Annotated in this window: 43 protein-coding genes (1 of these 43 only partly in view); 41 read left to right on the top strand and 2 right to left on the bottom strand. The window is 39.1% G+C overall.

Features of this window, described 5'->3' with window-relative positions:
• The first annotated feature begins 233 nt into the window (after positions 1-233).
• The 26 genes from scfB (at position 234) to NFR29_RS05120 (ending at position 28,788) form a co-directional block, all read left to right on the top strand.
• Positions 234-1,643, top strand: coding sequence for a thioether cross-link-forming SCIFF peptide maturase (gene scfB, locus NFR29_RS05245; RefSeq protein ID WP_251424236.1), 1,410 nt, complete (start codon positions 234-236; stop codon positions 1,641-1,643).
• Between the two features lie 70 nt (positions 1,644-1,713).
• Positions 1,714-4,032 (top strand): carbamoyltransferase HypF, encoded by a 2,319-nt coding sequence (hypF, locus tag NFR29_RS05240; protein ID WP_251424234.1) that lies wholly within the window; start codon positions 1,714-1,716, stop codon positions 4,030-4,032.
• Between the two features lie 41 nt (positions 4,033-4,073).
• The gene (locus tag NFR29_RS05235; RefSeq protein WP_251424232.1) at positions 4,074-4,325 is read left to right on the top strand and encodes a HypC/HybG/HupF family hydrogenase formation chaperone; all 252 of its coding nucleotides are present in this window, start codon (positions 4,074-4,076) and stop codon (positions 4,323-4,325) included.
• A complete protein-coding gene (gene hypD, locus NFR29_RS05230; RefSeq protein WP_251424230.1) occupies positions 4,285-5,403 on the top strand; it encodes a hydrogenase formation protein HypD in 1,119 nt (372 codons plus the stop codon). The genes NFR29_RS05235 and hypD overlap by 41 nt, the downstream gene beginning before the upstream one ends.
• Positions 5,404-6,411: a hydrogenase expression/formation protein HypE gene (gene hypE, locus NFR29_RS05225; protein WP_251424228.1), complete on the top strand. Its 1,008-nt coding sequence runs from the start codon at positions 5,404-5,406 to the stop codon at positions 6,409-6,411.
• Positions 6,412-6,568: 157 nt separating this feature from the next.
• Positions 6,569-7,015 carry a hypothetical protein gene (locus NFR29_RS05220; protein ID WP_251424226.1) on the top strand — a complete coding sequence of 149 codons (447 nt, stop codon included), beginning with the start codon at positions 6,569-6,571 and terminating at the stop codon, positions 7,013-7,015.
• A gap of 113 nt (positions 7,016-7,128) precedes the next feature.
• The gene (locus tag NFR29_RS05215) at positions 7,129-8,262 is read left to right on the top strand and encodes a hypothetical protein (RefSeq protein WP_251424224.1); all 1,134 of its coding nucleotides are present in this window, start codon (positions 7,129-7,131) and stop codon (positions 8,260-8,262) included.
• Between the two features lie 83 nt (positions 8,263-8,345).
• Positions 8,346-9,830, top strand: coding sequence for an LptA/OstA family protein (locus tag NFR29_RS05210; RefSeq protein WP_251424222.1), 1,485 nt, complete (start codon positions 8,346-8,348; stop codon positions 9,828-9,830).
• A gap of 13 nt (positions 9,831-9,843) precedes the next feature.
• Entirely contained in the window at positions 9,844-10,704 is an 861-nt protein-coding gene (galU, locus tag NFR29_RS05205; protein ID WP_251424220.1) for a UTP--glucose-1-phosphate uridylyltransferase GalU, read from the top strand.
• A 168-nt stretch (positions 10,705-10,872) separates the two neighbouring features.
• A complete protein-coding gene (locus NFR29_RS05200) occupies positions 10,873-11,394 on the top strand; it encodes a hypothetical protein (protein ID WP_251424219.1) in 522 nt (173 codons plus the stop codon).
• A gap of 25 nt (positions 11,395-11,419) precedes the next feature.
• Entirely contained in the window at positions 11,420-11,932 is a 513-nt protein-coding gene (locus NFR29_RS05195; protein ID WP_251424218.1) for a biotin transporter BioY, read from the top strand.
• Positions 11,933-11,981: 49 nt separating this feature from the next.
• The gene (locus NFR29_RS05190; protein ID WP_251424217.1) at positions 11,982-13,088 is read left to right on the top strand and encodes a thiolase family protein; all 1,107 of its coding nucleotides are present in this window, start codon (positions 11,982-11,984) and stop codon (positions 13,086-13,088) included.
• Between the two features lie 9 nt (positions 13,089-13,097).
• Positions 13,098-14,384 carry an AMP-binding protein gene (locus tag NFR29_RS05185; protein WP_251424215.1) on the top strand — a complete coding sequence of 429 codons (1,287 nt, stop codon included), beginning with the start codon at positions 13,098-13,100 and terminating at the stop codon, positions 14,382-14,384.
• A gap of 20 nt (positions 14,385-14,404) precedes the next feature.
• On the top strand, positions 14,405-15,403 hold the full coding sequence (locus NFR29_RS05180) for a nucleoid-associated protein (protein WP_251424213.1): 999 nt from the start codon (positions 14,405-14,407) through the stop codon (positions 15,401-15,403).
• Between the two features lie 111 nt (positions 15,404-15,514).
• The gene (ybaK, locus tag NFR29_RS05175; protein ID WP_251424211.1) at positions 15,515-16,006 is read left to right on the top strand and encodes a Cys-tRNA(Pro) deacylase; all 492 of its coding nucleotides are present in this window, start codon (positions 15,515-15,517) and stop codon (positions 16,004-16,006) included.
• A gap of 8 nt (positions 16,007-16,014) precedes the next feature.
• Positions 16,015-16,653, top strand: a complete 639-nt coding sequence (locus tag NFR29_RS05170) for a ribonuclease H1 domain-containing protein (protein ID WP_251424209.1) — start codon at positions 16,015-16,017, stop codon at positions 16,651-16,653.
• 42 nt (positions 16,654-16,695) lie between these two features.
• Entirely contained in the window at positions 16,696-17,613 is a 918-nt protein-coding gene (locus NFR29_RS05165) for an NAD-dependent epimerase/dehydratase family protein (protein WP_251424207.1), read from the top strand.
• Positions 17,614-17,634: 21 nt separating this feature from the next.
• On the top strand, positions 17,635-17,913 hold the full coding sequence (locus tag NFR29_RS05160; protein WP_251424205.1) for a DUF1294 domain-containing protein: 279 nt from the start codon (positions 17,635-17,637) through the stop codon (positions 17,911-17,913).
• Positions 17,914-17,994: 81 nt separating this feature from the next.
• Positions 17,995-19,422, top strand: a complete 1,428-nt coding sequence (locus NFR29_RS05155; RefSeq protein ID WP_251424203.1) for a glucose-6-phosphate isomerase — start codon at positions 17,995-17,997, stop codon at positions 19,420-19,422.
• A gap of 40 nt (positions 19,423-19,462) precedes the next feature.
• Entirely contained in the window at positions 19,463-20,464 is a 1,002-nt protein-coding gene (gene galE, locus NFR29_RS05150; protein WP_251424202.1) for a UDP-glucose 4-epimerase GalE, read from the top strand.
• A gap of 115 nt (positions 20,465-20,579) precedes the next feature.
• Positions 20,580-21,287 (top strand): hypothetical protein, encoded by a 708-nt coding sequence (locus NFR29_RS05145; protein ID WP_251424200.1) that lies wholly within the window; start codon positions 20,580-20,582, stop codon positions 21,285-21,287.
• The gene (locus NFR29_RS05140) at positions 21,254-22,441 is read left to right on the top strand and encodes a type II secretion system protein GspD (protein WP_251424198.1); all 1,188 of its coding nucleotides are present in this window, start codon (positions 21,254-21,256) and stop codon (positions 22,439-22,441) included. The genes NFR29_RS05145 and NFR29_RS05140 overlap by 34 nt, the downstream gene beginning before the upstream one ends.
• A 32-nt stretch (positions 22,442-22,473) precedes the next feature.
• Complete coding sequence (locus NFR29_RS05135; RefSeq protein WP_251424196.1) at positions 22,474-24,402, top strand: ABC-F family ATP-binding cassette domain-containing protein; 1,929 nt, start codon at positions 22,474-22,476, stop codon at positions 24,400-24,402.
• Between the two features lie 338 nt (positions 24,403-24,740).
• Positions 24,741-26,891, top strand: a complete 2,151-nt coding sequence (gene nrdD, locus NFR29_RS05130) for an anaerobic ribonucleoside-triphosphate reductase (protein ID WP_251424194.1) — start codon at positions 24,741-24,743, stop codon at positions 26,889-26,891.
• Between the two features lie 154 nt (positions 26,892-27,045).
• On the top strand, positions 27,046-27,543 hold the full coding sequence (gene nrdG / locus NFR29_RS05125; protein ID WP_251424192.1) for an anaerobic ribonucleoside-triphosphate reductase activating protein: 498 nt from the start codon (positions 27,046-27,048) through the stop codon (positions 27,541-27,543).
• A gap of 12 nt (positions 27,544-27,555) precedes the next feature.
• Positions 27,556-28,788: a chloride channel protein gene (locus tag NFR29_RS05120; protein WP_251424240.1), complete on the top strand. Its 1,233-nt coding sequence runs from the start codon at positions 27,556-27,558 to the stop codon at positions 28,786-28,788.
• 214 nt (positions 28,789-29,002) lie between these two features.
• Here NFR29_RS05120 and NFR29_RS05115 read toward each other — a convergent pair whose 3' ends face one another.
• Positions 29,003-29,551, bottom strand: a complete 549-nt coding sequence (locus NFR29_RS05115) for a gamma carbonic anhydrase family protein (protein ID WP_251424190.1) — start codon at positions 29,549-29,551, stop codon at positions 29,003-29,005.
• Between the two features lie 129 nt (positions 29,552-29,680).
• Complete coding sequence (locus tag NFR29_RS05110; RefSeq protein WP_251424187.1) at positions 29,681-30,634, bottom strand: nitronate monooxygenase; 954 nt, start codon at positions 30,632-30,634, stop codon at positions 29,681-29,683.
• Between the two features lie 347 nt (positions 30,635-30,981).
• On the opposite strand from NFR29_RS05110, the gene NFR29_RS05105 reads away from it, so the two are divergent.
• The 15 genes from NFR29_RS05105 to smc form a co-directional block, all read left to right on the top strand.
• Positions 30,982-31,116: a rubredoxin gene (locus tag NFR29_RS05105; protein ID WP_009372088.1), complete on the top strand. Its 135-nt coding sequence runs from the start codon at positions 30,982-30,984 to the stop codon at positions 31,114-31,116.
• A 101-nt stretch (positions 31,117-31,217) separates the two neighbouring features.
• On the top strand, positions 31,218-31,733 hold the full coding sequence (locus tag NFR29_RS05100) for a YceD family protein (protein ID WP_251424185.1): 516 nt from the start codon (positions 31,218-31,220) through the stop codon (positions 31,731-31,733).
• Positions 31,734-31,757: 24 nt separating this feature from the next.
• Positions 31,758-31,934, top strand: a complete 177-nt coding sequence (gene rpmF, locus NFR29_RS05095) for a 50S ribosomal protein L32 (RefSeq protein ID WP_005376859.1) — start codon at positions 31,758-31,760, stop codon at positions 31,932-31,934.
• A gap of 207 nt (positions 31,935-32,141) precedes the next feature.
• Positions 32,142-32,705 carry a transcription factor FapR gene (fapR, locus tag NFR29_RS05090; protein ID WP_251424183.1) on the top strand — a complete coding sequence of 188 codons (564 nt, stop codon included), beginning with the start codon at positions 32,142-32,144 and terminating at the stop codon, positions 32,703-32,705.
• A gap of 3 nt (positions 32,706-32,708) precedes the next feature.
• Positions 32,709-33,737, top strand: coding sequence for a phosphate acyltransferase PlsX (gene plsX, locus NFR29_RS05085; RefSeq protein ID WP_251424180.1), 1,029 nt, complete (start codon positions 32,709-32,711; stop codon positions 33,735-33,737).
• The gene (locus NFR29_RS05080; protein WP_251424178.1) at positions 33,721-34,716 is read left to right on the top strand and encodes a beta-ketoacyl-ACP synthase III; all 996 of its coding nucleotides are present in this window, start codon (positions 33,721-33,723) and stop codon (positions 34,714-34,716) included. The genes plsX and NFR29_RS05080 overlap by 17 nt, the downstream gene beginning before the upstream one ends.
• 15 nt (positions 34,717-34,731) lie before the next feature.
• Positions 34,732-35,676 carry an enoyl-[acyl-carrier-protein] reductase FabK gene (gene fabK, locus NFR29_RS05075; protein WP_251424176.1) on the top strand — a complete coding sequence of 315 codons (945 nt, stop codon included), beginning with the start codon at positions 34,732-34,734 and terminating at the stop codon, positions 35,674-35,676.
• Positions 35,677-35,688: 12 nt separating this feature from the next.
• Positions 35,689-36,630, top strand: coding sequence for an ACP S-malonyltransferase (fabD, locus tag NFR29_RS05070; RefSeq protein ID WP_251424174.1), 942 nt, complete (start codon positions 35,689-35,691; stop codon positions 36,628-36,630).
• Between the two features lies 1 nt (position 36,631).
• Positions 36,632-37,375 carry a 3-oxoacyl-[acyl-carrier-protein] reductase gene (gene fabG / locus NFR29_RS05065; protein WP_251424172.1) on the top strand — a complete coding sequence of 248 codons (744 nt, stop codon included), beginning with the start codon at positions 36,632-36,634 and terminating at the stop codon, positions 37,373-37,375.
• 51 nt (positions 37,376-37,426) lie between these two features.
• On the top strand, positions 37,427-37,657 hold the full coding sequence (locus tag NFR29_RS05060; protein ID WP_251424170.1) for an acyl carrier protein: 231 nt from the start codon (positions 37,427-37,429) through the stop codon (positions 37,655-37,657).
• A 77-nt stretch (positions 37,658-37,734) separates the two neighbouring features.
• Positions 37,735-38,691 carry an NAD(P)H-dependent flavin oxidoreductase gene (locus tag NFR29_RS05055; protein WP_251424168.1) on the top strand — a complete coding sequence of 319 codons (957 nt, stop codon included), beginning with the start codon at positions 37,735-37,737 and terminating at the stop codon, positions 38,689-38,691.
• A gap of 35 nt (positions 38,692-38,726) precedes the next feature.
• Positions 38,727-39,971 (top strand): beta-ketoacyl-ACP synthase II, encoded by a 1,245-nt coding sequence (gene fabF / locus NFR29_RS05050; RefSeq protein WP_251424166.1) that lies wholly within the window; start codon positions 38,727-38,729, stop codon positions 39,969-39,971.
• Positions 39,971-40,714 (top strand): ribonuclease III, encoded by a 744-nt coding sequence (gene rnc, locus NFR29_RS05045; protein WP_251424163.1) that lies wholly within the window; start codon positions 39,971-39,973, stop codon positions 40,712-40,714. The genes fabF and rnc overlap by 1 nt, the downstream gene beginning before the upstream one ends.
• A 68-nt stretch (positions 40,715-40,782) precedes the next feature.
• Positions 40,783-41,859, top strand: a complete 1,077-nt coding sequence (locus tag NFR29_RS05040) for an elongator complex protein 3 (RefSeq protein ID WP_251424161.1) — start codon at positions 40,783-40,785, stop codon at positions 41,857-41,859.
• A gap of 44 nt (positions 41,860-41,903) precedes the next feature.
• On the top strand, positions 41,904-43,085 hold the beginning of the coding sequence (gene smc, locus NFR29_RS05035) for a chromosome segregation protein SMC (protein WP_251424159.1). Its footprint extends 2,373 nt past the window's final position; the window shows 1,182 of its 3,555 coding nt (coding positions 1-1,182); the start codon lies at positions 41,904-41,906; the stop codon falls past the right edge of the window.

Below are 43,085 nucleotides of genomic sequence, written 5' to 3'. Positions count from 1 at the left end.
TTTTTTTGCAAAAAAATAATGTTGGTTGTGCCACCTTGATGGTGACACCCCAACATTTATTATAGAACCATAAAAAAGCACCCTGCATTAGGATTACCTAACAGGGTGCTTTTTTGTGCAACTTTCACGTTGGAAATATCGTTTTGTACAGTGTTTTGTGGTACAATTATTTAGAAAGTTCTATATAATTCTATATAGTGGGAACTTTCATAGATACATAATTTGGAGGTACCATGTTAGAGTTAAAACCGATGATCCATAAGTTTCGGATGAAAGATACATATTACTGTTTAGATGTAAATAGTGGTATTATTCATATTATTGATGAACTTATTGATAAAGTATTAGATATATATGACGGCACAAATCGCGAGGCTGTCCATGCTGCACTAGATGCTACTGAAGAAGCAAATGAATTAAATGAAATTATGGATGAGTTAGATGAACTCATCGAGGCAGAGCAATTATTTGCTCCTATGAGTAGAGAGTTTAAACTTGTTGTGGAAGAGAAGCCTATTGTAAAAGCATTGTGCTTAAATATTGCGCACGATTGCAATTTGGCTTGTAAATATTGTTTTGCTAGCCAAGGTGATTACGGCGGTGTAAAACGAGAATTGATGAGCTTTGATGTGGCAAAGCGGGCCGTTGATTTTCTCATAGAAATGAGTGGTCCTCGTCAACATTGTGAAATTGACTTCTTTGGTGGTGAACCATTGTTGAATTGGGATGTTGTAAAACAGACTGTAGAATATATTGAGTCAATCCAAGAGAAATATAATAAGATCTTTAAACTTACGTTGACTACTAATGGTATGTTATTGACGCAAGATAAAATCGACTATGTAAACGAACATAAAATGAGTTTAGTGCTCTCCTTAGATGGTCGTGAAGATGTACACAATGCGATGCGTCCTGTTGCTGGTAGTGGCGCAGAGTCCTATAAATATATTGCTAAAAATCTCATCAATGCTGTTAAACAACGTCATGGATTAGAATATTATGTACGAGGCACATATACCCATAAAAACCTCGATTTCACAAAAGATGTAATGGCTATGTCTGATTTAGGCTTTGAACATTTGTCTATGGAACCTGTAGTAGGGGAAGAGGGCGACTATGTTCTTCGTGAAGAAGATTGGCCAATATTAGAAAAAGAATATGAAAAATTAGCAGATATCTATTTGGAGCGCCAAAAAGAAGGATGGGGAGAGAAATTTAACTTCTTCCACTTCCGCATGGATTTGTATCGTGGTCCATGCATGGCAAAACGTTTGCGCGGTTGTGGTGCTGGTCATGAATATATGGCTATCGTTCCAAATGGTGATATTTATCCGTGTCACCAATTTGTAGGAAAAGAAGATTTCATTCTTGGTAATGTATATGACGGATTACAAAATACAGAGATTCCTACAGAATTCAGAAATACGCACGTATTCTCTAAACAAACATGCGCTGAATGTTGGGCTAAATTTTTCTGTTCTGGCGGATGTCATGCCAATAATATTACCCTTGGCGGCGATTTAGAAACGCCTTATGAATTTGGCTGCCGTTTACAAAAGAAACGTATTGAATGTGCCATTATGATCCAAGCTGAATTAGAGCAAGCTGGCATTGATGGTAGTATCCCGGTAGCTTTGGGATAAGTAATTAAATGAACCGTATACGATGTCCTATAGAGATGTCATAGGCGGAGGAGATGTAATAGGAGCCACTATGGACATTAGCGTGAATACAACACAAACTATTGAACGATGGGGAATCCGATTTACAGGTGTTGTGCAAGGGGTCGGGTTTCGACCCCTTCTTTCTTTATTAGCCCATGAACTAGAACTTACAGGCTTTGTCTATAATGATGGACTTGGTGTGTATGCTCAGGTACAAGGGGGCATAGAACATTTAGAACGATTTGTGGAACGCATCGATAGAGAGAAACCTCGGTTATGCCGTATTACGCACAGACAAATCGATCTGTTGCCAATACAAGAGGAGAAGAGCTTTTCGATTTTACCTTCTCCAAAAGAAGGAGATATAGAAACATTTATTAGTGCTGATACGGCTCCTTGTGATGATTGTCTTCGAGAAATGGGAGAACTAGGGCGCCGTCATGACTATGCTTTCACGAATTGTACTAATTGTGGTCCTCGTTATTCCATTATTGAAAGTATGCCCTATGATCGGATGAGAACAACCATGAGTGAATTCCCTATGTGTGAATCTTGTTCTAAAGAATATAGGGAGGTTACAAATCGCAGGTACCATGCAGAACCGAATGCATGCAACGATTGTGGTCCTCACTATACATTGGTTGATAATAAGGGACGATCTATTCTTTGTGATGATGTATTTAAAACGACGAGACAATACATTGCAGAGGGGGCCATTGTAGCTGTCAAAGGGGTTGGTGGCTATCATTTAGTGTGTAATGCGTTAGATGATGAGGCTGTACTCACTTTGCGGGAGCGGAAAGGGCGTAAAGAAAAACCTTTTGCTCTTATGGCAGGCTCTTTGGCGGTAGTTCAGCAAGTTGCTTCCCTTAGAGAAGAAGAAATACGTAGCCTTACGCAACCATGTCGGCCTATTGTATTGTTAGAAAAGTTAGTCGATCCAAGTTTAAAGCTTAGCGATGTTGTAGCGCCTAATCATCATTTGTTGGGGCTAATGCTTCCTTATGCACCGATTCATCATGTATTAGTGCCTCAAGATGCCCTTTGGGTTATGACAAGTGGCAATCGCAGTGGTGATTCCGTTATTTTTGATGATTACCAAGCTTTAGAAGAATTAAGCGACATTGCTGACTATTTCCTAATCCATAATCGACGTATCGTAGCACCTATTGATGACTCTATTGTTTCCGTCGTGGTAGATAAGGAATTATTATTGCGCCGAAGTCGTGGCTATGTGCCAGAACCATTGTATAGTGATTCCATTACAGAACGCCCTATATTAGCGATGGGGAGCGATTTGAAGAACACTTTTGCTATCAATAAAGGTCAGAATATGATTGTAGGACCTCATATTGGTGATCTTGAAAGTGCATCCACACATACTACATTAGAATGGACTATCGATCACATAAACACATTATTCCATATACAACCAGAAGCTATTGTGGTAGATAAGCATCCGCAATTTTTTTCCTCTACCTATGGTAAAACATTAAGTGCTCACTACCATGTGCCCTGTATAGAAGTACAGCACCACCATAGTCATGTGGGGTCGGTTATGGCTGAATATAATTTATGCCATCCTGTATTAGGTATTTGTTTAGATGGAACCGGATATGGTGACGATGGAACGATTTGGGGCGGAGAATTTTTGCTGTGCCATAAAGGGGATTACCAACGGATTAGTCATTTTCACTATGCTCCGTTACCGGGTGGTGAAAAAGCAGTCTTAGAACCATGGCGTCAAGCTTTATGGTATGTGCGTAATTATTTCGGTAATGACCTGCCTCCAGTTTATGAGCGGTGGTTAACAACGCTTCCTAAAGAGTGGCCTATTTTAGATAAAGCGTTGCAATCTGATTTTCCTATGGTTATGACCTCTAGTGTAGGACGGCTGTTTGATGTTGTAGCGTGTTTGTTGGGGTTAGGAAATGTGCATAGTTACGATGCACATCTTGCTATTGCGTTAGAAACAGCGGCGCATCAATATGATATAGATTCTGCGAATAAGGAACTTTATTTTGACTATGCTTATGATGGGGCTATAGTCGATTTCATTCCTGTTCTTCATCAATTGATGGATGCTTATAGTCGTGGTGAAAGCCCTCAATTATTAGCGGTCGCCTTTCATAGAACGTTGCGTAAAGCACTCATTGAAGTAGGTGAGAGTTTATGTAGACGCTATGCTGTTGAAGATATAGCTTTCGGTGGAGGGGTATTCCAAAACCGATTCCTTCTTCAAGATCTCTATCGCTATTGGGGAGGCCGAAACTTATATATTAACCAACAGGTTCCTTGCAATGATGGGGGGGTATCGTTAGGTCAATTGTGGATTGGTCATCAAAAACTTTATGATATGATAAAATAAATAATAATTATTAAAATAAAAAAGGTTACAAAGGAGTTATTATGTGCTTAGCTGTACCAGCTCAATTGATTTCTATTAATGAAACGATTGGCACCATTGAATTAACAGGGGCAACGCGAGACTGCAGTTTACTTCTCGTACCTGATGCAAAAGTAGGCGATTGGTTACTTGTGCATGCAGGATTTGCCGTTCAAATTATAGATGAAGAAGAAGCGAAGGCTACTATGGATGCCTTCCGGGAGTTGGAAGAACTTGAAGAAGCTTACTTTGCAGGAAAAGCAGCACACAGCTGATGCGTTATTGCAACGGATTCGAGAGATACATAAACCAGGTGAAACAGTACGCCTTATGGAGGTCTGTGGTACCCATACGGTATCGATTTTTAGGGAAGGATTGCGACAACTACTACCAGAAGGAATAGAACTTGTTAGTGGTCCTGGTTGTCCTGTATGTGTAACTGATCAAACCTATATGGATAAAGCCTTGGCCTATGCTGAACGAGATGATGTTATTATTGCTACTTTTGGAGATATGCTAAAGGTTCCTGGTAGTTATAGTAGTTTAGCAGAAGCACGCACTCAAGGCGCCCATATTCATGTCATTTATACGCCATTAGAGGTTGTAACACTTAGTAAAGAGTATCCACATAAAAAGATTATTTTTCTAGCCATTGGTTTTGAAACGACCATTGCCACTATTGCTGCTACTGTTAAAACAGTAGCGACGATGGGATTGAAAAATGTATTCTTTTTAGTGTCTCATAAATTGGTACCACCGGCCCTTAGAGCGTTATTGGATCGCCAAGCTGGTCAAATTGACGGATTTATTTTGCCTGGACATGTAAGTGTTATCATTGGTGAAAAGCCATATGCTTTTTTGCCAACCGAATATAAGGTGCCATCTTGTATTGCTGGCTTTGATGGGTTAGAAGTGTTATCAGCAGTTTTGAATATTCTTGAACAACGGAGAAGCGGTCATTTAGAAGTAGGCAATACGTATCATTCTGTAGTTATGAAAGAAGGCAATCAAGTGGCAGTAGCGTTGATGAATGAAGTCTATACGTTATGTGATGACATGTGGCGGGGGATTGGCCTTATCGAGAATTCTGGCCTCGCATTACGCAGTGAATACGAACAATTAGATGTAGAAAAAATGATTCCTATTACATTAGAAAAACCTTCTTTAGATCCAAAAGGGTGTCAATGTGGCAAAGTCTTACAAGGTCTAATCAAACCAAATGAATGTCCTTTATTTGGTAAAGTTTGTACCCCAGACCATGCTATAGGGGCTTGTATGGTGTCTGTTGAAGGTACTTGTTCTGCTTGGTACAAATATGGTTATGCCAGTGGTGGTTTGTCCTGGGAGGAATAAATGGACCGAGTACGATTAGTGCATGGTAATGGTGGCCGATTTAGCCATGAATTAACAGAGCGCTTTATTTTGAAATATTTCCACAATGATTTATTAGCTACCCTTCATGATGGAGCTCAATTTCCTGTCACTAATGGGCGCATGGCTTTTTCTACTGATTCTTATGTAGTGCAGCCTCAGTTTTTTCCTGGTGGTAATATTGGGAAACTTGCTGTCTGTGGTACTGTTAATGATTTAGCTATGAATGGAGCTATTCCACAATATTTAAGTTGCAGTTTAATTCTCGAGGAAGGATTCCCTTTTGATGAATTAGAGGAGATTCTAAAAACTATGGGAAATATGGCAAAAGCTGCCAATGTACAGATTGTGACTGGCGATACAAAAGTGGTGAAACAAGGGGAAGTAGATAAAATCTATATCAATACTGCTGGTGTAGGTATGATACCAGAAAGGATTCACATTGCTCCTAGTCGTGTGAAAGCTAATATGGATATTATTATATCTGGATCGATTGGAGATCATTCTATTGCTGTTATGGGGCAACGCTTTGGATTGGAACTTTCACCAATGATCCAGTCTGATTGCGCCCCTTTGAATCATATGGTTCAAGCCGTTCTTTCCGAGGTTGGTGATGGTGTAGCTTTGATGCGAGATCCTACACGCGGTGGATTGGGGACTGTACTCCATGAAATTGCTACACAATGTCAGGTAGGCGTAAAAATTGAACAGTCAAAACTAATTGTTCATGATGAGGTGCAGTCCGTGTGTGACATATTAGGTTATGACCCATTGTATTTAGCCAATGAAGGGAAAGTTCTTTTTGTTGTAGACCCTAGTGTGACAGAGCAAGTACTACATGTGCTTCGCTCCTTCCCGGAAGGAAAAGAAGCTACATTGATTGGACATACTTTAGATAAGAATATTGGTAAAGTAGGTATGCAAACGTCCATCGGTGGTATGCGCTTAATCGATGCCTTAGGGGAAGATCAAGTGCCACGCATTTGTTAATAGGATTCTTTAATTTAGGGTTGAATATTAAAATTAAATTTTGTAAAATTAATAATGAGCTCGTATTGTTTTATAGTTATAGGCAATGTATTTATAGTTTTACTAGAAACTATGCATAGAATTTGTTAAAATATAACTATCTATTTAGGAGGCTATTATGAAAAAGAAAATTATTGCAGCTGTTTTAGGTATTTCTTTAGCTACAACAAGCCTTGGTGGCGTATTAGTAGCTGAAGCAGGTGGCTTGAGCAGTATTTTAGGAGGCGCTGCTAAAATTGGCGGTGTTGGCGTTTTAATTAATAAATTTGGCCCACAAATTGACTCATTTTTGAATAAATTATTAAAACAAAATAATTTAAGTACAGAGTATACTACAAAAGTAGTACCTATCGTTAGTATCGGTACAAAAGGCTATATTGGGGCTGCACAAGTAACAGGTCCTGCATCTAGCATTGAAGATGTTAAAGCGGTAGCTCAAATTGAAGGTAGCTTCAATGGTATGGTCCGCGTAAAAGGATTAGTGCCTGTAGATAGCACAAATCCTGTAGGTGCATCTCGTGTACAAGGTGTTGGTGTATCTGCCATCATTGACTTGAAAATTTAATGGACACTGTTCTGTTTTAAATGAATGGAACAGGAGATAAGCACGGTCTAAGGCCCGTGCTTATTGTGCTGTTTAACGTATATGCCTGAAAAGGCTAGATCGTGGAGGATTTTATGAAGAAGCAAATACTTACACTTGTAATGGCATCCTTAATTAGTGGTACTGTTTTTGCAGCACCAGGTACAGTATTGGAAAAAACACAAATTTTAGAGCAAACTGTATATGGTGAAGCCCAAGAAGGGGCTGTGTTAGACCGTATTAATCAATTAGATGAAACTGTATATGGTAATGGTTTCAGCGGTAGCAGCCAAACATTAAGCACTCGCGTTGATTCTTTATATGATTCTTTAGAAGGTAGCGGAACGAATATTTCTCTACGTGAAGAAATGGATGCCTTAGAATATACATACCAAAACAGCATTAATAGCGGTTCCTTAATTGACCGCGTTGAAAAAATGGAGCGCAGCGTCAATGGACGTATTGCTAAAGGTCCTTTGAATCAACGTATTACTAGCTTAAAAACGAAGGTGTATGGTAGTAATGTAGCTTTGACAAATCAAGTTGGCACATTAGCAGCTAATCAAGTATTTAAAGTTATCTTAAATGAATCAGTATCTTCCAAAACAAATCAAGCAGGCGACACAATTAGCTTCACTGTTGATGAAAATATCATGGACGGTAATGTATTGCTCGTTCCTGCTGGTACAGTAGGGACTGGTACGATTACAGAAATTAAAAAAGCGCGTTCCTTCGGCCGCAATGGTAAATTAGAAATTGTTTTTGATTCTATTCCTGCTATTGATGGCACTGTATTTGTCGGTGTTCAAGGGGAAGAAGCAAAAGATAAAACAAAAAATGAAATGAAAGCCGCTGGCGCTTCCGTAGCTGGTGCAGTACTTCTTGGTCCTGTTGGGCTCGTAGGAGGGGCTTTTATTAAAGGTAAAAATATCGACTATCCAGAAGGATCTATCGTCTATATCCAACCAGAAGATTCCGTATCAATTCAAGGTTTAGTTATCGGTGGTGATGGATTAGCCCATAGAGATTATGAATTAGCTGATGCTGTGACTGTAGCTAGTACAGATGATGGAGAAGAATATGTAGAAGAAACATATGAAGAACCTGTTGATGAAGCAGTAGTAGAAGATGCGACAGATGTAAATGAAGAAGCTGAAGAAGTGTTAGAAGAATCTGATGACACAGCGGAAAATGTATCTCAACCAATTGTTGTAGTAAAACGTAGCTAATATAGGAGTTAATAGTAACCATGAGGAAACACAGAGTACAATGGCTAGTAATGGTAACCTTATTGTGCCTAACTCAGCCGGTCTTGGCTGCATCAGAACCAATTGTATATCAAGACGAATTAGACAGTTTTGGTGAAACCTATCCAGGGGAATTATCGACTCCATCTAGCACACCTGAACGTAGCAATATTCGTGTTGTTCGTCGTGGTAAAGGGGATACAACAAATCCTAATGAACAATTGCCTACTCGCATAGATGCGGATAAGATGGCTTACACTGGTTCTACTGGTGATGTCTATGCAGAAGGAGCTGTAGTTGTTGTACGGGGCAATCAAAAATTATTAGCTAATCGCATCGAAGGTAATACGAATACCACTGAATATCGTACTGCTAACGGTCCGTACCGCTTTTTGGAAGATGATGGTCGGACAAAAGATCTTACTGGTGATGTTATGACATATCGTAGTAGCGATGGGCATTTAGATGGCGGTATTACACAAGGTTGGTCTGATCCTTATTATATTAAAGGTGAGAAAATAAATTATGATGGAGCCGAAGGCCATATTGAACGCGGTATGTTTACGACGAAACATGCGATGGCATTTAAGCATACACCAGACTACCGTATAGAAGGGGAAGATATCAAAGTATATCCAGGGGACAAAGTTGTTATTAAGAAACCAAGTTTCTATATTAAAAACTTCAAAGTTCTCTCGTTGCCATCCTATACTAAATCGCTTCGAGGTGATAAAAAAGGACGTGTCAGCATTTTCTCTTTAATCCCTACACCTACATATAATAGTGATGATGGATTGGGGTTGCATGGTAGTACAGATATTCCAATGGGAAAAAGCGGCGAAGCTTATATTGATTACCGTTGGTACACAAAGGCAGGTTTTAAACCTAAGTTCGGTTATCGATATTTCTTGCCATGGGGGACTGCGTCTTTAGGCTATGCTAAAGAATCGAGTGAATACCAAAATGAAACAGTCTGGGTCGAAAAAACCATTGAGTTCCGTATCGATTCTCATACTTATCACATTGGTGATAGTCCTTTCACGATTCGTGGTGGTGGCAATATGGGGTATTGGAAAGAGGGCGATGTAAAAGGTTCTCATAAACAGTATTATGGTGAAGTATCTCATACACCGATTAAGTTATGGGATGGTGCTAGCTTACGTTTCCTAGGTGGTTATCAACGAGATTATTACGGCTATAATAATGTTATTCGGAGCATGCCATATTGGGGCGTTCGCTTCGGTACTAAAATTAGTCCACGATTAACAGGGTGGATTAATTATAATCAACGAAATATTAATTATAATAATTCCCCATATCATTTTGATACTACAGAAATTCCAAAAGAACTCGTTTTTGGGGGAACTATTAAATTAACCCGCCTTGATGATTTCTCCGTTAGTGTAAAACGAGATATGGACTCTGGTGATATTGATAATATTAGTTATACTTGGCACCGAGACTTACACTCCTTTGATTTGTACTTAACATATAAAGGTCATAGTAAAAATAATTCTTGGAAGGTATCAATTGTAGGTAAAGATTTTTAGTGAGAGGTCTCTTATGAAACGAATTAGAAAAGCTGTTATTCCCGCTGCTGGTTTTGGTACTCGTTTTTTGCCTGCTACAAAAGCACAGCCTAAAGAAATGTTACCTATCGTTGATACACCAGCTATTCAATATATTGTGAAAGAAGCGATTCAGTCTGGCATTGAAGAAATTCTAATCATCACAGGCCGTAATAAGCGGGCTATAGAAGATCATTTTGATAGCAGTGTTGAATTAGAAGCATTATTACAAATGCAAGGTAAAAATAAGCAGCTTGCTATGGTAAAAGATTTAGCAGATATTAAGGTTCACTTTATTCGACAAAAAGCACCACGTGGTTTAGGCGATGCAGTGCTATGTGCTAAAGCTTTTATCGGTGATGAACCATTCGCTGTGTTGTTAGGTGATGATATTGTATATAATCCAGAAAGGCCTTGCTTGCAACAATTAATGGATTGTTATGAAGCTCATCCAGGTATTATTTTAGGAGCTCAATTTGTTCCTGACGATAAAGTGAGTTCTTACGGCATCGTGTCAGGTGAGGCGTTAGCAGATAATTTATATCGCGTTAATGGTTTGGTAGAAAAACCTAATGTAGAAGATGCACCATCTAACTTAGCTGTACTTGGGCGTTATATTTTGACGCCAGATATTTTCGAAATTTTAGAAAATACGAAACCAGGTAAAGGCAATGAAGTGCAATTAACAGATGCGTTAGCTGCTTCTAAAACAGATACATATGCTTTAGCTTACGATGGTATTCGCTATGATACAGGCGATAAATTGGGCTATTTAAAAGCTACTGTAGAATATGCACTCCGCAATGAAGAATTGGGAGCAGATTTTAAAGCTTATTTAAAAGAATTATCATTATAAGTGTAGCTAAAGGTTTATATAAAGACAGCACCATTTTGGACCCTAAATGGTGCTGTCTTTATTTTGTTTGTAGAATTGTAAACGTATAAATCTAAAAACGTTGACTAATAATTTAAGGTTGATTATAATCAAATATGTAAATAATTATTGATGAGTAAGGGAGGGCAGATGAGAACTTTATTTGCTCAGTTAACCCAAAATAATGAAGGTTTACCAGCCTATAGTTTAATACAAGAAGTCCATTACTATGCTGATAATAGAGGTGATAGTGATATGGATATAGCACTGTATAGAAAGCGCTATATTAGAGTTTGTGTGACTAATACAACTGGTAAACTCGTCGTGTTACTTCGTCCTTTACGTAGATCTCTAGTGGTACGAGAGGTACCGTTTCAGAATGTAGAAGGAGATCTGCTTTCTTTTCATAAAGAGGCGATTTTAGATTTTATCAATGCGGTAGGGGATAATAATCCGATTCATCAAGAGCCACCATATGTGGTGCCAGGATTATTAATTGTAGAAACATTATGGAAGCAATATGGGGCTAAAGCGAATAAGCGCGGCTTATTAGTAGTATTTCATAGTGCCACTATTGCAGAAGATCAAATTCAATTAGTATATAATACATGGAATCAATCCTTACAAGCCTATGGTGGAGGCGCATTACTTTTTACGGCCCAATTTCAGTAGTTTAATAGAATGATGAGGTATAATTATGGAAGCAAGAAAATTGACAAAAATGGCGTTACTAACGGCTTTATTATGCGTATCGGCGTGGATATCTTTTCCTGTGCCTTTTAGTCCTGCTATGGTAACGGCGCTTACATTAGTAGCCGTATTAACGGCTTTCTTGCTACCGCCTAAAGAGACATTTATTGTGTTCATGGTTTATGTATTCTTAGGTGCTATTGGACTACCTGTGTATGTAGGTGGAACAGCAGGACTTGGAAAATTATTAGGACCTACAGGTGGCTTTATTTTCTCTTGGCCAGTAGCCTATACTTTGTTAAGCTATTGGAAAGGATCTAATCGTTCTTTCTTATCCTACTCATGGCGATCTATCGTGATTACTATCCCTATTGTTTATCTTTTCGGCGTAGCTGGATTTATGATAGTTACCAATACAGCTTTTGATAAAGCCATTTGGATGGTTATGTTGCCATATATTCCTGGGGATATTATTAAATGTTTAATCGGTTCTTGGTTGGCGACGAAATTGAAATTTTAATGAAAGGAGGTATTCGTTAGAATACCTCTTTTCTTATAGGAGTATAACAATGGCTGTTTATATTCATGGTGGATTACGAACACCTATAGGTGTAAAGAATGGTCAATTTAAAACGATGCGACCTGAGTTATTAGGGGCATCAATAATTAATGAATTATTAAAATTACAAAATAATATGCCTATAGATGGGCTCTTTTGCGGCAATGCTGTTGGTACAGGTGGCAATTTAGGTCGGTTATTAGGACTTTATAGTGAATTGCCTCCTTCGGTGCCCGCCGTAACGGTAGATATGCAATGTGCGTCGGCATTGATGGCTGTAGAGATGGCCTATGCTCATATTAAAAGTGGGCTCATGCAGACTGTCATAGCCGGTGGTATTGAAAGTGCATCGCTTCAACCTGTACGACAATATGCAGACGGAGACGATCGTAGTGGAGACTATATGGTGGCACAATTTTCTCCCTATGAACATACACCATTGGCTATGCTTGAAGGAGCAGAACGGACGATGATACAACATGACGTTACAGCTGAGGAACTGACCCCTTATATTTTGAGAAGCCATAAGCAAGCTGTATTGGCTCGTGAGCAGGGATTACTAACTAATTATATAGTACCTATGGAAGTGGATGGTCATGTATGCGTTGATGAATCAATACGTCCTAATATGAGCGCAAAATTATTAGGACGTATGAAGCCTTTACTGGGGCCGCAATCGTTAACAACAGCAGGTAATGCTTGTTTGACCCATGATGGAGCAGCTTTCATTACACTTAGTCAGAAAGAAGGGCCTTTCAGAATCAAGGCTATATTGCCTTGGGCAGGAGATCCATTATATAGTCCAGAAGGGGCTTGGCGTAGTACAGAACATATACTAGAATGTGCTCATCTAGAGGCTAGTGATATAGATGTATTTGAATGGAATGAAGCATTTGCGGTCATTTCTGTTTTGTTTGGTCGTCATTATCCAGGCTATACAGAACGATATAATATCTTAGGTGGTGCCTTAGCCTATGGACATCCTTATGGCTGCTCTGGTGCTATGTTAGTCCTTCATTGTATGGCTGCTTTAGAGGCACGCAATGGAACATACGGTCTTTGTGCTATTGCTGGTGCTGGTGGCACTGGTACGGCAATGATCATAGAGAGACTATAAGAGGTAATTATGACAAGTCTTATCCTTGAACGATTTAGACAACACGCAGTAACTATGCCTAATAAAGAGGCATATATTATTGATAATACGATATATACATATAGTGACCTATGGAATGCAATAGAAAGGGTATCACTAGAAACCAATCCTCATGTGCGGGCCATTAGGAATCAACAAGGAGTGGTCACTTTTATTGATGCGGAGTCAGTATGGGATCAACTCATAGTATGGGTGAAAGCTCTTTCTGTAGGGGCTAGGCCTATTGTAAGTCATAGACAAATGGATGCGACCTATAAAGAAGGAGTTGATTTTCTTTTAGAATCTATAACGATTGATGAAGAAGCTCATTTTGGGGTACTTACATCGGGGACGACAGGCATGCCAAAACCGTTATGGCGGACTGAATCGTCGTGGGTTTATTTTTTTGATGAACAAAATGATGTGTTTTCCATTACTGATGAGACGACTATATTTATGCATGGCAGCTTTAGCTTTACTGGCAATACAAATATGATGCTCGCTGTGCTATGGGCAGGTGGCACAATTGTGACGAGCCATAAGATGCAACCGAAACGTTGGCTCCTTGCGATGGTAGAGCATGGTTGTTCTCACATCTATTTATTACCTACTAAGTTACGATTATTGTTGCGTTTTTACAAACAGTCGTTGCCCTCTATTCGCTATATTATAGCTGGTTCTCAAGCCGTGGATGAATCATTGTTGAAAGAATTAAAACATATGTGTCCTTCTATGACATTTATTCTATATTATGGCGCGTCGGAATTAAATTACATTTCCTACTGTACAGACGAAGAATGGCTAGCTCATCCTAATACGGTGGGGAAACCGTTTAACTCTGTAGACGTGGACATTCTAAATGATTCGATTTATGTGTCTACTGATTATGCCGTATGTGGCCTTACAATGCCTGCTACAGTAGGCGATAAAGGCTATTGGGAGGATAGTTATATTATCTTCGAAGGGCGTAGTGGTGATGTAATCAATCGAGGCGGTTATAAGATTGGTATTGCCGCGGTAGAATTAAAACTACAAGCTTTGTCCACTATCGATGAAGTGTCCATTATTGGCGTCACCGATGATATGCGAGGTGAAGAAATTGTAGCTTTCATCATTCCTAAAGGGAATGTTACAAAACAAGATATAGATATAGAGATTCGAAAATGCATTCCCAATATAGAGCAACCTAAAATGATTTTCTTAGTAGAATCATTACCACTAACAGATTCCTCTAAAATAGATAAAGAAACATTGAAAAAATGGTATAATAAAAAGTAATGATTTTATAGGGAGGCACTATGCAGATCAATAAAGCAGCATTAGAGATTTTTGATTTTACATCATCTTTGGCGGTGTATTCAGAACATGAGCTCAATGTAGGAGATGAACATATACAAGAATATATTGGTGCCCATGTAGTGAAAGCATTCCGAGATCCTAGTGCAAGAACGGGCTTACTGCAAGTGGGAAATCCCATGCGGCAACGCATTGAAGCGTATCAGCTAGGAAATACCTCTTTTGTATCTTTAGCGAAGGACATTGGAGAAAGAGCCTTTGACTATATGAAGCAGGCTACTGATGGTATGGTAATTGACACGATTATTTGTGAAGCTCATATGGAAACTGACTATCTCTGTATATTGCTATGTCAAGCACATCATGCTTTTACTCATCAATTATTTAGCGAAGATGATGGTTCTTTGACGACAGAATTGATTCCTCATAAAGCCGTGTTGCCGATGCCTTCTCAAAAGCTGCGATCTTTCGTAGCCATCAATATGAAAGACTTTTCTGTAAAACTTTTTGAACCGAAGGGAGAATTTGACGGAGAAGTATCTTATATTTTAGCTGATAAAGTATTACAGCTTGTAACAGAGCAGTCTTCGAGAGACACGGTAAAAAAAGTAAAGTCTATTATCGATAAAGTAGCTAAGGCTCATGAGTCGGATGGTGTTGAAGAAATGACGCAAGCTAAGTCCATGATTGCTAAAAATGCGGAAGTGTCAGATACAGTCAATCCATTGCGCATTGTGGAAGAAGTATTTAAAGCGAATCCTATACAACAAGAAGCAGCTAAAAAAGAATTAGTAGAACAAGATATGATGCGGCCTTTGCCAGTAAATCGAGAATTTGCCACTAAAGTGGGAGAGCACCATAAAATAAAAACAGATACAGGCATTGAAATTTCATTTCCTGTAGAGTATATGAAAAATCGAGAGTTTATAGAGATTAAGCAAAACGAAGATGGTATGTTGCGCATCGAATTAAAAAATATCAACAAGATTATTAATAAATAAATTGCTATCTACTGATATGATGGATTTGTAAATAGATAGTAAGTATTTTGTAAACTTTACGCTGTATACTAAGAGCAGATATAAATAGTAGGGATATATAGTGGGTAACAAATGGCAAAAGAAAAGCATAAGAAAACAAATGCCTTGCGCATATTAGATACACATCATGTGGTGTATACGATTAATGAATATGAATGGACAGAAGAACGAGGACAAGGTATTCATGTTGTGGAAGAATTAGATTTAGAACCGCATGAAGTATTTAAGACATTAGTTGGTAAAGGTGATAAGACGGGCTATGTCGTATTTTGTATTCCTGTAGCTGAAGAATTAGATATGAAACAAGCAGCCCGCGTTAGTGGTAATAAATCAGTGGAACTGGTGGCTGTTAAAGAATTATTAAGCATTACAGGCTATATGCGTGGCGGTTGTTCCCCAGTAGGTATGAAGAAATTGTTCCCTACTTATTTTGATGCCACTATGGAATCACAAGAGGCAGTCTATGTAAGTGCTGGTTTACGAGGTATGCAAATGCGTGTCAATCCGCAAGATTTGCAATCTGTAGTACATGCCACATTTGTACCTCTCACGATGGATCATTAGGAGGGACTATGGCTAATAAATTTTATGCCGTAAAAATAGGTCGCAAGCCTGGTATATATCGAACTTGGGCAGATTGTGAAAGCCAAGTTAAGGGTTTTAGTGGAGCTATTTATAAATCCTTTCCTACTAAAGCAGAAGCAGAAGCTTTCATAGATGATAGAGGCCTTTCGTTGGCAGAGTATTTTGAAGAATCACAAGGTCTGAAAGACACTAATTTAAATTCTGAGCGAGACCACCTCATCGCTTATATTGACGGAAGTTTTAATAAAGCGAAGGGCATTGTCGGATCTGGTGGTATTATGTTTTTGAATGGCGAAAAAATGACTTTTTCATTCTCTACTAGGGATAAAAAGTATACCGATTTTTGGAATGTATCCGGCGAATTATTAGGCGCTATGTATGTTATGAACTATGCTGTTGAGCATAATATAAAGAAGTGTTCTTTATATTATGATTATGTAGGCATTGAAATGTGGGCTACCAAGAAATGGAAGCGCAATAATGTCGTCACTAAAGAATATGCGGAATTTTATGAAAGCATAGCCGCTACAGTAGATGTGTCATTTCATAAAGTAGCTGCCCATACAGGTGATACTTATAATGAGGTAGCTGATCGATTGGCGAAAGTCGGTGCTGAGTTAAGTTAAACTGGTTGGCGAAGAAGAGATAACATACACAGAGGAGATTCTATGCGTATATGTGTAACCGGGGGAGCGGGTTTTATTGGCTCTCATTTAGTAGATCGATTAATTGCATTAGGCCATACTGTACTAGTTATTGATAACTTAAGTACAGGAATGCGTGAATTTATCAATAAAGAAGCGCAATTTTTAGAAATGGATATTCGTGATAAAGCAATATTATCTGTATTTGAAGATTTTAAACCACAAGTCGTATTTCATGAAGCGGCCCAAACGATGGTTCCTGTATCGATGGAAGACCCTCGGTATGATTGCGATGTTAATTTGTTAGGCCTTATCAATGTATTGGATGCATCGAGAGCAGTAGGGGTAGAGCAATTTGTAATGCCTTCTACAGCGGCTGTATATGGCGATTTAGAAACTTTGCCTTTAACAGAAACTATGAGTGGTGTGCCAACTTCCTTTTATGGTTTAACGAAATTGACTACCGAAGGCTATTTGCGCATTTATGAGCAAGCTTTTGGTTTAAAAACAGTATGCTTTAGATATGCTAATGTATATGGGCCTCGTCAAGGTGATGGTGGCGAAGGTGGTGTGATTAGCATCTTTAATAAAGCTATTAAAGAGGGAAAAGTACTGAATGTATTTGGCGATGGTGAGCAGACGAGAGATTTTATCTACGTTGATGATATCGTCGCTGCTAACGTAGCGATCATGGATCATAGAGAATTGACGGGGGTTTTTAATATCTCTACTAATACCCAAATCTCTATTAATGAATTGATACGTCACTTTAGAAACATCAGCAATGTGGAGATCACTGTAAATCATGGTCCACATCGGATCGGTGATATTCGTCATTCTAGACTTAGTAATGAAAAGGCAAAGGTATCATTTGGCTTTGAGTCACAGGTCGGTTTAGAAGAAGGACTTAAACGAACCTTTCAATATTTTGAAACCATATAATAACGGGGAATATAAGGAATTATGAGTGAAGTATACTATTTGGGTATTATGGGGTTGTGGAATGTAGTTGTATGTTTTGTATATGGCTATGATAAACTGTGCGCCATGAAAGGCTATAGTCGGATTTCGGAGTTTTCTTTGATAGCCTTAGCGTTTGCTTTTGGTGGCTTTGGTGCACTAGTAGGGATGGCAATTTGGCATCATAAAACAAGAAAATGGAAGTTTAGAATTCTTGTTCCTATAGCATTAGTATGGACTGTGTTTGCCCTTGGTTATGGATATGGATGGCTCTATATTTAGTAATCATGTATCTATAGAGTTAAATATGATATAATTTTATTATTATGATTATGCATATAACGTCAATAAAGGAGATCATTGATGTTACGGTTAGATTCGGGATTCGAACTTGATTATTCGAATATGTATAATGAAAGCTGTATTCAAGCTAAAGATATACAAAATTTTGACAGAGCTATACAAAATGTATGGCAACATACACATATATTGCGATCTACAGGCTTTGAAGAAGGCCATGTATCAAAAGATGGTTTACCAGAACCAATTTTATTTTTTCAATTACCCTATATCGGGGACAACAATATTAATACGCCGGAAATGATGGACCGTCTTAATACGTTGCGCCAATATGGACGAGAACATATCGATACAGTCGTATCCATTGGCATTGGTGGCTCTTATTTGGGCAGTAAAGTTATTTTTGATGTGCAATGTGGTCCTTTTTGGAATGATTACACTGATGAAGAACGTAATGGGTATCCACGTTTTTATTTTGCTGGTTTTAATGTAGATGGACCTTATTTAGATGGCTTAATTCGAACGTTATCATCGCAAGCAAAAGAAAAAGGCGATGACTACAAAGTGCTATTAGTCGTGACTTCAAAATCTGGTTCTACCATTGAACCTATGGCAAACTTTATGATTTTAGAAAAAGCATTACAAGACTTATCTATTAATTATGAAGTTGCTGTTGTAACAGATACGACAGATGAAGGACGTCCTACAATTTTGCGAAATATTGCGAAAGAAAAGAGCTGGATGACCTTCTCCGTGCCTTATGGAGTAGGTGGTCGTTTCTCTGTATTTACAGAAGTAGGATTTGTTACAGCTGCGCTCGTTGGCTTTGATATTGAAGGCTTCTTAGCGGGGGCTGCGTCTATGGATAAAGCGTGCCAAGAAGAAGATGTGTATCAAAATCCGGGGTTGTTAAATGCATTATTAAAATATATAGCCTCTGAACGATATGGCCGTATTATTGAAGTTTTTATGCCTTATGGTGATTCCTTGCGATCCTTATCGGACTGGTATGTTCAGTTATTGTCAGAATCTTTAGGCAAAATGAGTAATACTTGCTTGCCTTATGGTAGAACGCCAGTAGCCGCAGTAGGAACGATGGATATGCATGCACAAGTGCAAGAGCATCAAGAAGGACGCCTTAATAAAGTCGTACAATTTATTAAAGTGAAAGAGTGGAATTCTTCTTTAGTTGTGCCGAACTCTTACAGTGAGTACAAACCGTTGGCAGCCATTGGAGATATTCACATTTGCGATATTTTAAATGTAGCTCTTGATGCAAACAGAGAAGCATTATCTAGCGATAATCGCTTTAATATGACTATAACAGTGCCAAAGCTCAATGCTTTCCATTTAGGAGAAATCATGTTTATGCATTGTTGGGCTATCTACTTTGAATCTATCTTGGCTGGCGTGGATGCTTTTGACCAACCAGGTGTAGAAGTGTATAAACGTCTTATTGGTCCAAAATTGGCTGCTGCAAAACAAGATTAGCTGTAGTTTCCTTCATAGGTAGAGTTAAAAGAGGTTAAAGATGAATATTTTAGTGTCTGGTGGTGCCGGATATATTGGTAGCCATACAGTTCGTGCTTTATTGAAAGCTGGCTTTACGCCTATTATTTTAGATAATTTTTCTCGCGGTCATAGAGAGTCTATTCCTGATGGTATTACAACTATCGAAATGGATATTGCTAGTCCTGAAGTTGTAAACATATTACAACGATATAATATTAAAGGGGTTATGCACTTTGCTGCTCATTCACAAGTGGGCGAGTCTATGATGAATCCGAGCATCTATTATGAAAATAATGTAGTTGGCTCCTATAAATTGATTGAATCCGCCCGCAAAGCAGGGGTCAATCATTTCGTATTCTCCAGTACAGCTGCTGTTTATGGAGAGCCAAAAGAAGTGCCTATCAAAGAAACATCCCCTCTTACGCCAACTAATGTATATGGTCGTACAAAATTGATAATTGAAGAGATGTTGTCAGATTATAGTTCTATTTATGGTTCTACTTATGTAGCGCTTCGTTACTTTAATGCGGCTGGTGCTGATGAAAGTGGTCTTATCGGTGAAGATCATACACCGGAAACACATTTAATTCCATTAGTCTTAGAAGCCGCGATGGGTAAGCGTCCTCATATTACCGTGTTCGGTACTGATTACAATACACCAGATGGTACATGTATTCGAGATTATATTCATGTATCTGATTTGGCAGAAGCCCATGTATTAGCTATGAATTACTTGATCAAGGGCGGCGAATCACGAGTGTTTAACTTAGGTAGCGGTAATGGTTTTTCTGTAAAAGAAATTATAGAAACTGCTAAAACTGTTACAGGCATCGATATTCCTGTTGTATATGGTGAACGTCGGGCCGGAGATCCCAGTACATTGATTGCTTCTTCGGAAGCCATTAAAGATGTATTAGGATGGAATCCAACACACAGCGAGTTGAGCCAAATTATTGGCGATGCTTGGAAATGGCATGAAGAACATCCAAACGGGTTTGGCAATAAAAAAGATATACATTAATAATGAATATGACACTAATAGTCACTGGGTGACTATTAGTGTCTTTTTTTTATGTTCTCACCTATTGCATACTAAAGATAGATGTGCATCAGTCTAGATGAGGAGAGGACGATATATGGAGGATTATAAAAGACAAATTATAGAATGGTATGAAACACTTATAGTATATGGTAAGCGCTATAAGAAAGGCCTTTCTATATTAACTATCATTATGATTAGTGCTTTGGTATGGGGGGCATTCAGTAAAGACAACGAAGAACAGCGGCATTTGCCTAGTGATGCCAGACATAACTTTGTTGACAGTGAAGATGCTAAGGAGACAGATCAGAAAGAAGGGAAAATCATATATGATGTTAGTTATTCTATGAGGAGTATGCCTTGGCGAGAAGTATTGATTGTTGATATAGGGGCGTCGAAGTCGGAGAACACTGCTAATGACGAGTTAACAGATGAAGAAAAGATTCACGCCAGTAGTAAAGACGGAAAGGAGGAATCATCTAATAAGCAAAAAGGTTCAAATAAAAACTTTAGCAATAAGGTCAAAAATGATGAATCTAGTATTAATAAAGAAAATAATCAAATAGAAAAGGTCCCAGTAGAAGAGAGAAAGAGTCCTTCTATAGAGGTAAAGGCTTCAGTGGATGGCATTGTTGTAGGTGACGTACCATACGCCGTGATTTCTATTGGTTCTGAATCGAGGGCAATGACTGTAGGCGAAATGTGGAAGACTTTCAGTATTATAGCTATTAATAAAAGATGTGTTACTGTGAATAGAGGAGGGCAAGAATTATGTTTAGACGTAGGCGAATTGCTATCTATATAATGCTATGTATCTCTTTGTGGATGCCCTTGGTTGCAGTTGGGGAAGAACCTAAAGAATTGACTAAAGCGCCCATTGAAATGACCGTTAAGAATGTGGCTTTACAAGATTTGGTGCGCACTATAGGGAAAAGTTATAATTTAAATATTATGGGGCTTGAGACCCTTCGAGGATCTGTGACGGGAACAATACAGGGAACGACGCCGGAAGTGGTGCTCCAAGAGTTGAGTCGAATGTATCATTTCGATATAGTGGAACGCAATAATATATTGATTATTTCTAATGATGGTAAAGAAACGGACGGTCGCCATGTATCGATTATAGAGCCTGCTATGATTTCTGCACAGACCGTGGTGGATGCGTTGAAAACATCTATACCGAATGATAAAATCTCGATTCACAAGGATACGAATCAAATTATTTTGAACTCCACCAATCATGAACTCGTAGGGGCGCAACGAATTTTAGAGGCTTTAGATCGGAAAGCCCCACAAGTGCGATTAGAAGCAACGGTGATGGCCATCGAACAATCGTATATAAAAGAAAGTGGATTAAAATGGTCTTGGTTGAGCCTCACTGGTCATGGTCCTGATTCGACTCATTCCTATGGCGCTATTACTTTTGGAAAGACGCCTGAAGGAGAGGCCTATCGATTTTTTGTGAAACCCGAATTGTCTGCTATGGAACGGTCTGGGCGGGCCGCTGTCATTGCGACACCTTCTATTATGGCTTTGAATGGGGAAAAGGCGCATATTTTAATTGGTGAACGAATCCCTATTGTGGAAGAAGTGCTCAATGATGGGGAACGAAAAAGCTCTGTCCGTTACGAAGATGTAGGTATACGATTAGACTATACGCCGGTCATTACTAAAGAGGGGACTATCGATGCGACTATACGAGCAGAAGTCAGTTCCCCCATATTGGTATCTGAATTAAAGGCTTATAAAATTACGACCCGCCAAGCTAGTACGAGGGTTCGCATGGAACCAGGAGAGACACTGGTCATTGGGGGGCTCATGGATAATCGCAATCAAAAGCAAGTAGAAAAGATTCCTCTATTAGGAGATATACCGTTATTGGGCAAATTATTTAGACATAGCCGTAAAACAAAGGATACTGTAGAAATGGTCATTTTAGTGAAAACCACTGTGGTATAATAGAATTTACAATGATACACAGGAGGTAACGAATGGAACGCATTCGAATGATAGGCCTTGGAAAATCATTTGGGGTGCGCCAAGTGTTTTCCAATGTGTCCTTTGAAATTAAAGAAGGTGATCGCATTGCCTTAGTTGGTCCTAATGGAGCTGGAAAATCGACACTACTCAAATGCATTCTTGGCTACGAAGAATTAGATGAAGGTCAAGTGATTATGTCTCCTGTTGCGAGTATTGGTTATTTGCAACAAGATGTAAACTTAGGAGATGATAGTTTAGCTGTTGAAATTGAAAAAGCTTGGGCCGATGTACATGCCTTAGAAGATAAGTTACAAGAATTAACAAGCTATTTGGAGACTCATGAAGCGACTGATATCGATTTACAGCGACTTGATTATTTACAAAATCGATTAGAGTGGCTTGGTGGGTATGATTATGAACAAAAGACGAAGCGTATCGTCTATGGGTTGGGCTTTACTGATGAAGACTTGCATAAAAAGGCTAGTGAATTTTCTGGTGGACAGAAAACGCGTATTAATTTAGCAAAAGCGTTAGTGCGCAGTCCAGACTTTCTATTCCTCGACGAACCAACGAACCATTTAGATATGGATATGCTTGAATGGTTAGAAGGGTATTTATCAGCCTATCGAGGAGGCATTCTCATCGTAAGCCATGATCGGTACTTTTTAGATCGTATCGTCACTGGCGTGGTAGAGTTAGACCATCATAAGGCTACTACATATCGCGGTAATTACAGCCGTTATGTAGTACAACGAGATGAGCGTTACAAGGCTGACTTAGCAGCTTATGAAAAGCAACAAGAACATATTCGGAAAACCGAAGAATATATTGATAAATACAGAGCTGGTATCAAGTCGAAAATGGCGCGAGGTAGACAGTCCCAATTAAATCGATTAGAACGATTAGAAGCACCAGAATCGAGAGACACATTGCGTTTTACCTTCCCTGATGCGGCTATGAGTGCCGATAAAGTGCTCGTTCTAGACCATGTCAGTATTGGCTATGCGAAGGACAACCCAATAATCGATACTGTATCGACCGTGGTACGCCGCGGTGAATCGGTAGCTCTTATTGGGCCTAATGGAGCCGGTAAATCGACGCTTGTGAAAGCTATTGTAGGGGAATTGTTCCCTATTGATGGTTATATCGATATCGGGAATCGCGTGCAAGTGGGGTATTTCTCGCAAGAACATGAAGAGCTACATAACCATTGGCAAGTGATCGATGAAATTAAAAACGATTTTAACTTTTCCGATGAAAAAGCTCGGAACGTATTGGGTGCATTCCTCTTCAGAGGTGATGATGTATTTAAGTTAGTAGGTGATTTATCGGGTGGCGAGCGAGCGCGGCTAGCGTTGTTAAAATTATTTTTACAAGGTAATAACTTCCTTATCCTCGACGAACCTACGAACCATTTAGATATACCGACGCGAGAAATTGTAGAACAAGCATTACGAACTTTTAATGGTACGAGTTTTATCATTTCTCATGACCGTTATTTCTTAGATCAAGTATCGACACGGACATTGGTATTAGAACATAAAGGGCTGACAGAATATTTAGGAAATTATTCGTATTATAAAGAAAAGCTAAAAGAAAAAGAAGATTTAGCGGCCCTTGCTAATAATGGCACAGAAATGGCTGTAAAAGAAATGACTGTATCGAGTCATAACCATTCGGACAGTGCAGATATGAAAGAGGACGGGAAAAAGAAAACTAATCTATATATGGTAGAAAAACAACTGAGTGAGGTGGAAATAGAAATTGCCCGCTTAGAAGCGACTATGAAAATGTATGAAATGCAATTGGCCAATCCAGCAGTGCAAAGTGATGTAGAAGAAATGACAGCTTTGTCGACTCAAATGGAAGCAACTAATGCGTCGTTGCAAGCATTATATGAACAGTGGGAAGACTTATCTGAAGCTGTAAGCGAAGCATAGTTCGTTTTCCAGCTTGATGTAATAGAATCTGTCTAGCCATGATAGGTAACGATGAAAATCATCTAAATGGATTATAGTTCATAGTGATATAACTACATAATATAGATTAAAGCCGATAGAGATACTAGTGAAATCTAGTCTCTATCGGCTTTTTTATAAAATATAAAAATTCACATTATCTAGTATTTTATGTTGAAATAAAATACAAGATATAGTATACTAAGTAAGCGGTATAACGACTAGATATTACTAGTGTTAGTATTATATACATGTATGGGGGTCCATACCTTTATTTATGTTAATGGACGTATTGTGGTTAATATAATGGGGGCATCACAATGTTACAGGTCATCAAACGAGACGGTACAAAAGTACCTTTTGATAAACAAAAAATTGCTATAGCTATTGAGAAAGCAGAACATAGTTCGACTGGCCTTTTTGAAGAAGGGTTGGCACAGCGCATTGCCAATGAAATTGAAGAATACGCGTTGAAACTTCAAAAGGATATGACTATTTATGCCATTGAAGACCAAGTGTATTATAAATTAATTGAATACCATAACCCTGCAACAGCTCGCGCCTATGAAGGTTATAAAGCAGTTCAAGCTTTCAAACGTCGTCAAAATACGACTGACGAAGATGTTATTGGTTTATTAGACCGCAGTAACATTAGTGTATTAGATGAAAACTCTAATAAAGATGCCGCTATTGTGTCAACACAACGTGATTTGATTGCTGGTGAAGTATCTAAAGATATTGCGCGCCGTAAATTGATCCCTACAGATATTTTAGAGGCTCATGATAGCGGAGCCATCCATTTCCATGATATGGACTATATCATTCAACCAATGTTCAACTGCTGCTTAATCAACTTAGAAGATATGTTGACTAATGGCACCGTGATTAATGGCAAAAAAATTGATACGCCAAAATCCTTCCAAGTAGCATGTACGGTAACGACGCAAATCATTGCGCAAGTAGCGTCTGGTCAATACGGCGGTCAGAGTATTAACGGTATCGATCGTATTTTGGCGCCTTTCGTTCGCAAATCATACGAAAAGATTTTGAACAATGTTATTGAAGAACAAATCGAAATCTACGGTATGGAACCAAATATGGAGAAGGCTCGCGAAATCGCTTGGAAACGAACTCGAAAAGAAGTAAAAGACGGGATCCAAACGATTCAATACCAAATTAATACATTGATGACTACTAATGGTCAATCTCCGTTTGTTACGTTGTTTATGTACTTTAGTCCTGATTATGAGTACGCTAAAGAAGCGGCGTTGATTACAGAAGAAATTTTACGTCAACGTATTAAAGGTGTAAAAAATGAAGCCGACGTATATATTACACCAGCTTTCCCCAAATTGATTTATGTTCTTGATGAACATAATGTTATGCCGGATAGCGAATATTACTACTTAACAGAATTGGCTGCTCAATGTACGGCGAAACGGATGTATCCAGACTATATTTCTGCAAAGAAAATGAAAGAAAATTATGAAGGCAATGTATTTAGTCCTATGGGGTGCCGTTCTTTCTTGTCGCCTTGGAAAAATAGTGATGGTAATTATCAATTTGATGGCCGTTTTAATATGGGCGTTGTAAGCCTTAACTTGCCACAAATCGGTATTTTAGCGCGTGGCGATGAAGATAAATTCTTTGAAATTCTCGATAAACGGTTAGAGTTGGCAGAAAAAGCATTGTTATTGCGTTACAATTTGTTGAAAGACGTTATTAGTGATGTATCTCCTATTCATTGGCAACATGGTGCTATTGCGCGTTTGAAAAAAGGCGAAAAAATCGGGTCTTTCTTAACTGGCGGATACGCTACGATTTCTTTAGGTTATATTGGTGTGTACGAAGCAACTCGTCTTATTACTGGTGAGTCTAATACTGGTGATGCAGGCCGCATATTTGCTATGAAAATTATGGATCGCTTAAATCAAGCTATCACTGAGTGGCGCGAAAAACACGATATTGGCTTCGGTTTATATGGTACGCCAGCTGAAAGCTTAACCAATCGTTTTTCTTCTTTAGATCGAGCTCGTTTTGGTTTGATTGAAGACATTACTGATAAAGGCTATTATACAAATAGTTACCACGTAAATGTACGAGAAGAAATTAACGTATTCGATAAATTTGCCTTCGAATCTGAATTCCAAAAGAAATCTACAGGCGGTTGTATTTCCTATGCAGAAATTCCTAATATGACAAATAATATTCCGGCTATTTTGACTATGATTCAGTATATTTACGATCATATTTCCTATGCGGAATTCAATACTAAATCCGATTACTGTCATGAATGTGGTTTTGACGGCGAAATCAAAGTCAATGACCACAATGAATGGGAATGTCCTCGCTGCCACAATACAAATCGCGATAAATTAACTGTGATTCGTCGTACTTGTGGCTACTTAGGGGAAAACTTCTGGAATGAAGGCCGAACTAAGGAAATTAAAGATCGGGTTATGCATATTTAGTGAGACGTCTTAGGTATATTCTAGCGATGATTTTTTACAGTCGCCAGTCTTGTGAATAGATAATGTAAAATGACATAGAGAGTAAAAGCTGTGCTAGAAGCACAGCTTTTACTATGTATAGAAAAGATAGAAAAAATTAGATTTGAGGTTGTATATGAGATACGGTCAGATTAGACAATACGATATAGCTAATGGTGAGGGCATTCGCACATCTATATTTGTTACAGGATGTACTCATGGATGTTATAATTGCTTTAATGAAGAATACCAAGATTTCAACGCTGGGAAAGAATGGACAGAGGCAGAAACAGAACTCGTTGTGTCTTACGTGTCAAACATTAACTGTGCGGGACTTACCTTATTGGGGGGGGAACCATTTCAAAATGTAGATGGTTTATTGCCTGTAGTCGAAGCTGTACGACAAGCGGCACCAGAGAAGAAGATATGGGCTTATTCTGGTTACTTATGGGAGGATATCATCACCGACAGTCAGAGACGATCCTTATTAGAAAGGGTTGATATTTTAGTGGATGGCCGTTTTGTGGATGCATTAAAAGACCCTAGCTTACGTTTTCGCGGCTCTTCTAATCAACGTATTATTGATGTGAAAGCATCGTTAACATCAAATACTGTCGTATTAGCAATGGAGTAATTTATGAATTCTATGTTTGATAAACGCCTATTAGGACTCATCATTGTAGTTGGTGTTGTAGCTGGATTAATAGGCGCCTTTTATACTCATTTATTGCATTATATTCAACATTTTATGTATCATTACAGCGATAGTGATCATCTTAGCTTTGGGCAAGCCGTTGCCCGCGTATCTCCAGAATATAGAGTGATGGCATTAGCTTTGTGTGGCCTAGTAGGCGGTATTGGGTGGGTCTTAATTCATCGTTATGGGGAACCATTAGTTGATATTAAGAAAGCCATCCAAGATACAACGAAAGAAATGCCACCACTTACGACATTTTTGCATGCTACTTTGCAAATTATCACAGTTGGTATGGGCTCTCCATTAGGTCGAGAAGTAGCGCCACGAGAAGCCAGTGCCGGCATTATGACAGGATTACTTCGCCACGTCGATATGAAATCCGAAGATAAAGCCCTTATCATCGCTTGTGCAGCAGGGGCTGGTTTAGCTGCGGTCTATAATTCACCCTTATCGGCAACTATTTTTATATTGGAGACCCTCATTGTTACTTGGAATGTTCGATCCATGGGGGCTGCACTGTTATCCTGTGGTTTAGCTACTCTCGTTGTACGACAAGCTGGAGTAGGGGATACAATCCAGTATACGATGGCTCAACCGCCTTTATATGGTAGCTATCAAGAATTTGCCATCGTGTTAGGCGCTGTTATCGCTATTGGTGTAGTATTATTCGATAAGACTCAATCCATGTTGCCAAAATTTGATAGAAAAAGTCCTAAGATGATGGTCATATCTATTATTGCTTTTACTATCATTGGGGCTATGGCTATGTATTTTCCAGAAATACTGGGAAATGGTAAAGCAGGGAATCAAGTAACCTTTACAGATTCCGTCACTTGGGACTATGCATTGGGATTGATGGGGGCTAAATGGATTGCTGTCTTGCTCGCACTCGTAGCGGGTGCTTATGGGGGACGCATTACGCCGTCTATGATGTTAGGTAGTACATTATCCCTTGCTTTTGCCGCTCTCTGGAGTATCATGGTGAGCCCTGTATCATTAGGTTTTGCCGCTTTTTTAGGAGCAGTTATATTCTTAGGATTAGCACAGAAAATGCCTATTACATCATGCGTATTTATGTTAGAATTATCTCGCTTTTCTGTAGAAATGTTATTCCCTATTACGTTGGCTATGGGATCAGCTCTCATTGTACAACAAATTGTGAAAGCTAGATTTTCTCTATAGCCGTATAAGATAGTATATATATTAATGGAAACTAACGAAGTAATAAAAGGAGCTGTAGTAGCATGCGATACATTTGCATGCTACTACAGCTCCTTTGTTATATCTTGTTATTCTTTTATCTAACTATGAGTTGTTATTGTTTCTGTTCTCTTATTATAGCTATAGAGAGTACTGTTGGTTCTTATAAGTATTAATAGAATAGGGAGAATAGAGACTATACGATTTTGCTATTTTTGTCGTATTGTTCGCCACCAGCATCTGGTAACATGCCATATTCAATAGTCCACAAATGTTTATATTTTAATGCTTGATTATGGATTCGTTCGATTTGCGTTTCGTCAGTGCGCACAATGCGTGCTGGCATACCTACAACTAATGAGTTAGGAGGGATGACCGTATTTTCTTTCAACAAAGCACCGGCTGCGATGATGGAACCAGAACCGATATGGCAACCGCTGAGTACGATAGCACCCATGCCAACGAGGACATTATCTTCGATAGTGGAAGCGTGAACGATAGCACCGTGACCAATTGTTACAAAGTCGCCAATGATACAAGCTTTATCATCATCTACGTGAAGGACGGAGTTGTCTTGCACATTGGAATAGCGACCTACGACGATTTTATTCACGTCGCCGCGAAGCGCACAATTTTGCCAAATAGAAGCGTATTCTTTTAATTCTACGTCACCAGCTAACTCTGCGCCAGGCATAACGCAAGATTTAGGATCAAGTTTAGGATATTTTCCGTGGAATGGTAACATAATAGCACCTTACATCTTTCTTCTTAAAGGGAGAAATTTCTATGAAAAAGGGGAATTTCTATAAAATGGGCGAATGCTCTATATTGTCCATACTATCGTGAAGTGGACAATATGAGTATGCACATAGTTTTAAATTAAATCGATGAGACGTTTTGCTTTGCGGATTTCCATAATCGCTTCATGCGTTACTTCTTGGATGATGAAACGAGCTGGTTCGATTTTAGTGAGACGATTTAACCCTTGTCCCACTTGTACAGCGCCGTTTACTACGTCACCATCAACAGCAGCTAATTTATTAGTGCCTTTCGCCATTTGGCTTCGCTCTTCTGGCGTCGTTTTGCCATCTGTTTCAGCAGCAATGTAACGATCTGTGAATTCGTTACGAAGACTGCGAACACCGCCGTGACCGGAAAGGAGACCTGTTACTACAGAATCAGTGTCAGTAGCTTTAATAATGGCATTTTTCATATTTGGATGAGCTTTACACTCTTCCGCTAAGATGAAACGAGAGCCCATTTGTGCTCCTTGTGCACCCATAATCAATGCAGCAGCAAGGCCACGACCATCGACGATACCACCAGCAACGATAACGGGGATGTTAATTTCGGGCAAAATATTTTCCATCAAAGCCATTGTTGTTTGAGAACCGATATGGCCACCAGCTTCCATACCTTCAATAATAATTGCGTCAGCGCCAGCTTCTTCAATGCGTTTGGCTAATTTTAAAGATGGTACAACAGGAATGACCTTAATACCAGCTTCTTGAAGTGGTTTAATGTAAGGCACTGGGTTGCCTGCACCTAATGTAACAAAGGCTGGTTTTTCTTCGATGATAACTGTTAATAATTCATCTTTATTGTCTGCCATGAGCATAAGGTTTACACCAAACGGTTTATCCGTCAATTCTTTACAGGCGCGAATTTCGTTGCGTGCCCATTCAACATCGCGACCGCCTAATGCAATAACGCCAGTAGCACCAGCATTAGCAACAGCTGCTACGAGATTAGATTCAGATACCCAAGCCATAGCACCTTGGATAATAGGATATTCAATATTTAGTAATTCTGTTAAAGCAGTTCTCATGTGTCCTCCTATACAATTATCATAATATATAAATAGAGTTTTATCTAATAAGTTCTAAGAGTCAATGGTTGACTCAAATACTCTGCTCATAGCTCAAAGAGACTTATAAGTCATCTACTTAGCATTATTAGTATATCATAAAAATCTAAATGATAATATATTTCAATATAATAAACTGGGAAAAATACGCATAATCACTATCTATTTTAGGTATGAAAAAAATATGCAAAAATAGAAAATGAGTATTGAAAAGTTTCGATGTCTTTGATATACTACATTACAGATAGAGTATCTAATACGATATGAATATAACTTTATTAAAATCTCAAGTGAAGGAGGATATACAAATGGAAAAATACGTATGCGTAGTATGCGGTTGGGTTTATGACGAAGCTGTAGAAGGCGTTAAATTCGAAGATCAACCAGCTGATTATGTTTGCCCACTTTGCGGTGTAGGCAAAGATCAATTCGAAAAAATGTAATTGATATATTAAAAAGGCTATCTTAAGGGCTCTTGAGGTAGTCTTTTTTATTTGACAAAGGCACTAGCGATGTTTATAATATTATAAGTCGAGGTAAGATTATGAAACTGCAAGTAGAGCAAGCAAAAGAACATATAGGAATTAAGTTTCCTTATAGCTATACGATATCAAGTGATGCACTTGGTAGTGACGTAGTTGCTTTTCCTTGGAGCCGTCATGATATAACCATTAATGGTGAGTTTTGGTTTGATGGTCAAAACTATATTGTCACAGGACGTGTAACGTCAAAAGGCGATTATGATTGTTCCCGTTGTTTACAACCAACAGAACATAATCATGAAGTTCTTTTTGAAGAGATCTACAGTGATTCTCGTACAGTCGGTGATGATGTAACTCCTTTCGATGGAGAGGAAATTGATCTAACAGAACTAATTAGGGATACATTAATCATCAATGAACCCTCTCAAGTGTTATGTCAGGATGATTGCAAAGGATTGTGCGTTCATTGCGGAGCAAATTTAAATGTTTCACCTTGTTCTTGTGAATCCTTTGTAGTGGATCCTCGATTTGCAGAGTTACGTGCTTTGCTTGATGAGAAAGATGATAGATTGTCCTAATGATTGTTTAAGGAGGTGCAGATAATGGCAGTACCTAAGCGTAGATTATCTAAATGCCGTCGCGACCGTCGTCGTGCTAACTGGAAATTGGAAGCTCCTGGTTATGTAGCATGCCCACAATGCCACGAACCTATGATGCCTCATCGTGTTTGCCCTACATGTGGTCACTATAAAGGTGAACAAGTAGTAGCTAAGGCTTAATTGAGCGTAAAACACCTACACTGAATGTGTAGGTGTTTTTTTCATGTGTACTTTAATGTTTATTTATTTCACTAATTGCAAATATAGTATTTTTTGTTAAACCTTTATAAAAAATAACACAATATATACGAAAAGTCTTGCTATTATCTTCATTATTTTATATACTTAGGATGTAATATTAATACTAGGTCATAAAAGGATGATTGTATGGCTCGTTTGAAGAAGCAAGAAAGACAGAAACAGTTAACAGAAAAACTGAATACTACGCCTTTTCTTACGGATGAAGAATTGGCTGCTCACTTCGGCGTTAGCGTACCTACTATCCGATTAGATCGTTTGGAATTAGGTATCCCTGAATTGCGAGAGCGCATTCGTGCTATGGCTACTGGCCACGCGCATGAGGAGCAGGGGGAGACTATCCTTCATGAAATCGTAGGGGAGTTAATTGATGTAACAGAAGGTAAACAAGCGTTATCGATGTTACATACTACACCTGATATGGAAGATCGCTTTGGTTTTGTAGAACCTCAGTATTTATATGCACAGGCTAATTCGTTAGCAAAATTAGTGATGGGTACTACCGTATGTTCTACAGAGGTAGGTAATATAAAATATAAAACACCTGTAAGTGCTGGCACTAATTTAGTAGCAAAGGCAGAGATTGTTCGCCGTCGGGGTGACAAGGTTTTTATATGGGTGATTATTCGCGATAAAATACAAGAAGTATTTAGAGCTAAATTTATTATGGAATCCGTAGAAGGTAGGTTGTAATAGATGAAAATTGCAGTAGACGCCATGGGTGGCGACTTTGCTCCGTTGGAAACCGTTCTAGGATCCATAGCTGCAGTGCGAGAAAATAAACATATTGAAGTTGTTCTCGTAGGCGATTCAGAGCAAATTTATAATATTTTAAAAGATAACAACGAGGAAAATAATCCACGCCTTACTGTGTATCACGCTAGTGAAGTTATCGGCATGGATGAACATCCAGGACAGGCATTGCGGAAGAAAAAAGACGCTTCCGTTGTAGTTGCTACATCCTTAGTGAGAAATAAAACTTGTGAAGCTGTTATTGCGCCGGGGAGCACTGGTGCGGCTGTAGCATCTGCATTGTTTGGCTTAGGTCGCATTAAAGGTGTTGATCGTCCTGTTATTGCTACACCGATGCCAACTGTTAATGGCATTACTGTTATGCTTGATTCAGGAGCTAATTCAAATAGTAAACCGAAACACCTGGTTCAAGGTGCATTGATGGGTTCCGAATATGCAAAGCTTTTACTAGGAAAAGAAAATCCTACAGTTGGATTGTTAAATATTGGTGAGGAAGCCACAAAAGGGAACGATGTGGTTCTAGCTACGTATCCTATATTAGAAAAAATGAAAACTATTAATTTTAAAGGTAATGTAGAAGGACGAGATATTCCAAAAGGCACGGTAGACGTTGTAGTGTGCGATGGCTTTGTAGGTAATGTAGTGTTGAAATTTGCGGAAGGCTTAGTAACAGGCTTGACGCAGTTGACTAAAAATAGCATTATGAGTGGCGGCTTATTAGCAAAAATCGGGGCTATGCTAGTCAAACCAGCATTAAAGCCGATTGCTAAAAAATTAGATCACACTGAAAATGGTGGGGCTCCACTGTTAGGTGTTAATGGGGTCTTTATGATTTCCCATGGCAGCTCTAAAGCAAAAGAAATTAAAACGGCTATTACTATTGCCGGTGATTTAGTAGAACGCAAAATTATTGAGCATATTCAACAAACAATGGAAATTGAAGGAGCTTTGAAATATGACTATGATGAGTAAGCCTGTCGGTATTATTGGGACAGGCAGCTTCCTTCCTGATAATGTAATTACGAACTTTGATCTTGAAAAAATGGTTGATACTAGTGATGCCTGGATCAGAGAGCGTACAGGAATTGAAGAAAGACGCGTTGCGCCAGAAGGAATGAATACATCCTATATGGCTACAGAAGCGGCGAAGAAAGCGTTGCAAATGGCGAAATTAAAAGCTGAAGATATTGATATGATTATTTTCGCTACATTGACACCAGATATGATTATCCCTTCGGCAGCATGTGTATTGCAAGCTAATCTAGGAGCTACTAATGCGGCGGCTTATGATTTGCAGGCGGCTTGCTCCGGTTTTGTATATGGCTTAATTACGGCTGCTAGTTACATTAGTTCTGGTATTTATAAAAATGTCCTCGTTGTAGGTGCAGAAATTTTATCTCGCCGTGTCAATTGGGAAGACCGTAGTACATGCATTCTTTTCGGTGATGGCGCAGGTGCTGCTGTCGTATCCGAAGTGCCAGAAGGATATGGCATTAAAGGGGTAGACATGGGTGCTGATGGCACTGGGGGGCCTGCTCTATGTATTCCTGCTGGCGGTACTGCAGTGGTAGCTAATGATCAACGTGTTGAAGAAGGTTTGACTTTTATCCATATGGATGGCCCTGAAGTATATAAATTTGCTGTAAAAACGATGGGACGTACTGTGTTGAAATCTCTTGAGCGAGCAAATATGGAGTTAGGTGAACTCGATTTCTTTATCCCTCATCAAGCAAACATTCGAATTATCGATTCTGCAGCGAAACGCTTGCATTTGCCGATGGAAAAAGTATTTGTTAATTTACATAAGTATGGTAATACATCTGCCGCATCCGTAGCGATTGCTTTAGACGAAGCATATCGGGAGGGGCGTTTTAAACGCGGTGATAATATTGCCTTTGCAGGCTTTGGCGCTGGCCTCACGTGGGCAAGCCTCGTCTTAAAGTGGTATTAAGGAGGACACATCAAGATGATTAAGACTGATATTTGTGATTTGTTGCAGATTGAATATCCAATCTTACAAGGTGGTATGGCTTGGTTAGGCACCGCTGAATTAGCAGCAGCTGTTTCTGAAGCTGGCGGCCTTGGCATCATTGGTGCAGGTCATATGCCACCAGATATTTTCCGCAACGAAATTCATAAGTTAAAAGAGCGTACAAGCAAACCATTTGGTTGTAATATTATGCTCATGTCTCCATTTGTGAAAGAAGTTATGGAAGTTGTTGTAGAAGAACGTGTTCCTGTTATTACGACTGGTGCTGGTAACCCAGGGGTATATATTCCAGCACTAAAAGAAATCGGTACAAAAGTTATTCCTGTAGTTGCCTCTGTATTGTTAGCAAAACGTCTGCTTCGAGGTGGTATTGATGCGATCATCGCGGAAGGCACTGAGTCTGGAGGCCACGTTGGGGATATTACGACTATGGCTTTGTTACCACAAGTAGTAGATGCTGTAGATGTACCAGTTATTGCTGCTGGTGGTATTGCTGATGGCCGTGGCGTAGCAGCAGCTTTCGCATTAGGAGCCAAAGCAGTACAAATGGGTACGCGCTTCGTATTATCTGAAGAGTGTATCGCTCACGAAAATTATAAAAATGCTGTATTGAAAGCTAAAGATCGTGCTACTGTAATGACTGGTTTAACTACTGGTCACCCAGTACGTATTATTGATAATCAATTAGCACATAAATATAAAACTCTTGAATTCAATGGCGGTTCTAAAGAAGAGTTAGAAAACCTCGGTGCAGGTACACTTCGCAAAGCTGCTATTGACGGTGATGTGAAAGAGGGCTCTGTTATGATCGGCCAAATTTCTGGTATGTTACATGATATTAAATCTTGCCAAGCGATCATCACTGATATTATGGCTGAAACAGAAACAGTGATTGCAAATTTACAAAACATTGGTAAATAAGGAGGCAACCCCATGAAAACAGCATTTGTATTTCCTGGCCAAGGTTCTCAAAAAGTAGGGATGTTACAAGATTTGTACAATGCATACCCTATCGTTAAACAACGTTTTGAAGAAGCAGATGAAGCATTAGGTTATTCTATTACGAAATTATGTTTTGAAGGTCCTGACACAGAGCTTGTTAAAACTGCTAATACACAACCAGCTATTTTGACAGCTTCTGTAGCATGCTATGAAGTATTAAAAGAACAAGGCTTTACACCTGATATCGTTGGTGGTCATAGCTTAGGTGAATATAGTGCTCTCGTAGCAGCAGGCGTTCTTGAGTTTAAAGATGCTGTATATGTAGTTCATAAACGTGGTCAATATATGCAAGAAGCTGTTCCTTTGGGAAAAGGTGCTATGGCGGCTATTTTGGCTTTACCTAGAGAACAAGTTGTTGAAATTTGCCAAGCTGTGAACGATACTGTAGGATCTGTACAAGCTGTTAACTTTAACTGCCCAGGCCAAATTGTTATTGCTGGTGAAACAGAAGCAGTAGAAGTGGCAGCAGAAAAAATGAAAGAAGCTGGTGCTAAACGTGCTGTTATGTTGCCTGTAAGTGCACCATTCCACAGTCGTTTAATGGAACCGGCAGCAGCTCGTTTGAAAGAAGAATTAGATAAAATCCAAGTAAATGATGCACAAATCCCAGTAGTAGCAAACGTAACTGGTAAGATTATCACAAATGGTAATGATATTAAAGAATCCCTCGTAATTCAAGCAGCTAGCCCAGTGTTATGGGAAGATTGCGTAGCTGAAATGATTGCTTTCGGCGCTACTAACTTTGTAGAAGTAGGGCCTGGTAAAGTATTGACAGGGTTCACAAAGAAAATCAATAAAGATATGGAATTGGCTAATGTGGAGGACATTCCATCATTAGAGAAAACGCTTGAATTTTTAAAGGGGGTTCGATAAAATGCATTTAGGAGATAAAGTTGCCATCGTTACTGGTGCTTCTCGTGGTATTGGTCGAGCTGTAGCGATTTCCTTAGCGAAATCCGGTGCTAATGTTGTTGTCAATTACAGCGGTAGTGAAGCAGCAGCTCAAGAAACGGTAGATGCTATTGAAGCATTAGGTCGCAAAGCTATCAAAGTTAAAGCTAATGTAGCTAATGCTGAAGAAGTAGCAGCTATGGTAGAAGAAGCACATAAAACATTCGGTAAAATCGATATTCTCATTAATAATGCGGGCATTACTCGCGATGGTTTGTTAATGCGTATGAAAGATGAAGACTTTGATGATGTTATCGATATTAACCTTAAAGGGGTGTATTTGGTAACAAAAGCAGTCTCCAAAATTATGATGAAACAGCGTTATGGTCGTATTATTAACATGACATCTGTAGTAGGTGTTATGGGTAATGCAGGCCAAACTAACTACGCTGCTTCTAAAGCTGGTGTGATTGGCTTCACTAAATCTTGTGCAAAAGAATTAGCAAGCCGCGGTATTACTGTTAATGCAATAGCACCAGGTTTCATCAATACAGAAATGACAGATGTATTACCAGAAAAAGTAAAAGAAGAAATGGTTAAACAAATTCCGTTAGGCCGCATGGCTGAAGCAGAAGAAGTAGCATCTGTTACTGCATTCCTTGCTAGTGATTTTGCTAATTACATTACAGGCCAAGTTATCAATGTCGATGGCGGCATGGTAATGTAATTACAAAATTAGACTATATATAAAATCCACTTGAAAGGAGGTGAACCACTAATGAATACTTTCGATAAAGTAAAAGCAATCGTTGTGGAACAATTAGGCGTTGATGAAGCTGAAGTTACCATTGATTCTACATTCATCGACGACTTAGGTGCTGACTCCTTAGATATCGTTGAATTGATCATGGCATTCGAAGAAGAATTCAATGTTGAAATCCCTGACGATGTTGCAGAAAAAATCAAAACCGTTAAGGATACAGTAGAATATATTGATTCTGCTCAATAAGCTGTAAAGCTGACAATTCAGCCGTGAGGGAGACCGAGTGGTCTCCCGACCGGTTTTGTTTACAGGAGGATTTGATAGTGAAGCTCCCTGAACTTCGCATTGGGAATCTAGTGGCCAAAGTACCTATTATCCAAGGTGGTATGGCGATTAGATTGTCGACAGCTCGGTTGGCAGCAGCCGTTGCAAATGAAGGTGGTATCGGCCTTATTGCGGCATCTGGGTTGCCTTTTGATGAATTACGATATGAAATACAATTAGCTAGAAAATTATCACCTACGGGGATTATTGGTATAAATGCGATGGTAGCGGCTACGCAATTTGCAGGTCTCGTTAAAACAGCCATCGAAGAAGGCATTGATCTTGTAGTAGCTGGTGCCGGCTTCTCAAGAGATATGTTTGCTATGGGTAAAGAATCGGGTACACCGATTGTGCCTATTGTATCGTCTGCAAAATTAGCGCGCATTTCTGAAAGTTTAGGTGCCGCTGCGATTATTGTAGAAGGTAGCGAAGCTGGTGGTCACTTGGGAACAAATCGTTCTGCCCGAGAGATTGTACCAGAAGTCGTAGCAGCTGTGAAAAACATTCCAGTTATTGGTGCTGGTGGTGTTCTTGATGGCAAAGATATTGTAGATATGTTAAAACTAGGTGCTAGTGGCGTTCAAATGGGTAGCCGTTTTGCTGCATCCGATGAATGTAATGCATCAGATGAATTGAAAAAGATGTATGTTCGAGCTACAAAGCCAGAAGACATCGTATTGATTCAAAGTCCAGTAGGGCTTCCAGGCCAAGCAATTAAAAATAAATTTGCTGAGTCTGTTCTTGATGGTACTGTGCCACCACCTACAGTGTGTGATAACTGTTTGAAACATTGTTCCCATAAATTCTGTATTATCCGCGCTCTTTCTAGAGCTCAACAAGGGGATGTAGAAACTGGGTTAGTATTCTCTGGCAATAATATGAGAAAAGTCGATAAGATTATGCCAGTCAAAGATATTTTTGCACAACTTAAACAACAAGTAGCAGAGATTGATTAATTTAAGGGGCATTAAGCCTATACGAGGTGGAATAATTGGAAAAACGTGTGGTAATTACTGGTTTAGGAGCTATTACTCCAGTTGGTATCGGTAAAGAAAACTTCTACAATGCGTTATTAGCAGGTCAATCTGGTATTGGTCCTATTACTCGCTTTGATGCATCTGATTATGCAACACGCATTGCAGGGGAAGTAAAAGATTTTGACATTACGTTATACGGTGTAGACAAGAAAGAAGCTCGCCGTATGGACCGTTCCGTAGAATTTGCTATTGGCGCTGCAGTACTTGCTGCAGATGATGCTAAATTAGCACTTGATGAAGAAGACTTAGACCGTTGTGGTACTGTCGTAGGTACTGGTATTGGCGGTATTGATTCTATCCATGAAGTATATGAAACTTTATTTGAAAAAGGTCCTGGCCGTGTAAGTCCATTTGCGGTACCTATGATGATTGCAAATATGACTTCTGCCCGCGTATCAATTCGCCTTGGCTTAAAAGGCCCTGTTATTACAGATGTAACAGCTTGTACTTCTGGTACAAATGCTATTGGGGACGCATTCCGTATCATCCAACGTGGCGATGCAGATATTATGTTTGCTGGTGGTACTGAAGCAGCTGTTTCTCCAGCTGCAGTAGCTGGTTTCGCAGCTATGAAAGCTATGTCTACTCGTAATGATGAGCCAACAAAAGCATCTCGTCCATTCGATAGAGATCGTGATGGCTTCGTTATGGGGGAAGGCGCTGGTATCGTAGTTCTTGAAGAATTAGAACACGCTAAAAAACGTGGTGCTCATATTTACGCTGAAGTCGTAGGTTACGGTACAAACGGGGACGCATACCATATTACAGCTCCAGCACCAGGCGGCGTACAAGCTCGTAAATGTATGGAATTAGCTATTAAAGATGCAGGTATTGATCCTAAGGATGTAAACTATATCAATGCACATGGTACATCTACTGGCTTAAACGATAAAAACGAAACATTGGCTATTAAAGAGTTATTCGGCGACCATGCAAAAAATATCGCTGTAAATTCTACAAAATCTATGACGGGCCATTTATTGGGTGCTGCTGGTGCTATCGAAACAATTGTTATGGCAATGGCTATTGACACTGGTAAAGTCCATCCAACAATTAACTGTGATAATCCTGACGAAGGTTTAGATCTTGATTACGTTCGTGAAGGTGCTCGTGACTTACAAGTTAACTGTGCACTTTCTAACTCCTTCGGTTTTGGTGGTCATAACGGTACACTTTGCGTACGCCGTTATGAAGACTAATGAAGCAGTATACAGCGCATAAGAACCATACAATGACACAAGCTCGTGAAGATTCTCTTCATGAGCTTGTTAGTCGTTTATCTATACCTGCTATAGATATTGCTATATTGGATTGTGCTTTCACCCATACTTCTTATGCGAATGAACATAAATCGCAAGCTATTCATCATAACCAGCGCTTAGAATTTCTCGGCGATGCCGTGTTAGACTTAATCATTGGGGAATATCTATTTATGAAATATCCAGATATGTCCGAAGGCAATTTGACGAAGATTAAGGCCGCTACTGTTTGCGAAGATGCATTAGCTTCGGCTAGTAGAACATTACATTTAGGTGATTACTTGCTATTAGGCCATGGTGAACGGGCTTCTGGTGGTTACGATAGAACTTCGATTCTCGCTGATACTTTTGAATCATTAATTGGTGCGCTTTATATTGCTACTGATTTTGCAACAGTTAAAGACTTTGTATTAACTCACTTGCGTATCTATATCAAACAAGCATTAGAAGGGAAGCGCGGCAAAGATTATAAGACATTATTACAAGAATTTGTACAGCGTGATGGGGATAAACATATCGTATATCAGTTAATCAGCGAGTCTGGCCCAGATCACGCTAAAACATTTCACATGTCTGTTTCTATTGATGGTGTGGAATATGAATCTGGATTTGGTAAAAGTAAAAAAATTGCAGAACAACATGCAGCTCAATTAACATTAGAAACATTGATGGCTGTTCAATAAAAAGCGCCGAAAGGCGCTTTTTATATAGGTATGGCTTTTGAATATAGCAACAAGAAAGGAGTTAAATAATGAAATACGGTATGATTCCCTTTTTTATACCTCATATAGGGTGCCCTCATGTCTGTACATTTTGTAATCAGACCCGTATTACAGAACGAATAAGTATAGATTATTTAACATCAGGCTATATTGCTAAGACTATAGAAGAGTATACTGCACAGAAAGATAAAGAAAAATATTGGGAAGTCTGTTTCTATGGCGGTTCTTTTTCCGCTATTTCTATTCCTTTACAGGAGCAATTATTGCAGCCCGCTTATGAAGCCTTGCAAAGAGGTGTAATCGATGGAATACGTTGTTCTACGAGGCCAGATGCTGTGGGAGATGATGCGTTAGAACGATTGAAAGATTATGGTGTATCTACTGTAGAGCTAGGCGTACAGTCTATGAACGATGTGGTGCTCCACAAGGCTAGGCGAGGTCATACCAGTGATGATGTTCGACGTGCTGTGAAACAGCTTAGAAAACACTCTATGACTGTAGGATTGCAGATTTTACCTGGTTTATTAGGTGACTCTTGGTATACTATATTAGAAACGGCTATAGAAATAGCTAAATTACAACCTGATTTTGTACGAATTTATCCCGTATTAGTGATTGAACATACGGAATTAGCTCAACAATATAGATCAGGTGTATATAAGCCTTTATCTGTACAAGAAAGTATTGCTTACTGTGCATTTTTAAAAACATGGTTTGAAGACCATCATATTAAAGTGATACGTACGGGCTTACAGAGTACAGATGAACTTGATTGTGGTGATAGTTTATTGGCCGGCCCTTATGAACCAGCTATGGGAGAACTTGTCATGAATGAACAATGGAGACAGCGTATTGAATCTTGTTTCCAGAATCATCTAGATAGTTGGTATGACGATAAGAAGATATTGCATAAGTACGGTAATCACTATATTCAACCTATAGTGATTGAATATCCTCGGCATATGACATCGAAGGTGCGAGGCTTGAAAAATTGTAATGTTAAATATTTTGATGATCGTTATAAAGATGTGACTTTTATATGGCGTGAAAACAATGATAATAATTGGCCTATATGCATCATTGATAGCATACAATATATGTTATAATAAGAGATGTGATATTTTCAGGTTTTGCAAGAAAGGAGGCAGTCATGCAATTACTGCGGCTAGAATTAAAAGGATTTAAATCCTTTGCGGATAAGACCATCGTAAAATTCTCCCCAGGGATGACTGCCGTTATTGGACCTAACGGGAGTGGTAAAAGCAATATTACAGATGCGATGAAATGGGTTTTAGGGGAATCCAATGTACGCAATTTAAGGGGCCAACGGGCGGAAGATATTATTTTTTCCGGTACAGAGAAAAGAAAGCCTATGAGCGCTGCGGAAGTAACCCTCGTCTTTGATAATTCGGATAGGCAATTTGATGTTGATATGCAAGAAGTAGCCATTACTCGTCGCATTTACCGGACGGGAGAAAGCGAATTTCTCATCAATAAGCGGTCTTGCCGTTTAAAAGATATCCATTTACTTCTTGCCGATACAGGCTTAGGTCGAGATTCGATGGCTATCATTGGGCAGAATCGTATCGATGCCATTTTGAATAGTAAACCAGAAGAGCGTCGTCTCATTTTTGAGGATGTAGCTGGTATTTCTCGCTTTAAGATTAATAAAGAAGATGCATTGCGCCGTATTGCTAGTACAGATCGCAACATGGAGCGTGTTCGCGATATTATGGCGACTATTGAAGATCAATTGGGGCCTTTGAAAGAAAAAGCTGAAACGACGCAGCAATATATGGAATTGAGCCGTATCAAACGGGAATATGATGGGGCTTTAGGCTTTCACAATTATAAGACTGCTGATCGACTATTGACTCGTGCTGAAAATGATACAATTGCCTTGAGAGACGAAGAAGTTGAATTACAGACTGCATTGTCGACGTTGGATGCCCGTCGCCATACGTTGCAAGGGGCTAACGAAAAAGAACAGGATCAATTGAAATCATGGGAAGCTGAATTTACAGAGAAGCAACGAGAGGAAGAACGAGCTCGTGGACAATTGACATTGTTAGAAGAGCAATTGAAAACGACACAACGTGAAGTGAATGATACAGAGTTGCGTATCAGTGAATTAGAGGCCACTCAAAAAGGGGAAGAACAACAGCTTCAAATTTTGGAACGCCTCATTGGTGATGAACGTCGCCAATTAGAAGAGGAAGAAGAGAAGTTCAAAACCTTAGAAGCTAATTACGAAATGGCGGTGAACGCATTAGCAGAAGAACAAGCTAATTGGGAGTCCTTAGAACATGATCGTCAATCTTTGCAAGCTAAG

The sequence above is a fragment of the Veillonella agrestimuris genome, from assembly GCF_943193065.1.
In the GTDB taxonomy this organism is placed as follows: Bacteria; Bacillota; Negativicutes; order Veillonellales; family Veillonellaceae; genus Veillonella; species Veillonella agrestimuris.
This window is presented reverse-complemented; position numbering and strand designations above follow the sequence as displayed.

Excerpts from the sequence above, each read along its gene's own strand:
- NFR29_RS05215 (WP_251424224.1), top strand. The coding sequence starts at position 7,129 with ATGAAGAAGCAAATACTTACACTTGTAATGGCATCCTTAATTAGTGGT.
- NFR29_RS05140 (WP_251424198.1), top strand. The coding sequence starts at position 21,254 with ATGTTTAGACGTAGGCGAATTGCTATCTATATAATGCTATGTATCTCT.
- hypE (WP_251424228.1), top strand. The coding sequence starts at position 5,404 with ATGGACCGAGTACGATTAGTGCATGGTAATGGTGGCCGATTTAGCCAT.
- NFR29_RS05160 (WP_251424205.1), top strand. The coding sequence starts at position 17,635 with ATGAGTGAAGTATACTATTTGGGTATTATGGGGTTGTGGAATGTAGTT.
- NFR29_RS05200 (WP_251424219.1), top strand. The coding sequence starts at position 10,873 with ATGAGAACTTTATTTGCTCAGTTAACCCAAAATAATGAAGGTTTACCA.
- hypF (WP_251424234.1), top strand. The coding sequence starts at position 1,714 with ATGGACATTAGCGTGAATACAACACAAACTATTGAACGATGGGGAATC.
- NFR29_RS05180 (WP_251424213.1), top strand. The coding sequence starts at position 14,405 with ATGCAGATCAATAAAGCAGCATTAGAGATTTTTGATTTTACATCATCT.
- fabG (WP_251424172.1), top strand. The coding sequence starts at position 36,632 with ATGCATTTAGGAGATAAAGTTGCCATCGTTACTGGTGCTTCTCGTGGT.
- fabK (WP_251424176.1), top strand. The coding sequence starts at position 34,732 with ATGATTAAGACTGATATTTGTGATTTGTTGCAGATTGAATATCCAATC.
- NFR29_RS05145 (WP_251424200.1), top strand. The coding sequence starts at position 20,580 with ATGGAGGATTATAAAAGACAAATTATAGAATGGTATGAAACACTTATA.
- rpmF (WP_005376859.1), top strand. The coding sequence starts at position 31,758 with ATGGCAGTACCTAAGCGTAGATTATCTAAATGCCGTCGCGACCGTCGT.
- fabD (WP_251424174.1), top strand. The coding sequence starts at position 35,689 with ATGAAAACAGCATTTGTATTTCCTGGCCAAGGTTCTCAAAAAGTAGGG.
- NFR29_RS05220 (WP_251424226.1), top strand. The coding sequence starts at position 6,569 with ATGAAAAAGAAAATTATTGCAGCTGTTTTAGGTATTTCTTTAGCTACA.
- NFR29_RS05120 (WP_251424240.1), top strand. The coding sequence starts at position 27,556 with ATGTTTGATAAACGCCTATTAGGACTCATCATTGTAGTTGGTGTTGTA.
- NFR29_RS05115 (WP_251424190.1), bottom strand. The coding sequence starts at position 29,551 with ATGTTACCATTCCACGGAAAATATCCTAAACTTGATCCTAAATCTTGC.
- scfB (WP_251424236.1), top strand. The coding sequence starts at position 234 with ATGTTAGAGTTAAAACCGATGATCCATAAGTTTCGGATGAAAGATACA.
- ybaK (WP_251424211.1), top strand. The coding sequence starts at position 15,515 with ATGGCAAAAGAAAAGCATAAGAAAACAAATGCCTTGCGCATATTAGAT.
- galE (WP_251424202.1), top strand. The coding sequence starts at position 19,463 with ATGAATATTTTAGTGTCTGGTGGTGCCGGATATATTGGTAGCCATACA.
- galU (WP_251424220.1), top strand. The coding sequence starts at position 9,844 with ATGAAACGAATTAGAAAAGCTGTTATTCCCGCTGCTGGTTTTGGTACT.
- rnc (WP_251424163.1), top strand. The coding sequence starts at position 39,971 with ATGAAGCAGTATACAGCGCATAAGAACCATACAATGACACAAGCTCGT.
- NFR29_RS05105 (WP_009372088.1), top strand. The coding sequence starts at position 30,982 with ATGGAAAAATACGTATGCGTAGTATGCGGTTGGGTTTATGACGAAGCT.
- NFR29_RS05080 (WP_251424178.1), top strand. The coding sequence starts at position 33,721 with ATGACTATGATGAGTAAGCCTGTCGGTATTATTGGGACAGGCAGCTTC.
- NFR29_RS05165 (WP_251424207.1), top strand. The coding sequence starts at position 16,696 with ATGCGTATATGTGTAACCGGGGGAGCGGGTTTTATTGGCTCTCATTTA.
- NFR29_RS05100 (WP_251424185.1), top strand. The coding sequence starts at position 31,218 with ATGAAACTGCAAGTAGAGCAAGCAAAAGAACATATAGGAATTAAGTTT.
- plsX (WP_251424180.1), top strand. The coding sequence starts at position 32,709 with ATGAAAATTGCAGTAGACGCCATGGGTGGCGACTTTGCTCCGTTGGAA.
- NFR29_RS05185 (WP_251424215.1), top strand. The coding sequence starts at position 13,098 with ATGACAAGTCTTATCCTTGAACGATTTAGACAACACGCAGTAACTATG.
- NFR29_RS05155 (WP_251424203.1), top strand. The coding sequence starts at position 17,995 with ATGTTACGGTTAGATTCGGGATTCGAACTTGATTATTCGAATATGTAT.
- NFR29_RS05110 (WP_251424187.1), bottom strand. The coding sequence starts at position 30,634 with ATGAGAACTGCTTTAACAGAATTACTAAATATTGAATATCCTATTATC.
- NFR29_RS05235 (WP_251424232.1), top strand. The coding sequence starts at position 4,074 with ATGTGCTTAGCTGTACCAGCTCAATTGATTTCTATTAATGAAACGATT.
- fapR (WP_251424183.1), top strand. The coding sequence starts at position 32,142 with ATGGCTCGTTTGAAGAAGCAAGAAAGACAGAAACAGTTAACAGAAAAA.
- NFR29_RS05195 (WP_251424218.1), top strand. The coding sequence starts at position 11,420 with ATGGAAGCAAGAAAATTGACAAAAATGGCGTTACTAACGGCTTTATTA.
- NFR29_RS05060 (WP_251424170.1), top strand. The coding sequence starts at position 37,427 with ATGAATACTTTCGATAAAGTAAAAGCAATCGTTGTGGAACAATTAGGC.
- NFR29_RS05190 (WP_251424217.1), top strand. The coding sequence starts at position 11,982 with ATGGCTGTTTATATTCATGGTGGATTACGAACACCTATAGGTGTAAAG.
- NFR29_RS05135 (WP_251424196.1), top strand. The coding sequence starts at position 22,474 with ATGGAACGCATTCGAATGATAGGCCTTGGAAAATCATTTGGGGTGCGC.
- nrdD (WP_251424194.1), top strand. The coding sequence starts at position 24,741 with ATGTTACAGGTCATCAAACGAGACGGTACAAAAGTACCTTTTGATAAA.
- NFR29_RS05040 (WP_251424161.1), top strand. The coding sequence starts at position 40,783 with ATGAAATACGGTATGATTCCCTTTTTTATACCTCATATAGGGTGCCCT.
- nrdG (WP_251424192.1), top strand. The coding sequence starts at position 27,046 with ATGAGATACGGTCAGATTAGACAATACGATATAGCTAATGGTGAGGGC.
- NFR29_RS05170 (WP_251424209.1), top strand. The coding sequence starts at position 16,015 with ATGGCTAATAAATTTTATGCCGTAAAAATAGGTCGCAAGCCTGGTATA.